The organism is Butyricicoccus sp. AM32-19, from assembly GCF_003480365.1.
GTDB lineage: Bacteria > Bacillota > Clostridia > Oscillospirales > Butyricicoccaceae > Agathobaculum > Agathobaculum butyriciproducens.
This window is the reverse complement of sequence record NZ_QUIX01000008.1, coordinates 57672-114677: the sequence shown is the minus strand read 5'-3', so window position 1 is coordinate 114677 and position 57006 is coordinate 57672. Positions and strand designations below refer to the sequence as shown.

58 protein-coding genes and 4 tRNA genes (1 of these 62 cut by a window edge) are annotated in these 57006 nt (G+C 55.1%); 21 read left to right on the top strand and 41 right to left on the bottom strand.

Features of this window, described 5'->3' with window-relative positions:
• Positions 1-68 precede the first annotated feature (68 nt).
• Positions 69-142: transfer RNA gene (locus DW806_RS08630), tRNA-Gly, on the top strand.
• A gap of 154 nt (positions 143-296) precedes the next feature.
• Here the strand turns inward: DW806_RS08630 and DW806_RS08625 are convergent.
• A complete protein-coding gene (locus DW806_RS08625) occupies positions 297-929 on the bottom strand; it encodes an inorganic diphosphatase (protein WP_118480997.1) in 633 nt (210 codons plus the stop codon).
• 192 nt (positions 930-1121) lie between these two features.
• Here DW806_RS08625 and ppk1 point away from each other — a divergent pair, with 192 nt between their 5' ends.
• Complete coding sequence (gene ppk1 / locus DW806_RS08620) at positions 1122-3251, top strand: polyphosphate kinase 1 (RefSeq protein WP_118729694.1); 2130 nt, start codon at positions 1122-1124, stop codon at positions 3249-3251.
• 72 nt (positions 3252-3323) lie between these two features.
• Here ppk1 and DW806_RS08615 read toward each other — a convergent pair whose 3' ends face one another.
• Together DW806_RS08615 and DW806_RS08610 are read right to left on the bottom strand one after the other, a co-directional pair.
• Complete coding sequence (locus DW806_RS08615) at positions 3324-3845, bottom strand: CarD family transcriptional regulator (RefSeq protein ID WP_118729693.1); 522 nt, start codon at positions 3843-3845, stop codon at positions 3324-3326.
• Positions 3846-4309: 464 nt separating this feature from the next.
• Positions 4310-5323 (bottom strand): ABC transporter substrate-binding protein, encoded by a 1014-nt coding sequence (locus tag DW806_RS08610; RefSeq protein ID WP_118729692.1) that lies wholly within the window; start codon positions 5321-5323, stop codon positions 4310-4312.
• A 309-nt stretch (positions 5324-5632) separates the two neighbouring features.
• On the opposite strand from DW806_RS08610, the gene DW806_RS08605 reads away from it, so the two are divergent.
• Positions 5633-6028, top strand: a complete 396-nt coding sequence (locus tag DW806_RS08605; RefSeq protein WP_118360983.1) for a CBS domain-containing protein — start codon at positions 5633-5635, stop codon at positions 6026-6028.
• Here DW806_RS08605 and DW806_RS08600 read toward each other — a convergent pair.
• The 3 genes from DW806_RS08600 to pyk all read right to left on the bottom strand — a co-directional run bounded on the left by DW806_RS08600 (position 6025) and on the right by pyk (position 10030).
• Positions 6025-7272, bottom strand: coding sequence for a M16 family metallopeptidase (locus DW806_RS08600; protein WP_118729691.1), 1248 nt, complete (start codon positions 7270-7272; stop codon positions 6025-6027). The two genes, DW806_RS08605 and DW806_RS08600, sit on opposite strands and share 4 nt — an antisense overlap.
• Positions 7273-7395: 123 nt before the next feature.
• Positions 7396-8574: an LCP family protein gene (locus DW806_RS08595; protein WP_118286109.1), complete on the bottom strand. Its 1179-nt coding sequence runs from the start codon at positions 8572-8574 to the stop codon at positions 7396-7398.
• A 4-nt stretch (positions 8575-8578) separates the two neighbouring features.
• Positions 8579-10030: a pyruvate kinase gene (gene pyk, locus DW806_RS08590; RefSeq protein WP_118729690.1), complete on the bottom strand. Its 1452-nt coding sequence runs from the start codon at positions 10028-10030 to the stop codon at positions 8579-8581.
• Between the two features lie 283 nt (positions 10031-10313).
• On the opposite strand from pyk, the gene DW806_RS08585 reads away from it, so the two are divergent.
• The 4 genes from DW806_RS08585 (at position 10314) to DW806_RS08570 (ending at position 12356) form a co-directional block, all read left to right on the top strand.
• Complete coding sequence (locus tag DW806_RS08585) at positions 10314-11234, top strand: nucleotidyltransferase family protein (RefSeq protein ID WP_118729689.1); 921 nt, start codon at positions 10314-10316, stop codon at positions 11232-11234.
• 15 nt (positions 11235-11249) lie between these two features.
• Positions 11250-11759, top strand: a complete 510-nt coding sequence (locus DW806_RS08580; RefSeq protein WP_118729688.1) for a hypothetical protein — start codon at positions 11250-11252, stop codon at positions 11757-11759.
• Positions 11760-11896: 137 nt separating this feature from the next.
• Complete coding sequence (gene secG / locus DW806_RS08575; RefSeq protein WP_110436055.1) at positions 11897-12133, top strand: preprotein translocase subunit SecG; 237 nt, start codon at positions 11897-11899, stop codon at positions 12131-12133.
• Position 12134: 1 nt separating this feature from the next.
• Positions 12135-12356, top strand: coding sequence for a hypothetical protein (locus tag DW806_RS08570; RefSeq protein WP_118729687.1), 222 nt, complete (start codon positions 12135-12137; stop codon positions 12354-12356).
• Positions 12357-12513: 157 nt separating this feature from the next.
• On the opposite strand, the gene DW806_RS16070 is transcribed toward DW806_RS08570, so the two are convergent.
• From DW806_RS16070 to DW806_RS08545, 5 genes are all read right to left on the bottom strand, one after another.
• On the bottom strand, positions 12514-13353 hold the full coding sequence (locus tag DW806_RS16070; protein WP_158578330.1) for a GIY-YIG nuclease family protein: 840 nt from the start codon (positions 13351-13353) through the stop codon (positions 12514-12516).
• Positions 13350-13766, bottom strand: coding sequence for a flavodoxin (locus tag DW806_RS08560; RefSeq protein ID WP_118729686.1), 417 nt, complete (start codon positions 13764-13766; stop codon positions 13350-13352). The genes DW806_RS16070 and DW806_RS08560 overlap by 4 nt, the downstream gene beginning before the upstream one ends.
• A gap of 13 nt (positions 13767-13779) precedes the next feature.
• On the bottom strand, positions 13780-14418 hold the full coding sequence (pth, locus tag DW806_RS08555) for an aminoacyl-tRNA hydrolase (RefSeq protein WP_118729685.1): 639 nt from the start codon (positions 14416-14418) through the stop codon (positions 13780-13782).
• 23 nt (positions 14419-14441) lie between these two features.
• On the bottom strand, positions 14442-14930 hold the full coding sequence (locus DW806_RS08550) for a deoxycytidylate deaminase (RefSeq protein ID WP_118729684.1): 489 nt from the start codon (positions 14928-14930) through the stop codon (positions 14442-14444).
• 84 nt (positions 14931-15014) lie between these two features.
• Entirely contained in the window at positions 15015-15671 is a 657-nt protein-coding gene (locus tag DW806_RS08545; RefSeq protein ID WP_199677291.1) for an ABC transporter ATP-binding protein, read from the bottom strand.
• Positions 15672-15829: 158 nt separating this feature from the next.
• On the opposite strand from DW806_RS08545, the gene DW806_RS08540 reads away from it, so the two are divergent.
• On the top strand, positions 15830-16453 hold the full coding sequence (locus tag DW806_RS08540; protein ID WP_118729682.1) for a peptidase C39: 624 nt from the start codon (positions 15830-15832) through the stop codon (positions 16451-16453).
• Between the two features lie 265 nt (positions 16454-16718).
• Here DW806_RS08540 and DW806_RS08535 read toward each other — a convergent pair whose 3' ends face one another.
• The 6 genes from DW806_RS08535 to DW806_RS08505 form a co-directional block, all read right to left on the bottom strand.
• Positions 16719-16898, bottom strand: coding sequence for a hypothetical protein (locus tag DW806_RS08535; RefSeq protein ID WP_118729681.1), 180 nt, complete (start codon positions 16896-16898; stop codon positions 16719-16721).
• 16 nt (positions 16899-16914) lie between these two features.
• Positions 16915-17457, bottom strand: coding sequence for a stage V sporulation T C-terminal domain-containing protein (locus tag DW806_RS08530; protein WP_118729680.1), 543 nt, complete (start codon positions 17455-17457; stop codon positions 16915-16917).
• 347 nt (positions 17458-17804) lie between these two features.
• Positions 17805-18020 carry a hypothetical protein gene (locus DW806_RS08520; RefSeq protein ID WP_118729678.1) on the bottom strand — a complete coding sequence of 72 codons (216 nt, stop codon included), beginning with the start codon at positions 18018-18020 and terminating at the stop codon, positions 17805-17807.
• A gap of 357 nt (positions 18021-18377) precedes the next feature.
• On the bottom strand, positions 18378-19214 hold the full coding sequence (locus DW806_RS08515; protein WP_158578329.1) for a DegV family protein: 837 nt from the start codon (positions 19212-19214) through the stop codon (positions 18378-18380).
• A 226-nt stretch (positions 19215-19440) separates the two neighbouring features.
• On the bottom strand, positions 19441-20211 hold the full coding sequence (locus tag DW806_RS08510) for a TraX family protein (RefSeq protein ID WP_118729676.1): 771 nt from the start codon (positions 20209-20211) through the stop codon (positions 19441-19443).
• A 465-nt stretch (positions 20212-20676) separates the two neighbouring features.
• On the bottom strand, positions 20677-21030 hold the full coding sequence (locus DW806_RS08505) for an MFS transporter (protein ID WP_243022692.1): 354 nt from the start codon (positions 21028-21030) through the stop codon (positions 20677-20679).
• Positions 21031-21784: 754 nt separating this feature from the next.
• Between DW806_RS08505 and DW806_RS08495 the strand changes: the two genes are divergently transcribed.
• The 9 genes from DW806_RS08495 (at position 21785) to DW806_RS08455 (ending at position 29912) form a co-directional block, all read left to right on the top strand.
• Positions 21785-22948: a RecQ family ATP-dependent DNA helicase gene (locus DW806_RS08495; protein ID WP_118729674.1), complete on the top strand. Its 1164-nt coding sequence runs from the start codon at positions 21785-21787 to the stop codon at positions 22946-22948.
• Positions 22949-23241: 293 nt separating this feature from the next.
• On the top strand, positions 23242-24003 hold the full coding sequence (locus tag DW806_RS08490; protein WP_147358094.1) for a hypothetical protein: 762 nt from the start codon (positions 23242-23244) through the stop codon (positions 24001-24003).
• 160 nt (positions 24004-24163) lie between these two features.
• Positions 24164-24733, top strand: coding sequence for a hypothetical protein (locus DW806_RS08485; RefSeq protein WP_118729672.1), 570 nt, complete (start codon positions 24164-24166; stop codon positions 24731-24733).
• 154 nt (positions 24734-24887) lie between these two features.
• Positions 24888-25802 (top strand): LysR family transcriptional regulator, encoded by a 915-nt coding sequence (locus tag DW806_RS08480; RefSeq protein ID WP_118729671.1) that lies wholly within the window; start codon positions 24888-24890, stop codon positions 25800-25802.
• A gap of 284 nt (positions 25803-26086) precedes the next feature.
• Positions 26087-27253, top strand: a complete 1167-nt coding sequence (locus DW806_RS08475; RefSeq protein WP_118729670.1) for a hypothetical protein — start codon at positions 26087-26089, stop codon at positions 27251-27253.
• 46 nt (positions 27254-27299) lie between these two features.
• Positions 27300-28487, top strand: a complete 1188-nt coding sequence (locus DW806_RS08470; protein WP_118729669.1) for a M20/M25/M40 family metallo-hydrolase — start codon at positions 27300-27302, stop codon at positions 28485-28487.
• A 32-nt stretch (positions 28488-28519) separates the two neighbouring features.
• Positions 28520-29164, top strand: coding sequence for a nucleoside recognition domain-containing protein (locus DW806_RS08465; protein ID WP_118480957.1), 645 nt, complete (start codon positions 28520-28522; stop codon positions 29162-29164).
• Positions 29165-29177: 13 nt separating this feature from the next.
• Positions 29178-29696 carry a nucleoside recognition domain-containing protein gene (locus DW806_RS08460; RefSeq protein WP_118361021.1) on the top strand — a complete coding sequence of 173 codons (519 nt, stop codon included), beginning with the start codon at positions 29178-29180 and terminating at the stop codon, positions 29694-29696.
• Between the two features lie 15 nt (positions 29697-29711).
• Positions 29712-29912, top strand: a complete 201-nt coding sequence (locus tag DW806_RS08455) for a hypothetical protein (RefSeq protein ID WP_118361023.1) — start codon at positions 29712-29714, stop codon at positions 29910-29912.
• Between the two features lie 253 nt (positions 29913-30165).
• Here the strand turns inward: DW806_RS08455 and codB are convergent, their stop codons facing one another.
• The 3 genes from codB to DW806_RS08440 form a co-directional block, all read right to left on the bottom strand.
• Positions 30166-31401, bottom strand: coding sequence for a cytosine permease (codB, locus tag DW806_RS08450; RefSeq protein ID WP_118729668.1), 1236 nt, complete (start codon positions 31399-31401; stop codon positions 30166-30168).
• Positions 31402-31590: 189 nt separating this feature from the next.
• Positions 31591-32688: a hypothetical protein gene (locus tag DW806_RS08445; protein WP_243022690.1), complete on the bottom strand. Its 1098-nt coding sequence runs from the start codon at positions 32686-32688 to the stop codon at positions 31591-31593.
• Between the two features lie 220 nt (positions 32689-32908).
• Positions 32909-33916, bottom strand: coding sequence for an ATPase P (locus DW806_RS08440; protein ID WP_118729667.1), 1008 nt, complete (start codon positions 33914-33916; stop codon positions 32909-32911).
• Between the two features lie 396 nt (positions 33917-34312).
• On the opposite strand from DW806_RS08440, the gene DW806_RS08435 reads away from it, so the two are divergent.
• The 4 genes from DW806_RS08435 (at position 34313) to DW806_RS08420 (ending at position 37979) form a co-directional block, all read left to right on the top strand.
• Entirely contained in the window at positions 34313-35260 is a 948-nt protein-coding gene (locus tag DW806_RS08435; protein WP_118729666.1) for an ABC transporter permease, read from the top strand.
• Positions 35254-36033, top strand: a complete 780-nt coding sequence (locus tag DW806_RS08430) for an ABC transporter ATP-binding protein (protein WP_118729665.1) — start codon at positions 35254-35256, stop codon at positions 36031-36033. Before DW806_RS08435 ends, DW806_RS08430 begins: the two co-directional genes overlap by 7 nt.
• A 71-nt stretch (positions 36034-36104) precedes the next feature.
• Positions 36105-37292 carry an ABC transporter substrate-binding protein gene (locus tag DW806_RS08425; protein WP_117489777.1) on the top strand — a complete coding sequence of 396 codons (1188 nt, stop codon included), beginning with the start codon at positions 36105-36107 and terminating at the stop codon, positions 37290-37292.
• Positions 37293-37319: 27 nt separating this feature from the next.
• On the top strand, positions 37320-37979 hold the full coding sequence (locus tag DW806_RS08420) for a DUF1847 domain-containing protein (RefSeq protein ID WP_116705304.1): 660 nt from the start codon (positions 37320-37322) through the stop codon (positions 37977-37979).
• 180 nt (positions 37980-38159) lie between these two features.
• On the opposite strand, the gene DW806_RS08415 is transcribed toward DW806_RS08420, so the two are convergent.
• The 21 genes from DW806_RS08415 to argS form a co-directional block, all read right to left on the bottom strand.
• A complete protein-coding gene (locus tag DW806_RS08415; RefSeq protein WP_118361037.1) occupies positions 38160-39065 on the bottom strand; it encodes a DMT family transporter in 906 nt (301 codons plus the stop codon).
• A 179-nt stretch (positions 39066-39244) separates the two neighbouring features.
• Positions 39245-40519 carry a GTPase ObgE gene (obgE, locus tag DW806_RS08410; protein WP_110436007.1) on the bottom strand — a complete coding sequence of 425 codons (1275 nt, stop codon included), beginning with the start codon at positions 40517-40519 and terminating at the stop codon, positions 39245-39247.
• A 348-nt stretch (positions 40520-40867) separates the two neighbouring features.
• Positions 40868-41146: a 50S ribosomal protein L27 gene (gene rpmA, locus DW806_RS08405; RefSeq protein ID WP_110436006.1), complete on the bottom strand. Its 279-nt coding sequence runs from the start codon at positions 41144-41146 to the stop codon at positions 40868-40870.
• A complete protein-coding gene (locus DW806_RS08400; protein ID WP_110436005.1) occupies positions 41133-41468 on the bottom strand; it encodes a ribosomal-processing cysteine protease Prp in 336 nt (111 codons plus the stop codon). Before DW806_RS08400 ends, rpmA begins: the two co-directional genes overlap by 14 nt.
• A gap of 4 nt (positions 41469-41472) precedes the next feature.
• Positions 41473-41784, bottom strand: coding sequence for a 50S ribosomal protein L21 (gene rplU, locus DW806_RS08395; protein ID WP_117489775.1), 312 nt, complete (start codon positions 41782-41784; stop codon positions 41473-41475).
• 161 nt (positions 41785-41945) lie between these two features.
• On the bottom strand, positions 41946-42860 hold the full coding sequence (locus DW806_RS08390) for a hypothetical protein (RefSeq protein WP_117489773.1): 915 nt from the start codon (positions 42858-42860) through the stop codon (positions 41946-41948).
• 28 nt (positions 42861-42888) lie between these two features.
• Positions 42889-43566, bottom strand: coding sequence for a ribose-5-phosphate isomerase RpiA (gene rpiA, locus DW806_RS08385; RefSeq protein ID WP_110436003.1), 678 nt, complete (start codon positions 43564-43566; stop codon positions 42889-42891).
• Between the two features lie 444 nt (positions 43567-44010).
• The gene (gene folD, locus DW806_RS08380; RefSeq protein ID WP_118729664.1) at positions 44011-44865 is read right to left on the bottom strand and encodes a bifunctional methylenetetrahydrofolate dehydrogenase/methenyltetrahydrofolate cyclohydrolase FolD; all 855 of its coding nucleotides are present in this window, start codon (positions 44863-44865) and stop codon (positions 44011-44013) included.
• A 27-nt stretch (positions 44866-44892) separates the two neighbouring features.
• Complete coding sequence (gene lgt, locus DW806_RS08375) at positions 44893-45726, bottom strand: prolipoprotein diacylglyceryl transferase (RefSeq protein WP_118729663.1); 834 nt, start codon at positions 45724-45726, stop codon at positions 44893-44895.
• A 20-nt stretch (positions 45727-45746) separates the two neighbouring features.
• Complete coding sequence (gene yfmH / locus DW806_RS08370; protein ID WP_118729662.1) at positions 45747-47009, bottom strand: EF-P 5-aminopentanol modification-associated protein YfmH; 1263 nt, start codon at positions 47007-47009, stop codon at positions 45747-45749.
• The gene (gene yfmF / locus DW806_RS08365; RefSeq protein WP_118729661.1) at positions 47006-48289 is read right to left on the bottom strand and encodes an EF-P 5-aminopentanol modification-associated protein YfmF; all 1284 of its coding nucleotides are present in this window, start codon (positions 48287-48289) and stop codon (positions 47006-47008) included. The genes yfmH and yfmF overlap by 4 nt, the downstream gene beginning before the upstream one ends.
• Before the next feature lie 1094 nt (positions 48290-49383).
• Positions 49384-49459: transfer RNA gene (locus tag DW806_RS08360), tRNA-Val, on the bottom strand.
• Positions 49460-49462: 3 nt separating this feature from the next.
• Positions 49463-49537 (bottom strand) — tRNA-Glu (locus DW806_RS08355).
• A 9-nt stretch (positions 49538-49546) separates the two neighbouring features.
• A tRNA-Met gene (locus DW806_RS08350) sits at positions 49547-49623 on the bottom strand.
• Positions 49624-49744: 121 nt separating this feature from the next.
• Positions 49745-50521 carry a transglutaminase domain-containing protein gene (locus tag DW806_RS08345; protein ID WP_118729660.1) on the bottom strand — a complete coding sequence of 259 codons (777 nt, stop codon included), beginning with the start codon at positions 50519-50521 and terminating at the stop codon, positions 49745-49747.
• Positions 50522-50616: 95 nt separating this feature from the next.
• Positions 50617-51399, bottom strand: coding sequence for a hypothetical protein (locus DW806_RS08340; protein ID WP_118729659.1), 783 nt, complete (start codon positions 51397-51399; stop codon positions 50617-50619).
• A 25-nt stretch (positions 51400-51424) separates the two neighbouring features.
• Positions 51425-52150, bottom strand: coding sequence for a 16S rRNA (uracil(1498)-N(3))-methyltransferase (locus tag DW806_RS08335; RefSeq protein WP_118361147.1), 726 nt, complete (start codon positions 52148-52150; stop codon positions 51425-51427).
• 78 nt (positions 52151-52228) lie between these two features.
• Positions 52229-53191 (bottom strand): 50S ribosomal protein L11 methyltransferase, encoded by a 963-nt coding sequence (prmA, locus tag DW806_RS08330; RefSeq protein WP_110435996.1) that lies wholly within the window; start codon positions 53189-53191, stop codon positions 52229-52231.
• 304 nt (positions 53192-53495) lie between these two features.
• Positions 53496-54527, bottom strand: coding sequence for a hypothetical protein (locus DW806_RS08325; RefSeq protein WP_118729658.1), 1032 nt, complete (start codon positions 54525-54527; stop codon positions 53496-53498).
• A gap of 54 nt (positions 54528-54581) precedes the next feature.
• Positions 54582-56066, bottom strand: coding sequence for a S41 family peptidase (locus tag DW806_RS08320; RefSeq protein WP_158578328.1), 1485 nt, complete (start codon positions 56064-56066; stop codon positions 54582-54584).
• A 292-nt stretch (positions 56067-56358) separates the two neighbouring features.
• Positions 56359-57006 carry the 3' end of an arginine--tRNA ligase gene (gene argS / locus DW806_RS08315; RefSeq protein WP_118729656.1) on the bottom strand. Its footprint extends 1050 nt past the window's final position, so only the last 648 of its 1698 coding nucleotides appear in the window; its start codon lies beyond the right edge, outside the window; its stop codon occupies positions 56359-56361.

Sequence of the window (57006 nt, the reverse complement as noted above, 5' to 3'; positions counted from 1 at the left end):
ACACCACGGATTCCCCGTCCGGGCACTTGACAAAAGCCCGTCAGACCTTTACAATAATACTGTTGTCTGCAGGGTTAGTTCATCGGTAGAACGGTCGCTTCCCAAGCCACAGAGGCGGGTTCGATTCCCGTACCCTGCTCCAAAAAACACAGCCATCCAAATGGATGGCTGTGTTTTTTTCATATAACGGGTGCCGAATCAAACGCACGGTTTCGCCCGAAGAGCAAGAGAAGCTCCTCGGAGAGACCCGTGTCACGCCGCTCGTTGATGCGAAAGCTGTCCTCGGCTCTATGTACTTAGCCTTTGCGGATATCCTTAATGAGCTTTTCCTTCTCCTTGGCTTCCTTCTTTTCTTCCTTGAGGCGCTTTTTCTCCGACTCGTATTCCTTGCTCGGACACTTGCCGCAGTAATGAACCTCATATCGCTCGATACAGTCCTTGATCACCTTGACTGCCACCGAGCGCGTCAGCGCGTCCGACGTTGCGGTGTACTTGTGCTCCAGACTCTTGTAAATCTCGAAGAAATGCGCGATCTCGTTGCCATGATGCGGCGGCAGCTGGTCGATATCATGATAATAGTTCCAGTTCGGGTCCTCAAACGGAATGGCGATGATCTTATCGTCGATCTCGTCATCATCAATCATGCGGATCACGCCGATCGGATAGCAGTCCACCTCGACCATCGGGTCAAGCGTTTCACTGCACAGCACGAGCACATCCAGCGGATCGCCGTCGCCCGCATAAGTGCGCGGAATAAAGCCGTAATTGGCCGGATAATGCGTTGAAGTATACAGAATACGATCCAGCCGCAGCAGGCCGGTCTGCTTGTCCAGCTCATACTTTTTCTTGCTGCCTGCCGGAATTTCAATGACTGCCGTAAAGCTCTCCGGCGTTACGCGACTCGGATCAATGTCATGCCAGATGTTGATCATATCTGATTTTCTCCCTCTTTCTTCTTATTTTATATCCACAGTATAACAGACCTTTTCATTTCCCGCAAGACCTGCGGAGGAAAGAAACTTTTTATGCATTTTACATGAAACACATTGTTCCTTTACAAAAGCGCAGTATAATAGTAACTATAAAATGACGGCGTATGCCACCACGAAGGGGGACATGATATGACACAGAAGATTTGGGAGCAGGGCTACACCCAGAACCGTGAGTTTTCGTGGCTGCAGTTCAACGCCCGCGTGCTCGCCGAGGCGGAGGATGAGAACGTGCCTCTGCTCGAGCGTTTCAAATTCCTCGCAATCTTTACCAGTAATCTGGATGAGTTCTTCATGATCCGTGTCGGCAGCCTGTGCGACATGGCCGCCGTGGACAAAGGGCATACCGACAGCAAATCCGGTCTGACCGCCAAAGAGCAGCTGCATCTGATCTACAAGGCGGTTGAGCCGCTCTATGCACGTCGTGATGCGGCGTTCTCCGATGTGGACAGCAAACTGAGTGCGATCGGTCTGCGCCGACTGACAATGGATTCGCTTGCGCCGGACGAACAGAAATACATCAAGCGGTATTTCAAGGATATCATTGCGCCGGTGCTTTCGCCGCAGATCGTGGACTCGCACCATCCGTTCCCGCACCTTGAGGGCAAGGTGCTGCATATTGCCGCGCTGCTCAGCCACAAAAAGACCGAACGGCTCGGTCTTCTGCCCGTGCCCGCATCGCTGCCGCCGGTTGTGTTCCTGCCGGAGACACCGTCGCGCTATATTCTCACCGAGGACATTCTGCTCGCCTACGCTGACCATGTGTTCGAAATGTACGATGTACTTGAAAAGACCGTGCTCTGCGTTACCCGCAATGCGGATATTCAGGTAGACGACGAGACCTTCGGCGTAGAAGGCGGAGATTTTCGCAAAAAGATGGAAAAGCTGCTGCGGCAGCGCCGCCGCATGGCTGTCGTGCGCGTGGAGATCAGCCGTCCCATCAGCGACCATTTCAAAGAGCACTTCCGCAGCCGCTTTGAGGTCAGCGATGCACAGATTTTCCTGTCGCGCACAGCACCGCTCAAGCTCGGATATGCGTTCTCGCTCGGCGAACACCTGCCGGAAAAAAAGCGTGCGTTTCTCAGCGACGCGCCCTTCACGCCGCAGCAGCCGGCCATGCTGTCTGCCGGTCAGAGTCTGCTCAAGGCCGCTCTGCAGCGGGATATTCTGCTGTCCTATCCGTATGAGAGCATGGAGCCGTTCCTGCAGATGATTCGTGAGGCGGCAAACGACCCGGCTGTACTGGCGATCCGCATCACGATTTACCGGCTGGCAAGCAAGGCAAAGCTGGTCGAATACCTGTGTGCTGCCGCCGAAAACGGCAAGGACGTTACCGCACTCATCGAGCTGCGCGCGCGCTTTGACGAGCAGAACAACATCGACTGGTCCGAACGCATGGAAGAAGCCGGCTGCAAGATCATTTACGGCTTTGAGGATTACAAGGTGCACTCCAAGATCTGCCTGATCACCCGCAGAGAACGCGGAACCGTCCGCCATATTACGCAGGTCGGCACCGGCAACTACAACGAGAAAACCGCCAAGCAGTACACGGACGTGTCGCTCATCACGGCGGATGAACGCATCGGTCAGGACGCAGGCGCGTTCTTCAACAACATGGCGCTCGGCAACCTGTCCGGACGCTACAGCCGCCTGTTCGTCGCGCCGACCAGCCTGAAAAACAACATTCTGGCGTTGATGGACGAGCAGATTGCCAAAGGCAAGGACGGTTACATCCTGCTCAAGTTCAATTCGCTGACCGATATCGATGTAATCGCCAAGCTGCGGGAGGCATCCTGCGCAGGCGTCACAGTCGAGATGATCGTGCGCGGCATCTGCTGCCTGCTGCCCGGTGTGCCGGGCCACACCGAGAACATCACAGTGACGAGCATTGTCGGACGTTTTCTTGAGCATTCCCGCATTTATGTGTTCGGCCGCGGTGACGAGGAAAAAATGTATATCTCCTCCGCCGATCTGATGACGCGCAACACTGAACGCCGTGTTGAAGTTGCCTGTCCGATTGACAATCCTGCCGTCCGCGCCCGCCTGCATGATATTCTCTATGCCATGCAGCACGATACTGTCAAGGCGCGTGTGCTGCAGCCGGACGGCACCTACTGCAAAAAGCCTGCCGTTCAGGACCCCATCTGCGCACAGGATCTGCTTATGCAGCAGGCCATTGAGAACGCCCGCAAACAGGCCGCACAGCCTGCGCCGCATCCGGGTTTCCTCGAGAAAATCCGAAAATGGTTCTCCGGTTCCTGAACAAATGGACTGTCGAAAACTTCGTTTTCCCGACAGACTGAAAGAGAGGCTTCAAAGCCTCTCTTTTTCTATTTATTCTTCAGTTTTCTTTGCCGTCTTTTTTTCCGACTTGCCAATCTTCTGATTGATGTACGCCGGAACTTCCTTGAGCGGAATACCGAGTGCAACCGAAAGCTCGCTGTTGAGCAGTTCCTCGGCACGCTTGCGGTAGCGCTGATCGACCTGACTGACACGGCGTCCGTGCCGGCGCGACTTGGCGTAAACCGTCTTGATCAGCTGCACAAGCTCCTCGCAGTCGTGGCTCTGCAGCGCCGCCTGATAATGCTCATTCGCCATGCGGACACTATGGCAGACAAAGTGGTCCTCTTCGATGTCAGGAATAGAGTTGATAAGTTCCTCTGCTTTTTCGCGGGAGATTACCGGACGGGTAAACACCGGCGAATCCGTCGGAATATAGATGGTCTCCGTGCCCGTTACCGGTACCAGCGTATAGTACAGCTTATCCTCCTCGGTCTCGAACGGCGGCTTGCCGATTGACTCTACCCGGCACACACTGTTGGTTCCGTACACAATGAACTCTCCTGCCTGATACATCAAGATGCCTCCTCACACATCGCGTTTCATTCTGTTTCCGTTATCCACTTTTTCTGATATAATTATAGCACATTTTCTTGCAAATTGTAAGTTTTATTTGCTCTTTTCCTCATTTTTCGGCAATTTGACGTATATTTTCGCTGTAAAACCGCACGTCCGTGCGCAAAATTTCTCCTGCATATGAAAAAGCACCGTACATAAAGTACGGTGCTGAGACTGTCGAAAAACTTCGTTTTTCCGACAATCTGTGTTTTGACTTTGCAAAACACGGACGTCCGAAAGTTCCCATACGGAAACTTTCTCCCTCTGAAAGTATGAAAACCGAGGTACACGCCCCCGGTTTTCATGCATTTGCGCCGCAAATGCTATTTCATGCGCGCTGCCGCGCGGCAGCAGCGCTAAAACGGACTTTATTGACAAACCAAAGCACCGTACATAAAGTACGGTGCTTTGGATTTCAGCTTTTAGCCTTCGATTGCCGTGTAATCATCCGGAACGGTGATGCCCAGCTTCTCGCAGTTAGCCTTGTTGTACATCTTCGTAAAGTTCGGTGCAGACTGTACTTCCATATCGCCCGGGTTTGCACCGTTGGCGAGGATCTCGTAAGCCATCTCGCCGGTAGCCTGACCCAGCTCGTAGTAGTCGATCGACAGGGTAGCTACGCCGCAGCCGTTGCAGATGCCCTGCTCGCCTGCGATAACCGGAATATTTTCCGGGATAACAACGTTTGCAATTGCCTCGGTGCAGGAAGCAGCGGTGTTATCGGTCGGGATATACATAACATCGCTTGCCGCAGCAGCCTTCTGCGCTACGGAAGCAACGTCGTTGGAGTCGGTGAACGCATACTCGGTGCAGGTGTAACCCAGCTTCTCAAGCAGCGGCTTGATGGTGTCGATCTGGTACTTGGAGTTCGGCTCAGCGGAGCAGTACAGCAGACCTACGTTCTTGGCATCCGGGAACAGCTCCTTGAGCATGTCGGCCTGACCGTCGAGCGGTGCAAGATCGGTAGTACCGGAGATGTTGGTGCCGGTCTTGCCGGTCCAGTCGGATACGCCGAGTGCGGTGCCGTAGTCGGTTACCGAAGTGCCGAGGATCGGAATATCAGAGGTGCCGGCCTGTGCTGCCTGCAGTGCTGCGGTAGCGTTCGCCATAATGAGGTCCACACCCGCGGAAACAAAGCCGTTTACGATGGTGGTGCAGTTTGCGGACTCGCCGGAGGCGTTCTGCGAGTCAAACTTGACCTCGCCGCCGTCTGCCTCAACCAGCTCCTTCAGCTTATCCTGGAAACCCTGCGTAGCCGCATCCAACGCCTCATGCTGAACCAGCTGAACAATGCCTACCTTATAGCTGCCAGCCGAACCGGAATCGCTGCCGGAGGCTGCATTGCTGTCATCGCTGCCGGAGCTGCTGCCGCCGCAGGCAGTCATCGTGAGTGCCATGGCGCCAGCCATCAGCGCTGCGAGTAATCTCTTCTTCATGGGAAACCCTTCTTTGTTCAAATTTTACTTTTCACAGAACTTTTGCACTTCTGTTACTTCATCATTTTAGCAGTTAAAAGAGTGCAAGTCAAGTATACCGTTTAATTTTCTTACGATAAGAATTATCTATCCGTCATTTTTTACAATATCAACTTTGCAATTTGTTAACAATCTGTAAGGATTGTCAAATTCCAGTTGACCCTCGCTCCTGTCTATCGTACAATAGAGGTAACAAAAGCAGCACCGGTGAATCAGCTTCACGGTGCTGCTCTGCTACGATTTATATTACAATTTTTAAGGAGCGATACTATGAATATTTCGTTCTTCCTGAAACCCAAGGTAGAGGTTTCCTACTTAACCGAAAGCTGCCCGGTGCAGAAGGCCATTGACGACATGCTCCGCAGCGGCTTCACAGCGATTCCGGTGGTAGACGCCAAGGGCAAATACGCCGGAACGATTACCGAAGGTGATTTTCTGCGGCTAGTGCTGCATTACCCGAAGGAAACCCTCGAACAGCTGACCGTCGGTCAGGTTGAACTGCGGATACACCACCGCTCGGTAAGCATTGATGCACGCATGGAGGATATGGTCGATCTGGTCACAGCGCAGAATTTTGTACCTGTAGTGGACGGACGCGGTATCTTCTGCGGCATTGTCACCCGTCGGGATGTGATCACCTATCTGTGCAAGCAGCTCGGTAATTAGCGCAGCAGTTCGCGGTATGTATCCTCGCTGTCCGGCTGACCGACAACGGCCAGAGAAGCCTTCGAGCGGTCGAACACACGGCGGGCAAGGTTCAGGATATCATCTGCGGTCACACTGTCGTAGGAATCGAGCACTTCCTCGATCTTGGATACCTCGCCGCGCAGCAGCTCGCTGCGGCCAATGGTCATCATGCGGTTGCCGGTGTTCTCCAGACCCATGAGCAGCGTTGTCTTGACCTGCTCACGGCAGCGCGACAGTTCATCCGGCGCCGGGCCGTTCTGGCAGAATTCATCGAGTTCACGCAGGATGAGATCGAGCGCCTTTCGCTCGGTTTCCTGTCCCAGACCGGTGTAGATGGACAGCAGGCCGGTATCCAGATGCGGCGTGGTGAACGTGTAGATGGAGTAGCACAGGCCGTTCTGCTCGCGCACGCTCTGGAACAGGCGGGACGACATGCCGCCGCCAAGGATGGAGCTAAGCAGGTTCATTGTAAAGCGGTCCTCGCTGACAAGCGATACGCCCGGAAAGGACAGGCACAGGTGGTTCTGCTCGATCTCCTTGTCCCTCAGGAACAGGCTCGGCTGATAGGCTGCCGGTGTGATAACGTTTTTGCCCTCGCCCTCCATCTCAGAGAACAGCTCCTCGATAAAGTCGAGATCATCATCGGTAAAGTGGCCGGAAACCGCAACAACTGTATCCTGCGGGCGGTAATATTCGCGCATATACTTGTGCAGTGTTTCCGAGGTCATCAGCTCGAGCGTTTCCGCCGTGCCGAGGATTGGGCGGCCGAGTGCCGAACCGTCGTAGCAGCGCTCGAACAGCTTGTCGATGGCGACATCCTCCGGAGAATCCTCGTACATGTCGATCTCCTCGAGAACGACACCGCGCTCCAGCTCCAGATCCTCCTGTGCAAAGCGGGAATGCAGGAACATATCCGCCAGCAGAGCCACTCCGTTTTTCAGCCGGCTGTCCAGAACCTTCATATAGTAGCAGGTGCATTCCTTATCTGTGAATGCATTCGCCTGCCCGCCTAATGCGTCGATCGCGATTGCAATATGGCGGGCAGAGCGTTTTTCTGTGCCCTTGAAGATCATGTGCTCGATGAAATGCGATACGCCGCCGAGCTCTGCGGGTTCGTATCGGCTGCCGTTGCCGACCCAGATGCCGACCGACACCGTGCGCATGTTATCGATCCGTTCGGTAATCAAGCGCACACCGTTCGGGAGAATTCGTTTTACATACATAGGTTTTTACCTGCTTTCTGTTTGTACTCTTTCTCTCTATTTCTTATAGCAGTTATCGCCATATAAGAACAGGGGACATGATCGTCGTCATGTCCCCTGCTTCGTTCTCTAACGATCACAAGTTTAATAATACACCTTATTCCCGTTTTCGTCCAGACTGTATCGGTCACCATCGCAATCATAATAGTCACCGGTGTCGGAATCGTACCAGCCGCCTTCCTCCACAAGGGATTCCGGATCCACAGCAGTGGTATTCGACTTGGTATCCGTGCTCTTGGACGAATCGGTCGTATCCGTATCGGACTTGCTGTCCGTGCCGGTATCATCGTCGGTCGTGCCGCTGCTGATATCCGCGTCATCATAGATGTATGCATGGATATGGTCGGCTGCAACGTCCAGATCGTAGGTGATATACTCGCCGGAATTACCGGAATAACTCCACTCGCCATCCACCGGAATACGGGTGTGCTCAAGTGTCGGAATGCCGTTCTTGACCGCGCCGACGATCAGCGACGCCATATCAGTCGGCGAAAGCGAGGTCGTGACATACGGAACCAGCTTGCGCATGCTGCCGATCAGCTCGGTGGCGCTTGCACTCTGCAGCTTGGTGAAGATGGCGTTCAGCACAACGCTCTGACGCTCCACGCGCGCCCAGTCATCGCCGGTATCGCCCTTGCGGATACGGCCATAGCACAGCGCCTGCACGCCGTCCAGCGTCTGCAGGCCGGTCTTCTCCACGCCGGAGAACTCCTTGCCCCGCTCTGCGCCGTAGTCCTTGATGACACGGTTGAGCTCCTTCAGCTCGTTATCGTTCTGCACGTCGATATCCACGCCGCCGATCGCGTCTACGATCTGCACCAGCTGCTCGAAGTCTACGGCAACGTAATCCTTGATATCCGTGCCGAAATTCTCGTTGATGGTGCGGATGGCAAGACTCGGACCGCCGCGGAAATACGCCGCATTCAGCTTGTCCTCACCGTAGCCGTCGATATCTACCAGAGAATCGCGCATCAGGCTGATGAGCTTGATCTTGCCGCGCGTGTTGTCCACGGTAACGATCATCATGCAGTCCGAATGACTCTGCTTGTCGCCCTCGCGGGTATCCAGACCGAACAATGCAATATTCGTAATATTTTCGTCCGCTGTGACGCTCGCCGCCAGATCTTCATCGGACAGCGAGGAGTCATAGGTATAGCCGAACATCGTGCGGTAGCCGTACAATCCGATGCAGAACAGGATCGCCAGCGCCACAACAGCGGCCATCGTGCGGAACAATGCACGCTGCAAGCGTTTGAAAGACATAGTGTTAGTCCTCGAAAGACTTCTCGGTCAGTTCGTGTACACGCAGGGTATTGGTGTAGTAAACCTCGCCTACCGGCATACCTGCGGTGATGGTGATAACGTCGCCAACGCGCAGATCGAGCGCAGTTACCGCTGCCTTCTCGGACAGATGGTACAGCTCAGTGCCGGACTGCGGGCGCTTTTCAACCAGAATCGGCTTTACGCCCCAGGACATGGTCAGGCGGTTAAAGGTCTTTTCACTCGGGGTAGCGGCGATGATCGGCGCGCCCGGACGGTAGGTGGATACAGCGCGAGCGGTAGAACCGGACTCGGTAAACGCTACAATGCCCTTAACGCCCAGATCAGCGGAGGTAGAGCAGGTTGCGTGCGAGATTGCCAGCGTCTTCGTGTCGCCGTCTACGTCCATGTTCTGGAACTCAAGACGGGTTACACGGCGGCGGTCGTAGTGGATGGTCTTCTCTGCGTTCTCTGCGATGCGGCTCATGGTGCGAACGGTCTCTACCGGATACTTGCCGACAGAGGTCTCACCGGACAGCATGATAGCGGAGGTGCCGTCGTAAACAGCGTTTGCAACGTCGGAAACCTCTGCACGGGTCGGGCGCGGGTTCTTAGCCATGGACTCGAGCATCTGGGTAGCGGTTACAACGCGCTTGCCACGGGAAATGCAGGTCTTGATGATGGACTTCTGGATCTCCGGCAGCTCCTCAAACGGAACCTCAACGCCAAGGTCGCCGCGGGCTACCATGATGCCGTTTGCCTCATCGAGAATCTCCTGTACGTTGTTTACGCCTTCCATGTTCTCGATCTTGCAGATGATCTCAACATCTTCCTTGCCGTGTGCCTTGAGGATCTCCTTGATGTCGCGGACGTCCTGTGCGGAACGGGTGAAGGAAGCAGCGATAAAGTCGATGTCCTGAGACAGACCGAACTCAATATCCTCACGGTCCTTATCGGAAACGAACTTCATGTTCAGCTTGATGCCCGGTACGTTGATGGACTTGCGGTTGGAGAGCGGGCCACCGTTGAGCGCCTTGCACACAATGTCGGTGCCGTTCTTGATCTCCTCGACCTCGAATGCAACCAGACCGTCGTCGATCAGGATGCGGGTGCCCGGCTGAACGTCGTTCGGCAGGCCTTCGTAGGTGATGGAAACGATGGTGTTGTCACCCTCGATATCGCGGGTGGTCAGCGTAAACTCCTGACCCTCAACAATCTCGATCTTGCCGTCCTTATAGGTCTTGGTACGGATCTCCGGACCCTTGGTATCCAGCATAATGCCGACCGGCATGCCAAGCTCCTTGCGGGCTGCCTTAACGGCGTCCATGCGAGCCTTGTGCTCCTCATGAGAGCCGTGGCTGAAGTTCATACGGGCAACATTCATGCCTGCCTTGATCATCTCGGGCAGTACAGCATCAGTTGCGGGACCAAGCGTGCAGATAATCTTCGTTTTGCGCATCGAAACATATTCCTCTCTATAACAATATGGTTTTAATAATAAAATTCTCTATACGTATACGTTTTTTATTTTAGCAGTTTTCCCGACACTTTGCAATCATCACCCGAACCCCATTTGGATTTTCATGCTTTTCGACAAAAAAGCAGACCCGCACCGCAAACATCTTGTGTTTTATGATACGCTCTTGTATAATAAAGAAGTATTCCCGTTTGAGAGTATGAAAAACATGAATGAAATGCTTTATCTGTATAAATAGATAAGGTTCTTTAGGAGGATATAGACTATGGCAAATCCGGTTTTGGTGATCATGGCGGCAGGTATGGGCTCGCGCTACGGCGGACTCAAGCAGATCGACCCGATCGGTCCGAACGGACAGATTCTGCTCGATTATTCCATCTACGATGCACACCGTGCAGGCTTTGACCGCGTGGTATTCATCATCCGTCCCGAGCTGCACGAGGCGTTCGAGGACGCCATCGGCAAAAAGGCGCGCCGCTTCATGCAGGTGGACTACGCTTATCAAACGCTCGACAATCTGCCGGACGGTCTGACCGCACCGGAAGGCCGTGAGAAGCCGCTCGGCACCGCGCATGCCGTGTGGTGTGCAAAGGAGCTGACCGCCGGCTGCCCGATCGCCGTTATCAACGCGGATGACTTCTACGGCGCAGATGCATTTCGCAAAATGTATGATTACCTGTCTGCCGCACAGGATGACGACAAATTCCGTTACTGCATGGTCGGATATCAGGTCGAGAACACGCTCACCGAAAATGGCACGGTCTCCCGCGGCGTATGCACCGCAGACGAAAACGGTCTGCTCGCACATATCATCGAGCGCACCGCCATTCACCGCGATGCGGACGGCATCATCCGCTATGATGCGGACGGCGATGCACCCGCCGGTGAGATTGCGCCCGGCACGCCGGTGTCGCTCAATCTCTGGGGATTCACCCCGTCGTTCCTGCCCTCGCTTGATGACGGCCTGCGTGAGTTTTTCGCAGGCAAGCTGCCGAACAATCCGATGAAGGCAGAGTATTATCTGCCGTTCGCGGTGGACACACTCATCAAGGACGGAAAGGCGACCGCAAAGGTACTCACCACGGATTCCCGTTGGTACGGCGTCACCTACCGCGAGGACAAGCCGACCATCTGCGCTGCCGTTGCAGCTATGACGAAAAACGGCGATTACCCCGCTGATCTGTAAAAAGCGAGGTTGTTTATGGATTTTTCTACTGAATTTGTTGCCTTGCGCGACAAGCTGCTGAACGGGCAGGATCCGCATTTCCGTTCCCAGCAGAACGTACAGGTTTCCGGCCGAATGACGGCGCTGCTGAGCGTTTTCAACTCCCGCACGGCCCGCAAAATCCTCGGTCTGATGCCCACCGGCGGCACGAGCCACGCACACGAATACCGTCTGCTGTTCGCCGTGCCCTCGCTCGATGAGCAGACACTTGACGACTGGTGGAAGTACGCGCAGCAGGTCAGCGCCGAGCTGGTAAAGCCGGACGAAAACCACGATTTTTCGCTGATTTCGGTCATTCTTGCCGCCGGCGAGACTGACAAAGCCGTGCTCAAAAAGCTGAAAAAACTGTCTGATGAGCGCAAATACCAGAGCGACAAGCACGGCTGGTCGTCCATCCGTCTGGCGGTCGTGGATCTTGATACGCACAAGGTGCACACCAACCGCATGGGCGATTCGCTGAAAAACATTCTCCAGCCGCTTGTCTGAGACAAATTCCCGGACAAAAATACGGAAAACCTCTTGAAAAAGTGCACTTAATATGATATAGTATCATGTACGCATATTGCGCGCATAGTCTCGTTATGCGCGATAAGAAAAATGAAAAGCAGTGGAGGAAATTACCTATGACTACCGCACAAATCGCTCTCTCGGTCATTATGATCGTTGCAAGCCTGTTCCTGATCGTTGTTGTTCTGCTCCAGCATGGTGCACAGCAGGGTCTGGGCGCTGTATCCGGCTCTGCAGACACCTTCTACGGCTCCGGCAAGGCAAGCGCATCCGACCGTATCTTTGCTCGTCTGACCTCGATTGTCGGCGTTGTTTTCGTCATCATTGCAATCGTCCTGAACCTCATCCACTAAGATGCAGACGGTTCAGCGACTGCTCCTGCTGCTGTTTGCCGCGTTCGCCGCGCTGACAGTCCTGCAGCAGATCCGCTACGGCATGATCTGCGGACGCAGTGAGCAGGAGGACAAACAGGATGATCCCAAGGCCAAAGCGTGCCGTCAGCAAAGCACGATCTACGCGATCGCAGCCGCGGTCAGCCTGATCATCAATATCATCATCGGCGCACTCAGCAAGTAAAGCAAAAGCTGTCCTTTCGGACAGCTTTTTGTTTTGAAAAATATCAAGTAAATGCAAAAATCCGCTGCTTTACAGCGGATTTCGGGTTCCATATTGATGAATGTCGATATTATAGGGCAGCCGCCTCCCCTTGTCAAGTGGAAGGCGGCTGTTCTTTTTAGTCAAAAAGTGCTTCGATACGCGGTTTCGCGCCCTGCCACTCCTCAGTGTGCAGACAGCAAAGGGATTCGTTCGGCATCTCCATCGTGCGTCCGTCCGGTGTCAGACCGGTGAGTGATGCGCCCTGCTCCTGTGCGGCGGCAAAGTCCGCCAGCGGCACGAACAGCATCTCCGCGACCTCCGGGCCGGGCCGGAACGGCGGAATGCCGTCGATACGCGCCAGAAATGTATACGCCAGCTCATCATCAAAGCCGCCTTCGCCGCGCGAGTAGCGCTGACGATAACTGCCGCCGTCAATCAAGTCGGCTGCTGTCAGCTGCAGTCCGCTCTCCTCCCGCGCTTCGCGCAGAACAGCGGTCTGCGGCGTTTCGCCCGGGTCGATATGTCCGGTCGAGGTCAGGTCGAACCCACCCGGAAATAAAGGCCGGTCAAACTGCCGCTGCTGTAGCCAGATGCCGCACACGCCATCCCGCTTACCGACCACCCACAGGTGGCACACATGGTGGAACAGCCCCTGCGCATGCACGACGGCCCGCGGGCGTTCTCCGCAGGCACGTCCGTCTGCATCGTAAACAGTGAGCAGTTCTCCGCCGTTCTGGCTGTCAATCAGCGCCTGCTTCTGCGGCCGCGTGAGCCTTTTAATTGCTGCTTCGCGCTGCATGGCCTCGCTCTGCGTGTCGAACATTTCACTGTACGCCAGCGTCACCGGACCGCGTCCGCGCGTGTATTTTGCACCTTTTCCGCTGTTGTGCGCCGCCAGTCGAGCCGTGAGGTCGTTCGTCCAGCCGCAGTACAGCGTATCATCCGCACAGCGGAGCACATAGGTATATCCGCTCATCGGCTTGCCCTGATATCGCGCTGCGCAAAGATCGTACAGCCGCGCTTTTTGATTTGCAGACGCACCTTCGCCTTGCTCTTTTCACTATTTCCGCTGCCGGAAACCAGTATTACTTCGACCTCCGTACCGGGCGGCAGCAGTTCCACCGCGCTGTTGAACACCGGTGCCGGATAACCCGCCCAGACCGGCGCCATCAGCACCACTCTGTCATAGCCGACAAACAGCGGCATACCGTCCAGCGCGACCGCCTTCTGCTTGACGGCCTCCGGGCAGCCGCGCACAAACGCGGTGAACCGGTTGTACGGCGTTTTCGGCGTAAGCTCAATCAAATCGGCGTTCCGCGCCTTGGCTTCCGCGCGGGCGTATGACCGTGTTGTGCCGCCGAGCGAGTAATATGCTACTGCGGTTTTCATCAAAACCAACTCCTTAGATGCGTTTTCCGTTGAATTTCTGCGCGGCAGCGGCACAGTCCTCCGCGATGATGCAGGCAGCCGCGTTCACCGCGTCCTCGCACGCCTTGTCGATAGCCTTCTGCTCCTCCGCCGGGAACTTGCCGAGCACCCACGCCGCCAGATCGTAATCCGGACGCGGCTTTTTGCCGACGCCGATCTTCACGCGCGGGAAGTCCTCGCTGTTCAGATGATAGATAATGTTTTTCAGGCCGTTCTGTCCGCCTGCCGAGCCTTTTGCGCGCACGCGCAGCGTGCCCACATCGAGCGACACATCGTCCGACAGCACGATAATGTGCTCCGGCGGGATTTTGTAGAACGAAGCCGCATCGCGCACCGCTTCACCCGACAGGTTCATGAACGTCTGCGGCTTGAGGAACAGCACGCGCTTGCCGCCGAGCATACCCTCACCCGCCAGTGCCTTGAACTTCATGCGGTCGATCTTCTGTCCGCTGCGGGCGCAGTAACCCTCAAGTGCACGGAAGCCCGCATTGTGACGGGTATTGTCGTACTTCGTACCCGGGTTGCCCAGTCCGACCACGATCCACTCGATCGGCTGGGATGCCTTTGCGGCTTTTTCTTCATCCAACTTCTTAAAAATATCGAATATTGACATATTTTTCTCTCTCCGATGTCTGTTTAGTATGCCATGCTGCTGCCGAGCGTGTCGTCATTCTCCACCCAGTCGTGCACATTCACGGTGTCATATGTATCTGTGTCACGGCGGATAATCACCTTCTCAATGCCCGCATTGATGATGAGGCGCTTGCACATCGTGCAGGAGTTTGCGTCCGACATGATCTTTCCGGTGGACATATCGCGGCCGACCAGGTACAGCGTCGCGCCGATCATCTGGTCACGCGGAGCGGCAATAATGGCGTTCATCTCCGCATGCACCGAGCGGCAGAATTCGTATCTTTCGCCGCGCGGAATGCCCATCTTCTGACGAATGCAGGTGCCGATGTCGATGCAGTTGGCACGACCTCTCGGCGCACCGTTGTAGCCGGTGGATACGATGACGTCGTTCTTAACGATGACCGCGCCGAAGTTGCGGCGCAGACAGGTTCCGCGCTCAAGCGCAACCTGCGCCATGTCGAGGTAGTAGTTTGTTTTGTCCCGACGGTCCATTTTTGTTTCCTCCTTCTATATAGGAAAACCTGTTAGGTTTGATTGCGTTATTTTCATGCACTGATTATCCGGTGCCGGATAATCTCACCCGAAAAGGCACCCGTTTTCAAGATGCATCCGCCTTGCGGCGCACTGCGCTGCCCGCTCATCGTGTGTGATGAGCACCAGCGTATGCCCCGACCGATGCAATCGGTCAAACAGCTCCAGCACGCTGTCCGCCGCAGCAGGATCCAGTCCTGCGGTCGGCTCATCCGCCAGAATCACGCACGGTTCTGTCACGACCGCCCGTGCGATTGCCACCCGCTGCTGCTGTCCGCCGGAAAGCTGGTGCGGCCGGTGATTCGCCCGATCAGACAGGCCAACGTGCTCCAGAACCGCCAGTGCGCGTTTGCTCCGCTCATCCCGCGGAATGCCCTGCAGCGCCAGCGGCAGCGCAACATTTTCCAGCGCTGTCATGCCCGTCAGCAGCCGGAACTGCTGAAACACAAAGCCGATCTTCTCACTGCGCAGACGCGCCCGCTGTTTGGCCGGCAAATGTGCGACTGCTGCTCCGTCGAGCAGATATTCGCCGTCAGTCAGGCTGTCCAGCAGACCCAGAATATGCATGAGTGTGCTTTTGCCCGATCCGGATGCGCCGGTCACCGAAATGTAGTCACCGTCCTGCACGGTCAGATCGACTGAGTTCAGCGCACAAATGCCGTTCTTAGCATATATTTTACTCGCATGAATCAGTTTTAGCAATGCCGATTCACTCCTTCCCACCCTATCTTTGGCGGGAAGTATACTTATCATACCATGAATATGCGCTTTCCGCAAATTTGTATTGACATTGATCGGCATTGACCTTACTATTATATAGTAATCCGGTAGGAATACGCCACACGAAAGAAGGTTCCCCTATGAAAAATCCGCTGCGCTACCAGCTTTCCGAATATGACTGCGGTCCAACCTCCATGCTCAATGCGCTCGCATTCCTGTTTGAGCGTGAGGATATCCCGCCGGAGGCTGTCCGCAACATCATGCTGTACTGTCTGGACTGCTACGGCTCGGACGGCGTGAGCGGCAAAAGCGGCACCTCCTGTGCGGCGATGATGTTTCTCAGCAACTGGCTGAACGGCTTCGGCAAAATCGGCCGTCTTCACATCTCCACGCAGTATCTGTCCGGTCCGGCGGTGAATTTCGGGCAGAACAGCCGTCTGCGCGATGCACTCCGCTGCGGCGGCGCTGCCGTGGTGCGCCTGCACTTCGACGGCGAACACTATGTGACACTCACCGGCATTGATGAGAACGACATGGTGCGCATGTTTGACCCGTATTATCTTGATCAGCCGCTCGATACGGACGGCGTGCAGATGGTGTACGACCACCCGTGCGAATACAATCGGCTCGTGCCGCGCCCCTGCTTCGATCGTGAGACCCACGAGGTTTACGCGCTTGGCGAGATTGACACCCGCGAAGCCATTCTCCTGTTTAATGACCGGACGCGCCTGACGGCAGAGAATACCATCGAATATATGATTTAACGCCAAACGGCGGAACGATTTGTATCGTTCCGCCGTTTCAGTCTGTAAAAAATGATATCCCTGCCATTTCAAATAATCCGCGCGACAGCGCGCGTTAAATAGCATTTGCTTACAAATGCCAAAAAAGTCAGGGCGTGTACCTGACTTTTTTGACTTCTATAGGGAGAAAGTTACCGTATGGGAACTTTCGGACAACTTTGGAACGGCCCACGATCCGTTCCCGCTTGTCGGCGAAGCTGTAGTTTCACGACAGCCTCCACCGTTTTCATTCCGGCTGCTCCTCGCAGTATTTCTCCGTGTAGGCCGTTGCTTTGGGATCGCCTTTCGGCTCGCGTGTCTGCTCCCACGACGGCAGCTCGGCCACTGCTGCCGAGTCAATATGCGCCGCATCATCGTACTGCGGGAAGGCCTTTGGCTCACGCTCTTTGTGATCGTGCCTGTGCATATAGAGAACGCTCCTTTCACACTGCAATGCGTTTGGACAAAAACTGCGCCGCCGACTGACACAGCTTGAGCAGCACCTCATCCGCCGTTTCGTCCTCTTTTTCGCTGACAAACGCGACACAGCCGCTGACATCGCCGTCTGTGATGATTGGCGCCGCCGCAACCACCGCGCAGCCGTCCTGAGAGGAGATAAGCACCTCCGGCTGCTCGTCCACACCGCGTTCGTAACATTCGCGGCGTTCCATCAGCTGCTCCAGCTCGGATGAAATACTCCGCTCCAGAATATCCTTTTTCGCACCGCCCGCTGCCGCAATCACCGCATCCCTGTCGCAGATGGCACAGCTCATGCCCGCTGTACGCGCCATAGCCTCCGCCAGCTCGGCGGATACCGCGCCCATCTCTCCCATCGGGGAGTATTTCTTGAAAATCACTTCGCCGTCGCGGTCGGTATAGATTTCTAACGGGTCGCCCTCTCGAATCCTAAGCGTTCTTCTGATCTCCTTCGGAATAACAACGCGGCCGAGATCGTCGATCCGGCGCACGATTCCGGTTGCTTTCATAGCAATTCCGCCTCCCATTTTCGGTATTTCTGCTGCGATAGTGGTAGTATTTACTGAAACCGTGCAATTCATGTAGAAAAACCGTATGCACAATGTGTTCCTATTCATGAAAATTATGGTTTGCAGATCTGTTTCTTTCGCGTTAGCAGCTACTCTGCACAGCGGACGCACAGCTGATATGTAATCTTCCAAATACCGTCTTCCCAATCCGCAACCCCCTTTGTCGTCCACTGTTTTTTCTGCCAGTCCTCGAAATATATTTGCAGCGAAACATGGGTCGTTCCATCTGTCGGCAAATAAATATAGCGATAGCCCTCGCATACAGACATCGGCGGCAAAACCTCTTTTCACAATGGGTACTCTCTGCCGTTAAAGAGATACCGTTCCAGATAAATCACATTGCCGCCCACATTTCTGATATAAATTGCAGGCACACTTTGATCCGGCTGTATACCGTCGGCACTTTTCAGCGTAATCGGCTGCGTCAGCAAATACAGCTCCACCTTGTTCTGCGCCTCTGCCTGCCATTTGCTGAGTTCGTACTGCTTTCTACCGATTTGCATACTGGAAATCAATGCAAGAACGGATACAATAAACGAAAAGAAATGGATGGAGTTAGTACATAATGATGGAAAATGATGTGCTGACGATGAGAATATGCAAAGGCATAATAGAAAGAAACTGGTTTTTTACACATTATCGAATCCGTGCCGTCCAAGAAGGCCGAGTCGCTCAAGGCATGGCTGGCCATGGTGGGCCGTGAGAGGATCTGGATGCGCTGCTGCAGGATCTGCTCGCTGAGCTGCCTCTGGAGTTCCTTGCGGCGTGCAGTGCGGCGGATATGCAGGTGCTGTGAGCGGAAAACAATCAACCGAACAGAAAAAGGGCGACCATACGGTTTCGCCCTTTGTTTGTTGAAATCAGTAGCTGACGATCAATCCGCCGCGCTCGGCGTAGTAGCTGCAGAGCCCGCGGGTCGGCAGGATCTCGATGCTTGTATTTTCCCAGATATCCAGAATGCTGTTTTTCAGCGTCTGAGCCAGTGCGAGATTATCACAATGGCTGATCGCGACGTTTCCGCCGATGAATCCGTGCTCCTTCATGGTGCTGACCAGCGTCTGTACGACCTTTTTCGCACCGCGCGCCTTGCTTTCAAAGGCGATCTTTCCCTCATCACTGCCGCTGCCGATGCCCCAGATGCCGAGAGCCTTGGCGAGCATACCCGTCAGACGATGGATGCGTCCGTTCTTGATCAGGTTGTCAAACGAGGAGAGCGCAAAGAGGATTTTGGTTTTCTGCAGAAAACCTCTGGCGTGCGCCGCAATATCGTCAAAGGAAAGGCCATGACGGATCAGGCGCTCGATCTCCTTTACGCAGAGCAGAACCTCCGGTCCGGTGGATAAGGAGTCCAGAATGACGATCTTTTTATCCGGGTTTTTCTCCAGCGCCATATCTCTTGCCGCAAGAGCGCTGTTCATACTGCCGGACAGCTGCGAGGAAATGGTGATCGCGATCGCGCAGTCCGCCTGTTCAAACTGTGCCAGCCATGCGTCCGGCGTGGGGCAGGAGGTGTGGCCGGCCGAGTGTTCCTGCTCCATGGCGTAGAGCATTTCCATCGTATCCAGATGCTCGTCATCAACAAAATCCCGCTCCCCGATGCGGATGGTAAACGGCACACTGGCCAGCCGGATCCTTCCGTCCGGACTGGTGGAAGGGAGCAGATCACAGCTTGAATCCGTAATAATGTTCCAGTTCATATGGTTTTTCCTTTCTCTCTTACCGAAAATTTTCAGTGTTATTGTGGTGAAAGCGCTCTCTCTTGCAGTCGGTCGATCTGCACCGCACACGGCAGCCGGCCTGTCCTGCACACTTTCCTTCATAAAACAGAAAATGTGGGGTCCTAATGTTGTATTCATTATATAACAGAACGCGCATTTGATAAATAACAAGTCTTACAGATGTTTACAAATACTGGTATGGCCGTCAGCGGGTCAGATATTGCAGGATCAGCACAAGGATCAGCATATGTACGGGATAAAAGGCATAGCAGGCATACTGGAACGGCTTGCTGTGATAGCCCTGCCGTCCGCGGTACAGCCAGATGGGGATGAGCGCCAGAAGTGCAAGCCCCTGCTGACAGATCTCAAATTCCATGCCGAATATATGGACGGGATACAGCAGACCGCCCAGCAGCTGCACATTGACCCAGTAGAGGGCGAGAAGCTGCCCTGCCAGACACCACCACTTCCGTCCGCGGAAGAAGTAGAAGATAAAGATCGTCAGCACGCCGGTGCCGTAGTAGTCCACCATGCTCAGGGTGCCCAGCACTGTGCCGATCAGCACAACAAGCAGGACGGTGAGCAGATACAGCCATGTTTTCTGCTTTTTGCGCACGGTTTCCATCAGATGAATGCCCAGAAGACCGAGCAGCAGCGTCCAGATCACGTTCTGGTGCACCGGATAAAACCAGGTTCCGCCGTACATCAGGTCGAACGGCACTTCGGAGAGCACAGCAAACAGCGCAAGCCGCAGGGCGTATTTCCGGAAGCTGTGGGTGTGAAAATATCCTTCCACCGCCATGAATGCGAAGATGGGGAAGGCCAGCCGTCCGGCACACGTCAGCCAGTCCTGCGCGGGCAGGAGGGTCGCCCAGAGATGATCCATCAGCATCAGCACCATGGCGAGAATGTGAAGTGCCGCGGCGCTGAGGGAAAAACGGCCGGAGGCGGGAGAGGACAGGTTGTTGGTTGACATACGGGTACTCCTTTATCTAAGGCAACACCGCACAATTAAAGCTGCGGCGCTTTGCCGAAATTTTTCACCCTGATTGCGTTGCGATTTCTTGCAATACGAAAGTATTGCTGCAAAACCGCGCCTTATCAGAGCACAAAATTTGCTCGCAAATCGCTCTTGTCTAATTATGCGGTATTGCCCTAAATCGTTCGGTAATCGCGGGGGGAGACACAGGAATGTGCTCTGCATTTATTATATACAGAAGAGCGGACAGCCGCAATGCCGCAGCGATAAACTTTTTGTGAATATCCGCGAGGCGGACACGGCGCACAGACGGAAAACGCCCTGCCGACCGGTGCGGGCAGGGCGAGAAAAGCCGGAGATACAGATTCCCGGCACAGCTTTGCAGCCATGCCGGGAACGGTTGAGGGAATAGGAAGATCAGAAAGTTACAGCTCGCTGCGCGCTTCGCGCTCTGCAAGTCTTTCATGATAGCGGGATACTTTTTGTCGAGCTGATTGCGGACTGCGACTGCACAACAGTGCTGCCGATCGAGGAAATATAGCCGCACAGACTCATAATGCCTGCAATGTTGGCCTGTGCGATGCCGGTGCCCAGTTTGGTGCCGACCGAACCGACTGCGAAGATGAAGCTCTCCTGACGGATATGGTGCTTCCACTGGCCAAACTCGACAACGTCACCGATCATGCCGTAGACAACGTTGCACGCTACGTCACCGCCGCCGTAAGCCAGGCGTGTCAGAATATTGATTTTTCCGTTTTCAGAAACAGGTCGTGCAGGCAGAACCGCCTCTGCCTGCATGGTTGGATTGGTTTTCACGAAACATTCTCTCCTTCTCTGGTTTCGCTTCCAATTTACAGCCGCCCCAATAAAATGCACCTAATCAAGCTGCGTTTTCCGGCCTGCTGCAAGCGGATAGGATTGTTTAGCGTGCAGCTTGCCTGCTTCACAGAGAATCGCGCCTCGAAATTTACATCTTTTGCAAGGTACAGACCACATCTGTTATCATGGCACGAATTAACAAGGATGCAAGAAATTCTTGTATATTATATACAAAAATCTTAATATATTTTGTGCGATGGGTAAAATAAATAGTTAATAATGCACAATTTATAATAAAAAAATGCGCGTAATAGTTAAAAAACGATGCAAACCGAGAACCGGCAAACCTATCTAAGTTGATGACCTTGCTTCCGAACATCGTTATCGCGGTCGCGGTTGCACTGCGCTTCTGCCCGCGCTGCAGAAGGCGATGTATTCGACTTCGTTCGGACACCGTACCGCACGTTGAAGTGCCCAAAAAGTTAGACAAATAGTTTTAACAAAAATTGCAAGCGCCGTTGCAGATGGCATAGACAGCGTCGGAGCAGTTCGGTATCAGCATGCTGAAGCTGGGTAAGAGGATGGAATGGAAAAAAATACATAGTACAATGTCTTTCGCTATTATTATATATCATGTTCCTCCTGTGAAATTGCAATTCTACTTCAATCTCAACAATGGAATAAAGGCAGTTCAGACGAAATTTCAAAATTTCAGTTTTGAACGAAAATTCTATGTTTGGGAGTGAAAATTATGACGAACAAACAGGAAAAGATGATATGTAATACCTTTGGCATTTCGAAACTTAAACCGTTTCAGAAAAAGGTAATCACAGACATATCCGATGGTAGAGATGTACTTGGTTTAGCACGAACCTCCGAGGGTAAGTCGATCTGCTTTCTTTCGATGATTACCCTGCACCCGAATGGTCTGCTGATTGGTGTTCTCCCGACGGTTGCACTCATGCGCGATCTGGTGCAGCGTTGCGAGGACAACAACATCCGAGCGGGCTGCCTGTATAGCGAAAACAGGGAGAATACCAATACAATCGAACAGCTGACACATCGTAAACTCCAGGCACTCTTTGTTGCGCCGGAACGGCTGAGTGATCCTCGTCTCTGGAAGGCAATTCAGAAGAATAGCGTACATACGGTTGTCGTGGATGAGGTACACTGCTTGACGGAATGGGACAATGAATTTCGTCCCATGTACCGCAATATCGGTAAATTTATCAAGGATTTGCCCGCATCCCCTGTTATTGCTGCGTTCAGCGCAACAGTTATGCCGGATGATATTTCATATATTGCGAGAAGTCTACGCATGAAAAATCCTGTTGTACATATCGGCAAGCTCAAACGCTCTAATCTCTCCCTCAAGAAAGCATTTGTGAAAAATGATGCTGCTCGTTATGCGAAAGTCAGAAAAGCGATTCAGAAATACGATAGTAAAGGGAAAATTGTTATCTACTGCACCCGCGTCTGCGATGTGGAAGATATGCGTGACTTTCTGATTGGGGATTGCGATATTTCGGCTTCCGAGATTGCTCTCTGCCACAGCAGACTCTCCGACCGAGCCGAACAGGAAAAACGTTTTCGTTTCGGTGAGGCACATATCATGATTGCAACTTCCGCGTTCGGAATGGGCGTGAATATTTCGGATATCCGCCTGATTATTGTCTCTCAGCTGCCGTTCAGTGTCGCGTCATTCTACCAGATGGCAGGACGAGCCGGGCGCGACGGCAAACGCGCAAAGGCACTGCTGCTCTGGAATGACGCCGATTTTCAGATGAACCTTGACATTATTTCTGACACGGATGACCATGCAGTTGAAGCCGCCAATGAACTGTATGCGATCTGTGAATCATCGGACGATCTGCACGACGCAGTCATCGGCTGCTTTGCGAAGGAGGGTGAATAATCATGGACTCTCGCTATGGTATCCACACGATCGAATTATTTCACAGGGTGTCTAAGAAGGACTTCAACAAGGTGTTTCATAGTCTGAAAAGTATGAATTCTGGCAATTTTTATCCAGACACGACATATCATTCTGAGAAAGGTCTGACGAAGTATATCTGCACCTCTTACTGCGGCCAGGGCATAGTGCTTTATCTATACCAGCAGGTGCGTAGCAAGAACAAAACAAAGAAAAATCTTGCATCTTTTATTCATTTTCGGCTCAATCCTCATACTTTACTGCACGGAGAGTATGTGCCAAAGAAAGTATTCCAGGCGGAAGAAAAACAGCTCAACTCGCTCGACAAGGAAATGACCAAGCTGCTGCGTGAAATCGGTCTGGACTGCGAGTTCGAACAGCTGACGCTCTCTCGCATCAACTGCTGTCTGGACTTCTTCCCCGAGTCACAGAAATGGGTCGATGAGGCGCTGCGCGTCATTCGACGTAGCCCGTACATGAAGCAGTACAAGCTGTGTACATTCGGCAAAGGATTCCCTAATCATAAGGAAAAGAACGCGCATTCGTGGCGTATTTGCTGCAAGACGACCACATTGACGGTCTATGACAAGACATTTCAGCTGATGGAGGAGGACTTGCTGGAGCAGTATGACGCGCCGATGCTTCGGTTCGAGGTGTCCCGCTCGGGAGCGAAGTTCAAGCGCGGCCTGTCCGATGAAGTCAAGGGCAGCAACAAGGAAATCCTGAAAACCGTGATGAATGAGTCGGAGAAAACCATTCACTCATATATGAAAAAGCTGCACGCAAATCTGCCGTTTGTGCGATATTCCGACTGCATCGCACGGATTGAAACCGTCAAACACTCCGCTACGAGGAAGAATATGCGACTGCTGGTCGAAAAGCTGTCCGATTGCAAAAGTTATGCACAGGCTGTGAAAAACAGCGGGCTGTCCGAGAATAAGCTCCGAACCGTAAGGAAGCAATTCGAAAAACTGGGTGTGCAGCCGGTGACGATGCGCGATACGGCAGGAATTGATGAATTGAGATTTATGCGGTAAATATCACCCCATGCCTTGTTATTCAGCTTGGCATGGGGTTGTTTTTTCAAGGAGCCATTGCAGCTTTTGCGGTGAGATAACCAACATATGTATAAGATAGCATGAATTGCGGTGAAATGCGTTTTCACTATCTAAATTCATATCAAGGAGCTGATTTTCAATGAAATATATCGACTATCACAAAATGAAAGAGTTTTATACCATTGCTGAGGTCTGTCATTTATTCGAGATGGACAAGAAAGAATTGCGGTACTACTCTGAAAAGTACGGTATTTTCCCGCAGGAAGACCAGTATGGCAACCACGGCTTCCGAAAGGTCCTGGTTCGCAAGCTGTACAACTACATCTACAAGGAGCAGAAAAATAGCAAATTCTCTTCCGCTCCGTACTGTTCATTTTACGTTCCCCCTCGTGAGATGTATATGCTGCTACCGAATTTAGTTATATTTTTATGCTATTTGCGTAAATGCCGAAATATATTTCTGTATGGTATGGAATGCACGAGGTTCATTACAGTCAATATCACACCTATATGCGTGCAAAATCGCCTCCCTCGCAAGCGGTTTCGATTACTTTTCATCATGCTTACGCGCAAACGCAAAGGCCGGAGAACCACCATTGCTGATGGTTCTCCGGCTGTATGGGGGGAAGAAAAGGTGTCAAATGCGGCCCATGATGTAGTCTCGCAGGAAGTGTGTGCGCGCGGCGCCGGGATCAAGACTGCTGTCTAACCTTTTATGACACATAGCTGCCGCTATCGCGCACGCCGAGAATATTCAAATGGTTTTCGTCCATTTTCGCGGTATTCCCTCCTCAAGATCATCTGACATTTTCCGCCCGAATATGCTATACTGAAGATACTACATGCAAAAGAGGAAAAGAGTTATGCAAATTCAGCAGCTTACCTACTTTGTCGCCATTGCGGAGCAGGGCAGTATCAACAAGGCCGCGGAGAAGCTGTTCGTCACGCAGCCCAATCTGAGCAAGGCCATCAGCAATCTGGAAAACGAGCTCAAGGTGCGTATTTTCAACCGCACGAACAAGGGCGTCGTGCTGACCGACGAGGGCAAAAAGCTCTACCAGTACGCGCGCACGATCATCAACCAGATGGAGCTCATTCAGGGTCTGTCGGAGAAAGAGCACACGCCGGTGCTGTCTATTGCCTCCTATCCAATCATCACAATAGGGCGTCTGATGGCGAAGTTCTACAACGATTACCACGATAACCGCGTGGCGCTCAAGTTGGTGGAAAACCGTCTGCAGCAGGTGATCGAGAGCGTGGAGCATGGCGAAGCGGAGATTGGCTTTGTGATGAGCAACAACGTGCAGGTAAAGGAACTCAAGCACATGCTGAAGTTCAAAAACATTCAATTCCACGCGCTGGGCACGGACACCTGGTACGCAAACCTCGGTCCGAACCATCCGCTGTATCATGCGTCTGAGGTGACGATGGAGCAGCTCCTGCCCCATCCGTTCGTCCGCCTTCCGGACGATTATTTTTCCAATCTGAGCTTTTATCTGGAGATCGACGGCGTGCGTCTCGAGCAGTTCAAGCGTGTTGTTTACGTCAACGACAGCGCGGCCATCCTGTCGCTGCTGCGCTCGACCGATGTGGTTCGCCTCGGTCCGGGACTGAGCGCGCCGGACTTCGCGGAGTACGGCATCCGCACCATTCCAATCCGAAACTGTCAAGTACAGATCAATGTAGGCTGGATTCAGCGCAGCCGAGAAATGCTGAGCACAGAAGCACAGGCATTTGTGAAGATGCTGGAGGAGCTTTACCCGAAAAATGAGAAATAAGACGTTTCGAGGGTTATAATAGGCTATTCCATTTTGTTATGGCTGGGTTATAACAAAAGCAGAATGGACAAAAAACTGCAGAATGGTATACTGAATAGTGTCAAAGCAAGGGCGCTGTGATTTAGTCACAGCGCCTATTCTTTTGTCTGTTTTTCATGAAAAGCGGACATAAAACTGTACAGGAATACTATTCCGTTTCGGTTATAACGTCACTATAACTTTTATGATTTGGACAGGCATAACAAATTTATGATACGGTATAGACACAGAAAGGAATGAGGCTTATGACACCGATCAGCGCACTTGCGATTCTATTCTGCATCTACGCAGTCAGCGAGCTGATTGCGCAGAAAACCAAAGCAATATTCTCCACGGTGCTCAGCATTGCGATCCTGCTGCTTGCAAGCTTCTGGAGCGGCATCTTGCCGCGCACACTGATCGACGACGCGCAGATCACCGGGTTCGGCAACATCATTGCCGGCCTGCTCATCGTGTCGCTCGGCACGACGATCGACTTCGCGGAGTTGCGTCGGCAGTGGAAGGTAGTCGTCACCGCGCTGTGCGGCGTGTGCGGCGCAGTTGCAGCAATCGTACTGATTGGACGACCGTTCATCGGCAGCGAGATGGCGATCGCCGGCGCACCGATCTTCGCAGGCGGCAGCGCGGCAACGCTCATCATGACGAGCACGCTCAAGGAGATGAGCCTCACAACGGCGGCGACGTTCTGCATCGTGCTTTACGTGACGCAGAAGTTCATCGGCGTACCGATCGCGTCCCTTCTGCTGCGGCGCACTGCAAAGCTCATCCGCGATGACGCGGCGCTCGTAGAGCAGTACAGCACTTTGCAGGAGGAAAACGACGCGGCGCATCACGGTCCGCTGCATCTGCCAAAATGCTGCGAGCGTCCTTCGATGTACCTCGCCAAACTGGCAGTCGTTGCGGTCATCGCGTACTATGCATCCAAGCTGACCGGCGGTGCGGTTCACTACTTCGTCATGTGCCTGATCATGGGCGCGGTGTTCTTCGCACTGGGTTTCCTCGATAAAAACATCCTCGGAAAAACGCAGGCCTCCAGCCTGATCACGTTTTTCGTCACCATTCTGATCTTTTCCAATCTGGCGCAGACCACGCCGGAGCAGGTGCTGTCCGTTCTGCCTGCGCTGCTGACCGCAGCGGCCTGCGGCGTTTTCGGAACCATGGCGGCCGCGCTGCTGTGCGCTAAGCTGCTGCACATACCGGTCAGCCTTGCGGCGGCTTACGGCATCAGCTGCACGTTCGGCTTCCCGACCACCATGCTCATTCCGCAGGAGGTCTCCGAGGCGTTCGGACGAAACGAGAAGGAAAAGAAAGCGATCTTGAATTTCCTGCTGCCGAAGATGCTGACGGCAGGCTTCGTCACCGTTACCATCGTGTCCGTACTCATTGCAGGCGCGGCGGTGAAGATGCTGTGAACTGAGCCCCGGTACAACGGGCTTTCAATAGAGGAGGTATACGAAAATGGAGCAAATTTACACGCAGATCCGCCAGTACATCGACGAAAACAGACAACCGATGCTGAACCTTTGGCGCGAGCTGGTGAACACGGAGAGCGGCACGACGCAAATCGACGGCGTGAACGCTGTTTGCAGCATCCTGCGCCGCGAGATGGAGAACGCCGGCATCCACACCCGTGTCCGCGCCATTCAGAACTCCGGTGACATGCTCATCGGCGAGTGGAACCCCGGCAGCTCTAAAGCGCCGCTTCTGCTCATCGGCCACATGGACACCGTGTTCAAGGAGGGCGCAGCGAAGGAAAATCCGTTCCGCGTAGACGAGAACGGCATGGCGCACGGCCCCGGCGTGCTAGATATGAAGGCCGGTCTGGTTATGGCACTGTACACGGTCAAGGCGCTTGACAGCGTGGACTGGAAGGAACGCCCGATCAAGTTCATCTTCGCAAGCGACGAGGAAAACCTGCATATGCGTTCGGACGCGAAGGAGATCTTCGCAGAGGAGGCGGCAGGCGCGCTTGCAGCGTTCAACTTCGAGACCGGCTACATGGACAACCGCTTCGTGGTCGGCCGCAAGGGCGGCGGCCCGGTCAGCATTAGGATTCACGGCAGAGCATCCCACTCGGGCATTGCGCCGGAGAAGGGCCGCTCGGCGGTGCTCGAGGCTGCGCACAAGATCGTCGAGATCGAGTCGCAGAACGACATCATGCGCGGCAGGCTGATGAACTGCGGCATGGTGGACGGCGGCATCGGTGAGAACACCATCCCCGACTCGTGCGAGGTGCGCATCGGCATCCGTTTCCCGAACGCGGAGGTGCGCGATGAGATTTTTGAAATCCTGCACCGCGCGACCGAGCATAATTCAGTGCCGGATACTACGGCGGAGCTCGATCTGAGCCGTGTCATGCAGTGCATGGATACGACAGACGGTGTTATGGCGCTGTTCCGTCATTTGCAGCGCACCGCGCAGGACTGCGGCTTCGGTGAGATCGACTGCTTCCAGGTCGGCGGTCTTTCGGACTCCGGCATCACGGTAGCGTGCGGCGTGCCGACGGTATGCGGCATGGGCGTGCGCGGCGAGGGCAATCACACCCCGAACGAATATGCGGAAGTAGAATCGCTGTTTCAGCGCAGCGTGCTTGCGGCGTGCGCAGCGTATACGCTGAACGACGATTTTGCCAAAACTGCCGAATAAACGGCAGATAAGGGATAAGGAGGTATAAACTCATGGCAAACAAAGAGAAACAGGCGGAAAACAAGGAAAAGATCGGTATCGGCGCATGGCTGGCACTGATCGTCCTCATTCTCGTGCTCTCCGGTGCGTTCCGCACGGCGGAAGGACCAATCAAGGTGCTTGACTTTACTAATCTGGCAGGCTCGTTCGGACAGATTGGCGACACAGGTGCGAACCTCATCGGCAAGGGCGGCACCGGCGCGAAGGACGGCTTCATGGCAGGCTTCAATCTGATTCCGGCGGTCATGTTCTTCTGCGGCCTGCTCGGTGTATTCGAGCAGCTCGGCGCATTCAAGGCGTCGGATATCCTGTTTCGTCCCCTGCTCCGTCCGCTGCTCGGCATCCCGGGCAAGTGCGGCATCGCATTCATCTCGAGCTTTACCGGTTCGGACGTTGCGGCCGTCATGACCCGTGAGCTGTACGAAGACGGCGAGATTACGGACGACGAGCGCACGATTTTCGTAGCGTATCAGTATGCAGGCTCGGCGTGCATCAACAACACCATCACCGGCGGCGCACCGCTCGTGGCGATCTGCCCGGTGGCACTCGGTCCGTGCATCGTCATCATGTTCGTCTGCAAGCTGATCGGTGCGAACATCGTCCGTCTGATTCTGCGTGCAAAGCGCGGTAAGGCATAAGGAGGTAACGGAAATGAGCAATCAGGCAACCAATACAGCGGCTGCAGCCGCACCCGCAAAGGCAAAGAAACCTTCAATCGTAGATACCTTCCTCAAGGGCTGCGCAAAGGGCTTCAAGGTCGGCATTGAAAATATCACCCCTGCGATGATCCTCGGCTATGTACTGGTGTACATTCTGAAGGAGACCGGTCTGATGGACATTCTCGGCACGGTCATGTCGCCGGTCATGGGACTGTTCGGTCTGCCGGGCGAGGCTTTCGCGGTTCTGATCTCGGCGTTCTTCGCCAAGGCCTCCGGCTGCGCGACCGCCGCTTCCATGTATGAGGCAGGCGCGCTGACGCTCGGTCAGGCGTCTATGATGCTCCCGGCATGTATCCTGATGGGTACGCTCATCGGACATTATGCGCGTATCGTGCTCGTAACCGACACCAACAAGAAGTGGCATCCGCTGCTCATCGCCGTCTGTCTGCTTGATGCGGCTATCAGCCTTGTCATCATGCGCGTCATTCTGGCGGCAATGGGCGTTCAGTAAAAGGAGGCCGAGCATATGCTTTCTAAGTTATCGCGTCGGCGCGGCCTTCAGCTCGAAGCGCTCGGCAGCGTGCTGATCTGCACGGTGATGCTGGCCGATCGGTTCCTTTTTACCTTGCAGGACGGCTTTGTCCTCACCACAGCCATCATTTCCGCCGTGCTGCTGACGATCGGCATCCGCGTGGTCAAGCGGCACGACGAGAAAAATCAGAACTGATCCTTCGGGCGTTCCTGATACCCCAACCGCCCGAATTCACACCTCTTTTGGAAAGGGCCTGCGCTGTCAGGCCTTTTCTGTTTCTCCCCCCATTTTGCACAGCAGCGATCTGGTCAGCTACACGATTTCAGACCGTCCGGTACTGAGACCATGCTGAACGAGGCATTTGCAAAAATAAAAAATCCCCGATTAAACCGCAAGGTCAGCAAGTTCGGCTGACCTTGGGTTAAACCGAGGATTTTTTTGATTCTGCTTATTTTTTCGCCTTGCTGCCGACCAGATAGCACACAGCGGCAACGATCATGCCATTGATGGATGCGATACCCCACGGAACCAGATTTGCCACCACAGCGCCCAGCAGAACGCCGATAACCGCAAACCAGTTCACCGTTTCGGTGATCTCCATGTCGTTGTACTTCTCTCGGTTCATAAAGAAGCTCATCACCAGAATAATGCCGACCGGCGGCAGTGTGCAGTTGAGGATATTCAGCCAGCCGCAGAAGTTCCAGTACAGCCAGACCGACAGCACCGTGCCGACAATACCGGATATCAGCACCATCGGCTTCTTTCTCTGGCCGAAGATGTTCGCCAGACCCAGACCGGCGGTGTACAGCGCGTTGTCGTTCGTAGTCCAGATGTTGAGACCGAGAACCAGAATCGCCAGATAAAACAGACCGAGGTTGATCATAACCTCAAAAATGTCATTGCCGCCGACGTAGACCGACGAAATACCGCCGAAGAAAAACATCAGCGAGTTGCCGATAAAGAACGCGATAACGGTCGTGATCGCACCAACCTTGCCGTTGCGGGCAAAGCGAGAGAAGTTCGGCGTTGCCGTGCCGCCGGAGACAAACGAGCCGATAACCAGACCGGCGCCGCCGACAACGGTCAGCGTACCGCTGGACTTGGCAAACTGATCAATCAGCGTGCCGTTGCCCTGTTTGACCGCCATCACCATGGCAACCGTACCCAGGATTGCAACCAGCGGAACCGCAATATAGCTGATGAGCGTCAGCGATTTGATGCCGAAATACGCCGAGGCCGTCATACACACACCCGCAATGATAACGAGCACCCATTCAGCCGCTGTGCTGCCGCCGAGCAGCTCATTTGCAACCGGAATGGCAAACATGGCGATACCGACGCCGAACCAGCCGATCTGCGTAAACGAGATCATCGCGCTCGGCAGGTACGAGCCTTTTGCACCGAAGGCTTTGCGTGCCAGCAGGTCAAGGCTCATGCCGGTTTCCGCGCCGACGTAGCCGAGCAGACCGGTGTACAGGCTCAGGATCAGGCCGCCGATGATCATAGAGATGATAAAGCCGCCGAAATCCAGTCCGTCTGCCAGCTCCTTGCCGACCCACATGCTGGCCGAGAAGAAGGTGAAGCCCAGCATGATCATGAACATGGTTACGATGCCGCGGCGCGCATAATGCGGCACGGCCGCTTCCGCAAAGTCGATATCGACCGGTGTGTTGTCATTTTTCATAGATTCTTATCCCCTTTTTGTGGCAATACCGCATAATTGAACAAGCGCGATTTGCGAGCAAATTTTGCATCCTGATTAGGCGCGGTTTTGCGGTAATACTTGCTGTATTACCGTGAAATCGTAACGACATCAGGGTACAAAATTTCCGCAAGGCACCGCAGCTTTCATTGTGTGGTGTTGCCTTATTTATTAAAGAATGTACTTTTTGAGCGTCGTGGTGAACTCGTCAATGCGCTGACGCGCGATCTCCTCCAGCGTTACGTCCTTCAGGCTCTCGACAAAACCGCGCTCCTGCTGATACAGCCAGCGCGTCAGCTTTGCGTCCAGCTTTTCATAGTGGCAGTCCTTCAGCCAGTCCTCATAGGAAATCGGCAGCGCATGACCCAGTTTTTCCTCCAGCAGCGCCTGCTTGTCGATCTTGTCGGCACGCGCGAGAATGCCGTTCCAGAATTCCAGCACCTCTTCAATGTGCTCGTGGATTTCGTAACGGCGTGCACCTCCATCGTAGATCGTGCACTTCTCAAACAGCGGATTCTGCATGGAAAGCGTCTGACGGCGGAACTCCGGCGCCACAATGCCGCCCTTCCAGTAAAAGTCGATGAGCGCACGGTTGATGCCGGAAACGCCCTTGTCGCCTTCCTCGTAGCAGCTGAAAACGCCCTCGTAGTACACAGTGATGAAGCCCTCAAAGTCCGGCCAGTAGGTGCGGATTTCTTTGGTCAGCTTTTCGAGAATCTCAATGCCCTGCGTACCGCCGATGGTAAACAGCAGGATGTTGCGCAGCTTGGCGCCCTGCTTGCGGTAATAGTCGGTGACATAGCGCAGGCACTGCACAAGCGTCTCGCCCGAGGCGATGATATCGCCGATCATCAGCGTGCTGTTGGGCACCATGGTCAGCTTGCAGTATTTGATATCGAGTGACATCTCATCATTCTCGCCAAACACGCGCTCACTGGACATAAAGCTGATGTCATGCACGCGAATATGCTCCTTGTAGCAGCTTTCCTCGAGCGGGTAGTTGAGTGCGCCGCGCAGAATGGACAGAATGTTCGCTGAAGTGATCTTTTTCTGCTCCTTGAGGTAGTACATCATCTGCGAGGTAGCTGTTACGAGTGACGCATACACCTCGTAGCCGACAACCTCCGGATGGTTCATCAGCTTGCGGGTCTCGGCCTCCGAGACGATGTAGTATTCATTGACAAAGCTGCCACCCGCCAGACGGTAGCAGTCTACACCCTGATCGCTGAATTCCGGTACGATATGGACGTCATTCCAATTTTCGATCATATCAGTTTCCTCCCTAAAAAAAGGGACCGACTGCCGTTTTTGCGGGCAGAAGGTCCTTAGTTTTCATCGTTTTCCTATTTGATTCAACGGAATGCCGCATGTTCTGTTTTTACACAGCATATCCGTCCATCCCCTCTTTTTCGACTTCATTTTACTGAATTTATTATACGGGAGAAACCATACCGTTGTCAACAGCTTTGCAAGCCTCAGGCCGGATTTCTTACTTATAATCCGCATTCAGAAACAGCGGCTTGATCGTAGAAATCTCGGCGTATTCCTCCTGCGAGACCTGCATATCCGCATTCATGGTCTGCAGATCGGCCTTGACGACCTCAAGCGCCTCCATGACGTTCAGCGCATGGCCTTCCGCGATGGCCTGCTGCATACGGCGCAGCACGATCGGGTGCGCGTACCGTGCGGGCAGCGGAAATGCCGGAAAACGGTCGATATAGTTCTGCATCTGTACCCGCGCCTGCTTATCCCCGCGCAGAACAGCCGCATTGTTGTTGCGCGCCGTCGGCAGCAGGCGCCATCCGCCAAACAGGAAAACTGCCGCCAGCAGACACAGCAGCAGGTATCCGCCGGAGAAACCGCGGCACACGAGCGACACCACGCCGTAAATCAGCGCCGCCGCCCCGAGCACCATGATCGCTGCAGCCGCCCAGCGGTATCCCGCGCTCCTGCTCTGGTAGTTGCGCCGCCGTTTGGCTGCACGACTGAGCCGCTTGTACAGCTCGGGCTTGCGCTCGAGGTACGTGATCGCATTCTCCAGCTCCTCAATCTCCCGCTCGGCGCGTATGCTGAGCGGCGGCCGTCGGCGTTCTTCCGCCCTCCGGCGCTCGTACTCGACCTCGAGTTCAGCCTCCTCTTCCTCGCTGACGCACGGAATCTCCGGATGCATCTTGTGCAGCACGCGCAGCAGCTCGTCAATCTGATCCTCGTATTTGAAACAGCACACCTGCTGCAGACCATTATCATACTCCACAAGCAGACAGGCTCTGCCTGCAAGCACACCCCGGACACCGCCGGTGCCTTCTTCTATAAACTTAAATGCCCGCGTAATGGCGGAAAACGGCACATAATAATGCCGGTCAATAAAATAACTGTTCAAATATAATGCCCGACGACCAACACCGCACGGACCGATCCGGCGGCAGTGCTGCTTATCGCGGACAAGCGAAGCGTCATCCAGCATGGTTCTGCTGAGCGGACGCGGTTTAAAAATCATGTCCATCACCTGTAAATATTGTAGCACAAAAGCGTGGATTCAGCCACCCGATCCCATAAGAAATCCTGCTGCGGCGGTTCTTTATGCAAAGCGACAAATTCTCTCTTTCAGACAAATCGTTTTTGGCATACTATCCAAAATCACAGTATTCCTATTGACAATTAGGATATTCAAGTCTATACTTTCAATCACCGAAACCCGATAGGATTTATATGAATTGAAAGGAGAACCTGTCATGAGCCGAATGTACTGTATGAATCGCTGCTGTATGTGTATGCACCGCTGCTCGTGTATGCGTTCCCTTGTGACCTGGCGAATGTGCGCATAACGCGCATAAACCATCCTGGCGGAAGGCATACGTCTTCTGCCTTTTTTTGTCGAAAGGAGCTCTCCCTTGTGAAGCATTTTTTTAAATCACTGCCAGTTCTCTCCATTCTGCTGGCGCTCGCCTGCGATATTCTGCTGCCGGATTCCGCGCAGCATCCTGCCGCAGAACATCCCTATTTTACATGGGCGCTGCTCATCGGACTGGCCGTGTATGTGATTGCCCTGCTGATATCGCTCGGCAACACCAAGGTGCGCGATAAGCTGTCGTACAGCGCACTGTTCTATGCAGGAGCGGTTCTGGTGCTGAACATTCTCAACCTGCTGACCGCCAAGTTTGCGATTCTGCCGGTGCTGTACTTTCCCTCGCTCGACCGCGTGTTCGGCGTTCTCGTCGAGGACAGTGCGTTCCTCGCGACCTGCCTTGCATACTCCGCACGCCTGCTGTTCTTCGGCTGGCTCGGCGGTGCAGTCGTCGGCATGCTGACCGGCATTGGCATCGGCTTCAACAAGACCTTCGCCTACTGGGTACAGCCGCTCGTCCGCGTACTCGGTCCGATCCCGTCCACCGCGTGGATCCCGCTCGTGCTCATCGCATTCCCGACTGCGATTTCCGCCAGTGCCTTCCTAATCGCGCTGGCTGTGTGGTTCCCGACTACCGTGCTCACCAGCAGCGGCATCGCTTCCATCCCCAACTCGTACTTTGAAGTCTCCTCGACGCTTGGCGCGGGCAGCTTCTACCGCATTGCCAAGGTCGGCATTCCGGCGGCTATGCCGCATATGTTCCTCGGCCTGTTCAACGGCACCTGCTCGTCGTTCATCACGCTGGTCACCGCCGAAATGCTCGGCGCCAAGTACGGCATCGGCTGGTACATCAACTGGCAGAAGGAAATGATGGCATATGCCAACGTATATGCCGGGCTGATCATCATTGCAGTCACCTTCTTCATTCTCATCACGCTGCTGTTCAAATTCCGCGACCGCGTGCTCGCATGGCAGAAAGGAGTTATCAAATGGTAGGAAGTATTTCGATTTCGGGTGTATCCAAGCATTTTGTCAATCCCACCGGAGAGCGTATTACCGCTCTCGACAATGTTTCGCTCGATATTCCCGCCGGTTCGTTCGTTTCGCTGATCGGACCGTCCGGCTGCGGCAAGTCCACGCTGCTGCGTTTGATCTCCGGTCTGATTCCGATGGACGACGGCAGCCTGACGCTGGACGGCACACCTATCAAGGCCCCCGGTGCAGACCGCGGCTTCATGTTTCAGGAGCACACGCTATTCCCGTGGCTGTCGATTTATGATAACATCGCGTTCGGCCTGCGCGCCCGCGGCATCTACAAGCAGGAAAAGGACCGCGTAGACGAATTTATCGAGATGGTCGGCCTCAAGGGCTTCGAGCATTCGTATCCGTACCAGCTTTCCGGCGGCATGTGCCAGCGCGCGTCTCTCGCAAGAGCACTCGTTGGCAAGCCCAAGGTGCTCCTGCTCGATGAGCCGCTCGGTGCACTCGATGCCTTCACCCGCATGAACATGCAGGACGAGATCCTGTGCATCTGGAAGGAAACCGGCATGACCGCCATCATGGTAACGCATGATGTGGATGAGGCCGTGTATCTTTCGGATAAGGTGGTCGTTATGACACCCCGACCGGGACGCATCACCGGCACGTTGGATATCCGGCTTGCCCGCCCGAGAGCACGCAGCTCGGAGGATTTTCTTCACTACCGTGCAGAGATCCTTCGTCAGCTCCATTACGGCGGCACAATCCAAGAACCCAACTACTACATTTAAGATCGCATTAAAGAACGCACGTTCATTATTATTACTTTTATTATATATTTTCCTTGAAAGGTCAGAAAACCATGAAAAAGAACGGTACTTTATTTCGAGTAGCAAGCGGACTTCTCGCAGCTGCACTGACACTCTCGCTTACCGCCTGCGGCGGCTCGAGCAGCAATTCGGACGCTTCCGCGGCAGCAGATTCCGGCGCAACCCACCTGCGTCTGATCTACTCTCCTTCTCTCTGTGCCGCACCGATGTACATCGCGATCGAGAACGGCTACTTTGAGGACGAAGGTCTGGACATTGAGCAGGTAACGGTTGACGCGGCACACGTTTCCGAGGCCATCGGCGCGGATCAGGTTGATGTCGGCATGGGCCTGATCGGCAAAATGCTCCAGCCGCTTGAGAACGGCCTGCCCATCAAGTTCACCACCGGCATCCACACCGGCTGCACCAAGCTGCTCGTGCCCGGCGACAGCGATATCAAGAGCATTGCCGACCTCAAGGGCAAGAAGATCGGCGTACCCGGTCTGGCTGACGCGGCAACCGTTGTCTCCAAGCGCTCGCTGAGCGCGGCAGGCATCGGCGTGACCGACCAGAACATGGAGGTTGAATTCTCGGTTTACTCCCGCAACGATCTGGCGCAGGCACTGCAGAACGGTGCCGTTGACGCGATCGCACTCGGTGATCCGGCGGCGTCCATCGCGGCAGAGCAGTACGGTCTGACCGCTCTCATCGACACCGCAACCGATCCCGAGTACAAGGACGAGTACTGCTGCGCAGCATTCGTCACCAGCAAGCTGGCGGAGGAAAATCCCAAGGCCGCAGCCGCCTTCACCCGTGCGGTGCAGAAGGCTTCCCAGTGGGTGCAGGACAATCCGGACGAAACGGCAAAGATCATCACGGAAAAGCAGTATATCTCCGGGGACGCGGATTTCTGCGCGGAGATCCTCAAGACCTACAACTACAAGCCTTCGGTTCAGGGCGGCTATGACGCACTTAAGCAGAACGCCGAGGAGCTGACCAAGATCGGCATTCTGAAGGAAGGCACGGATGCCAAGGCGTTCGCAGACAACGCCTATATCTTCTTCGATGATGTTCCGGATGCACCGGAGAGCGACGCTTCCACCGGCACGACCGCCTCTGCGCCGTCCGCTTCTGCTTCTTCTGCCAATTTCCAGCCGACAGAAGCAGCAGCCGAGGCTGAGGACGACTGCTGCAGCGGCAAAATCACCAAGCCCGCACAGGACACAAACGCAAAGGCATAACATTGTTTTTACAGGGAGGAAAGGATTATGTCGGAACTGAAATGCACACACAGCTGCTCGGACTGCAGCAGACTCGGCTGCCGTTCGGCCAGCGAGGAGCAGTACCCGCCGTTCTGCCTGACGACGAACGTAGATAAGGCACTGCTCGAGGAAACACTGGAAATCTACCGCAACGACCCGGAACAGGGTCTGATTGCCCGCACCTCCGCGTGCATTGAAGGCGAGTTTTACGGCCGCCTGACCCGTGTCGAGGAAACCATCGAGTTCATCAAGCGCATGGGTTATAAAAAGATCGGCATCGCGTCCTGCGTCGGTCTGATGCGAGAGACTTCCATCTTCGCCCGTATTCTCAAGGCAAAAGGCATCGAATATTTCACGGTCGGCTGCAAGGTCGGTGCACAGGACAAGACCGAGATCGGCGTGCCGAACGAGAAAAAGCTCAACGGCGGCTGCGGACACGAATCCATGTGCAACCCGATCATGCAGGCCAAGACGCTTGCCGCGCACGGCTGCGATTTCAACATCGTGATTGGTCTGTGCGTCGGACATGATACCCTGTTTCTGCGCCACAGCAAGGTTCCGACAACGGTTATGATCGTCAAGGACCGGGTACTGCAGCACAATCCGGTGGCGGCACTGTACGGCGCACAGTCCATGTATTCGCGGTTTAAGGATTTGGGATTGTAAATTCAGCAAACCGGCTGCAATCCGGCACCGTCCGAACTGCATCCCTGCGTTTCTACCCTTTGGACTTCATCATCATCTCTCTTTCGCCGTTTTGAATGATTGCAAAAACCCCCTGCCTTCTTTCTGAAGACAGGAGGATTTTTCAGCTTAACCTATAACATCGGGCAAAGCCAAGGCGGCTCATCTGGTTTTCTCTTTGCCGAGCGTTGAATACAGCACACCGAACACGATAAGCACCGCACCGGCAATAAAGCCGACTGTCATGTGCTCGTTCAGCAGCAGGACACCGAGCACCATCGAGGTGAGCGGCTGAATCGGGTAAAACAGAGAACAGGTGCTTGCCTCTGCACGGGAGAGACAGTAATTCCACAGCGAATGCGGAATGGTCGTGCAGAAAATCGCCACATAAAACAGCACAAGGATGTACTTCGCGTGCAGGAAGTCCATCTCCGGGTGAGTGATGATCTCGCGGAGCATCAGCGGCAGCGTGCCGATAGCGGCAACGTAAATACCGTAAGTCGTGACGGTCAGCGCATCATACTTCTGCGAGAACGAGCGCATGAACACGCTCAGCGCGCTCCACGTCAGCACCGAACCGAGCGAAAGCGCTATGCCGAGGATATGACCGCCGCCGGCGTCTCCCCCGACGATGCAGACCGCACCGGCAACCGCGCTGACAATGCAGACGACCTTCTTCATCGTCATGCGCTCATGCAGCAGCAGCACCGCAAAGAAGCAGATGGCGATCGGGTTCATGCAGTTGATGAGCGATGCCAGCGATGCTCCCGCCAGCTTGGTGCCGTACTGCTGCAGACCGATGGACAGCACATAGCCGCCCAGACCGAACATGATAACGTATTTCCAGTCGCCGCCCTTGATCCTGCGCGGCTTGCCGTTCGGGTCGGGCTTACGCAGGCGCTGCAGGATGGTCATGGCAATGGCTGCGATGATGTAGCGCAGGCACAGCAGCGTGAACGGCTGAATCACATCGAGCAGTACCTTGCTTGCCGTGTACAGGCTGCCCCAGAAAATCGTGGTCAGCGCAAGCAACAGGCAGGTTGTTTTATCGTTCTTTTGTTGTTGCACAGTTTGTCAACTCCCCTTTTGTGCATTCTGAGTTAATTGTAGCACTATTTCAGCGAGTTGAACATAGGACGATATAATTTTTTAGTGATTCTGCATTATGCTACTCCCACTACGTTCTCCGCACTTCACTCTGTATATACGATAAAAAAAGAGGACCCCAAGGTCCTCTTTCTCGCGCTTTAATAAACGTACTCGAACTCGAACTCTCCGATCACGACCGGAGCGCCCTCCTCGATGCCCATTTCCTCCAGCTTGGCGTAAATGCCTGCAGACTGGAGCATACGATCCATATACTGGCGGGATTCGTAGTCATCGATATTGACCGAGCCCATAATCTTGTCCACCCATGCACCGGTGACAACGTATGCGTCGCCGTCGCGCTCGATGGTCCAGTCGTTCTCGGTTGCGGCCTTCTCCTCGACCTCGACGAACTCCGGCTCGTAGATGAATACCGGCGGGAGCTGCTGCAGCTCGTGCCACGTCAGATTCATCAGCTCCTTGACGCCCTGGTTGGTCGCCGCGGACAGCTCCGCAAACAGGAAGCCGCGCTCCTCTGCGTACTTGCGGATCTTCTCAACCGGCTCGCGGTCATCGCCCAGCAGGTCGGTCTTGTTGGCAACAATGATCTGCGGACGCGCTGCCAGAAACTCGCTGTAGCCGGCAAGCTCGGCGTTGATCTTCTCAATGTCGTCGATCGGGTCACGGCCCTCGCTGCCTGCCGCGTCAACCAGATGCAGCAGCAGACGACAGCGGTCAATGTGCCGCAGGAAGTCGTGGCCCAGACCGGCACCCTCACTTGCGCCCTCGATAATACCCGGAATATCGGCCATGACGAAGTTCTGCTCCTCACCGACCGAAACCACGCCGAGGTTCGGCACCAGAGTCGTGAAGTGGTAGTTTGCAATCTTCGGACGCGCCGCAGAAACCATGCTCAGCAGCGTGGACTTGCCGACATTCGGGAAGCCGACCAGACCGACATCAGCCAGCAGCTTCAGCTCAAGGATAATGTCGCGCTCGACACCCGGCAGACCCGGCTTGGCAAAACGCGGCGCCTGACGCGTCGGCGTTGCAAAATGCGTGTTGCCCCAGCCGCCGTTGCCGCCCTTGGCTGCTACAAACGGCTCACTGTCGGACATATCCTTCATGACCTGACCGGTTTTCTGGTCGCGGATGATCGTGCCGCGCGGTACGCGAATGATCAGGTCCGCACCGTCCTTGCCCTTGCAGCGCTTACCGCCGCCCGGCTCACCGGGAGCCGCGACATACTTTTTCTTGTAACGGAAATCGAGCAGCGTGGACAGATTGTCATCTACCTTGAAGATGACCGAGCCGCCGCGGCCGCCGTCGCCGCCGTCCGGACCGCCGGCCGCCACATACTTTTCGCGGTGAAAACCAACCTTGCCGTCACCACCCTTGCCGGATACGATCTTGATTTTTGCAATATCAATAAACATGGTAGTCCTCCTTTCTTCTCAAAGGTGTAATATCTATCTAAAATCAACAAAATCCCAGACGAAGTCTGGGACAATAAAATACCAGTTTGCTTGCAAACTGCAACCACATGACAGGATTTCGTCCAGAAATCCGAGTCATCGGCCCGCCCGCAGGCGAATTGCGCCTCCGGCGCAATCATCCAATCGCGGCACTCCGTGCCGCAACAAAACGTCCAGCTTTGCCGGATGTTTTGTTACCCCGACCCAGCCGCATTGTGCGGCGCCGTTCGGGTATCAAATTTCGGTTTCGCAAGGAACCGGAATTTGAATATAGGGGGCTTTTGAAGCCCCCTATACGCAACGCTATAATTACTGCGGGTAAACGGAAACCTGCTTGCGGTCCTTACCCAGACGCTCGAAGCGAACAACGCCCTCAACCTTTGCGAACAGGGTGTCGTCCTTACCGCGGCCAACATTCACACCCGGGTGGATCTTGGTGCCGCGCTGGCGAACCAGGATGTTGCCTGCCGGTACGGTCTGACCGTCTGCACGCTTTACACCCAGTCGCTTGGACTCGGAATCACGACCGTTCTTGGTCGAACCAACGCCCTTTTTATGAGCGAAAAACTGTAAGCTAATCTTCAGCATCTGCTTGCACCTCCATTACGTTCAAGAAATCAGAATAGTTTTGTTCCAGTTCGGAAAAATGCAGCTTCAGAGCACAAAGTGCATCCTGTCCGCGTTCCACATCGCCTTTCGGCAGCGTAAAGCGGATATGCGCTCCGTCATCCTCGATGAGAGTATCGACCGGAATATGCTGTACATCATACAGCAGCGCATGCGTCAGCATAACCGCACTGGAGATCGCTGCGCAAACGATGTCTTCCCCTTCCTCCGCATAGCCTGCGTGGCCGAGAATATCCACCGCGAGGATTTTATCCTCCTGCAGCGAAAAAGTGACTTTGGTCACGGTCTTACGCCTTGATGGACGCGATGGTCACCTTGGTGTACGGCTGACGATGACCCTGACGACGGCGATAACCCTTCTTCGGCTTCATCTTGAAGATGTTGATCTTCTTGCCCTTGCCGGTCTTCTCAACCGTGCCGGTTACAACCGCGCCGGAAACGTACGGAGCGCCTACGGTGATGGAATCACCCTCGCCTACTACCAGAACCTCGTCAAAGGATACGGTAGCACCGTCCTCTACGCCGAGCTTCTCAACGTAGATTACGTCGCCCTCGGATACCTTGTACTGCTTGCCGCCAGTTTTCAGAATGGCATACATGTGTTTTCCCTCTCTTTCGTTGTAGAGTCACGCTTGGCACGGCGGTGCATCGTTTGATACACACTTACAAAAGCCTATGCACAATGCGGCTTTTAATAGCATAGCACAAGAGGCACGAACTGTCAAGTCCATGCCTCTGATTTTTTTAATTTTCCCGCAGATTATGCGTTTGCATCCGCAGATGCGGAAGAAGCGCTGCTGTCAGACGAATTGTCGGACGCACTGCTGTCGCTCGAACTGTCAGAGCTGCTATCCGAGCTGCTGCTATCGCTCGAATTGCTGCCGGAAGCCGTGGTATTGCTGCTGTTATTGAAGAACGAAGCAACAAAGTCATAGAAGCCGGACGGAATCGTGCTCGTCGAGCCGGTTGCGCTGCGGTCGGTGCTGACAAAGCCGGTGTCACCCTCTGCAAGACCGATCACGCGGTCGGTGAACAGCACATAGTACTGGCAGATCGGTGCATCGCCGGTGGAGGCGGCATAGCCGGAAGCGTCATCGCGGTACTCGCCCAGCTTGTCCTGCAGATAGCCCTTCGGAACGCTGATGTAGCGAAGCTGCGAGCCGGTGCTCTGTACTACATAAACGCCGTCGTTCAGCATCGGGATCAGATCCACGATGCTGTTGGTCTCTGCGGTCTTAGCCGCAGGAAGCGTTGCGGTGATGCTGCTCTGCAGGGTCTGATTCTCCTGCGTCAGCGCACCAATCTGTGCGGACAGATTGTCCTTATCCTTATTCAGTGTTTCGATCTGCGAGTTCAGGTCCGCAATTTTACTGCCGCGGGACTTGAACAGTCCGCCGAAGATGATCGTCAGCAAAAGCAGTACCAACACGGCAATGCAGAGCACCATGCGGTAGTTCAGCTTGACCGATGCTCTGCGCATCGGCTTGCCTTTGCCCATACGCATGCCGGAACGCACCGGACGTGCCGACTGACGTCTGCCCGTGCGTGCGGGACGCTCACTGCGGTCGCGGCTGCTCGAGCGCTCACTGCGGTCCGAACCACTTTCGAACCGGCTGAAGTCCGGCTCAAAGCGGTCGAATCTGTCGAAGCGGTCGTTCTGATCGTTCTGATCCATCATTAATTCTCCTGCCTTTCAGCTGCGCTTACTTGGACGGATTTTCGATGACCTGAACCTCACCGTTGGAGTGGCCGACGATCATACGCTTGCACATGTTGAGGAACAGACCATGCTCCAGCACGCCGAGCATGCCGGTCAGCTTGGAGTAAACGTCCTGAATGTCAAAGCCTGCGCCGAGGTGCAGATCCGCAATGAAGTTGCCGTTATCGGTAACAAAGGTTTTGCCGTCGCGTACACGCAGAACCGGATTCCAGCCGTAAGCTGCCATGCGCTCCATCGCCTGCTTGGAGCCGTACTGTGCGATCTCAACCGGCAGATGGAAAGCACCGATCTTGTCGACCAGCTTGGACTCGTCCATGATCCAGATAACTTCCTTCGCCATGGATGCAACGACCTTCTCGCGGTACAGCGCACCGCCGCCGCCCTTGATGGCGTTGAACTGCGGGTCGATCTCATCTACGCCGTCGATTGCCAGATCAACGTGATCCAGCTCGTCGATGGTCAGCAGCGGGATACCCAGCTCGCGCGCCTGCGCCTCGGTAGCCTTGGAGGTCGGGATCGCCTGAATCTTCAGGCCGTTCTTTACCATCTCGCCTACTGCATTTACCATGTGGTACGCAGTGGAACCGGTGCCCAGACCAACAACCATGCCGTCCTTTACATACTCTGCCGCCTTATCGCCGGCAAGCTTCTTCATATCCATTATATTCGTCCTCCCCTGACGTGATAAACCGTATGTTGCGGTTAACTCATTAGCTTTATTATAGAATGAATCCGGACAAAGGTCAATCTTTTCTAATTTACAAAATAAAAACAATCCCGCCGAAATCTGGTGGGATTGCAAAAGCAGTCGATTTCTGTTATACTTGTCGTTAAGAAAGGTGCTGCCGCGCCTGCGGTAGGCGGTTAAGTCTTGCCCCTGTAAGGGGGGTGGTTTTATGGAATATCTCGTAATTCTTGTAGTGATACTTGTACTTATTGAGCGTATTTTAGGACCAAAGAAGAAATAACCGCCTCTCACTCCCAATGATTGCGGTTATTTCTTCCGTTTTCTTTAGGGGCTGACCGTCTACCGGCAGCACCTTTCGTTATCTTTAGTATACCCGCCCGCACCCGGATTGTCAACCCGGATACGGGCGGTTTTTGTTTACTGAATGCCGTTCTGCAGCTTTGCCGCCTTGAGCGTATTCTTCATCAGCATGGTGATGGTCATCGGACCGGCACCGCCCGGAACCGGCGTCATGTAAGAGGCCTTTTCCATAACCTCCGGTGCCACATCGCCGCAAACCTTGCCCTCAGCGTTGCGGTTGATGCCAACGTCAATCACCACTGCGCCCTCCTTGACCATATCCGGCGTAATAAAGCCTGCCTTGCCAACAGCGGCTACCAGAATATCCGCACGGCGGCACACCTCTGCAAGATCCTGCGTGCGGCTGTGGCAAATGGTAACCGTGCCGTGACGGTGCAGCAGCAGCATGCTCATCGGCTTGCCGACGATATTCGAGCGGCCAACTACAACGCACTCCTTGCCCTTCGGGTCAATCTTGTACTCGTCGAGCAGCTCCATGACACCCGCGGGCGTGCACGGCACGAAATCAAAATTGCCAACCATGATCTTGCCGACATTGACCGGATGGAACGCGTCCACGTCCTTCTTCGGATCGATGGCGTCGATGACCGCCTGCTCGGAAATATGCTTCGGCACCGGCATCTGGCACAGGATGCCCGAAATTGCCGGACTTTCGTTGAGCTGCGCGATCAGACCAAGCAGCTCCTCCTGTGTGGTCTCCTCGGGAAGCGCGTACTTCTCGCTGTAAAAGCCGCACTGCTCACACGCGCGCTCCTTATTGCGGACGTAAATCTCGCTCGCCGAATCGTTGCCGACGATAATAACCGCCAGACCCGGCGTTACACCCTGCTTTTTCAGCGCCTCGGTCTCTGCCAGAATGCTGCCGCGCACCTTCGCGGACAGTGCCTTGCCGTCCATTCTTACTGCACTCATATTGTCGTTCTCCTTTATCGTGAAATGTTATTCGCCTTTTTTCTCGTCCGCCTTGTCCTGCTCCGGCGCATAGAACGCCTTCTCGACCTTGATGCGGTTATATTGCCGTACCAGCACAATAATCGCCGCAATGCAGCTTATGCCGGCCAGCAGCTGCGATACGCGCACCGGGCCGAGATACAGGCTGTCCGTCCGCAGGCCCTCGATCCACGCACGGCCCAGACCGTACCACGCTACATACAGCAGCGCCATTTCGCCCCCAAACTTGCGCTTCTTCGAGTAGAAATGCAGTGCAATAAAGCCCACCAGATTCCACAGCGACTCATACAGGAAGGTCGGATGCACCGGAGAGGCACCGTCAATGCTCATGCCCCACGGCAGAGAGGTTGCACCGCCATGTGCCTCACCGTTGACAAAGTTGCCCCATCTTCCGATGCACTGACCAATCAGCAGACCGAACGCCGCCAGATCGCACAGGCTGGCAAACGACAGTTTCTTCATTCTGCTGTACACCGCCAGTGCAATCACAACACCGATGACCGCACCGTAAATTGCGATGCCGCCCTTCCAGATGGCGATGATCTCATTCGGATGCTGGCTGTAATAGCCCCATTCAAACGCCACATAGTAAATGCGGGCGCTGATGATGCCGACCGGCACACAGATGATCAGGCAGTCCATCAGATTGTCCGACGTAACGCCGAACTCCTGCGTCCGCCGATTGACATACAGCGCCGCCAGCACAAAGCCCAGACAGATAATAATGCCATACCAGTAAATATCCTTGCCGAACAGATTGACAGCGACACGGTTGATGTCAAGGTTCAGGCCGAGCGCCGGAAATGAAATTGTGTGTTCCATGATCTTTCTTCTTTCTATCGTTACTTCGGCTCTACCACCGACATGGTCGAGCGGTTCGGCTGTGCCCAGCGGCGGAACATTTCCTGCACATCCTCCGCATGAATGGTGTCAAACAGCCCGGCAAAATCCAGATAATGCTCGCCCGCAAAAACAGAAGTGATCTCCTGCCGTGCATACAGATCGGGCACATCCAGCATACGCAGGCGCATGCCGTACAGCGCGTTCTTCATGCGGCGGAACAGCTTCGGCTCGATGCCCTCCTGCGCCAGCCGTGCAGTCTCCCGCTCGAGCGCTTCGCGCACAGCCGCAGGATCTCGGCTCTCGCCGCCGAGGATCGCGCATGCGCCATCCGGAATGAGCGAGTAATCCACATCAAAATCGCGTCCGAGCAGCCGCTTTTCGTACAGCTTTGCATACAGCGGAGAGGTATCGCCGCACAGAATACGCACCGCCAGATCACCGATCAGACTGCGGCGCAGACGGCTTTCTCCGGCCGGAACCGGCTCATCCTTAAAGCCGACCATACACTGCGGCAGCGACACCTGCATTTTGCGCGTCACAACCGGCTGATGGACTTCCGCGCGGCGCTCGCCGTAATGACGCTGACCGATCTCCGGTGCGTCCTGCGGTGAAATCTCCTCTGCCATGCGGCATACCTGCTCAAAGTCCGCTGTGCCGCACACCACGAGCGCCATGTTCTTCGGACTGTAAAACGCACGGTGACAGGTGTACAGCAGCTCCGGTGTAATATGCGAAATGCTCTCCTCGCTGCCCGGAATGGACACACGCACCGGATGATTACGATACAGACCCTCATACGCGCCGACAAACACCTCCCAATTGGGTGTGTCCTCTACCATGCGGATCTCCTGATTGATAATGCCGCGTTCCTTCTCCACGTTTTCATCCGTGAAGTACGGCGTGAACACGAATTTAAGCAGAATCTCCAGATTCTCCTCAAACCGGTCGGTACAGGAAAAGTGATACGCCGTCATGGTGTGGCTTGTGAAGGCGTTCGGACTTGCACCGGTGCGGGCGAATTTCTGCAGTGCGTTGCCGTCCTCATCCTCGAACATCTTGTGCTCAAGGAAGTGCGCCACGCCTGCCGGTGTATCATACCGCTTGCCCTCAAAGGTGAACGATGCGTCCACCGAACCGAAATCGGTCGCCAGAATGGCGAAGGTTTTGCTGAAACCCTTCTTGGGCAGATAGCAGATGCGCAGACCGTTTGCCAGCGTGCGGGTCTGCATACTCTCGTGCAGAGCGGAATAATTCTTTGTCATTTTGCCGCTCCCTTCATAAAGAATACCGTGTCAAGCGCTGTGCTCTGTGCCGCGGCAATGACCTGCTCGCGCGTGATGTCGGCCACCTGCTCGATGCGCTCCTCGGGCGATACGAGCGTGCCTGCAGCCGCCTGTCCCATCCAGTAGCGCTCGAGTGTAAGCGGGTCGTCGAGCATGGTGCGCCAGCCGTTGACCAGCGTTTTGCGTGCGCTTTCGAGTTCTGCGTCCGTAATTTCGCCCTTGCGGCACAAATCCAGCTGGTGCAGGATTTCATCGCGTGCGACCTCGAAATTTCTGTTCTCAATGCCGGAGCCCACGATCATCAGTCCCTTAGATGCCACAAACTGTGCGCTTGCGTAGTAGCACAGCGACTTTTTCTCGCGTACGTTGAGAAACAGCTTCGCGCTTGTCGAGCCGCCGTAGATGGTCTGGAACACCCAGTACGCCGCCGGTTCTCCGCCGGTCAGTGATGCACCGCCGGTACGGAAGCCGAGCGACAGCTTGCCCTGGGTTACCTCGGCATCCTCAACGACCTCACGAACGTCACCAACAGGTCGCGCCTGCACGACCGTGTGCGGCTGATACAGCGTGCCCTCGCGCGGCTGGGCCAGCGGCGTTGCCATGAAGCGCGCTTCCACCTCGTCCGGCATCATCGTACCGCAGTAGAACAGCTCCACCTGCGCCTCACTCAGCGCGCGGCGATAGGCCGCATACAGCGTTTCCGATGTAATGCGCTCTGCCTGCTCGATCGTACCGAGCGCGGACTTGCCGTAGTCCTCGTTTTCGCACATGATCTCATTCAGTCGGCGCGGCGCCCACGAACGCGGATCGTTTTTGAGTGCAGCAATGCGGTCGATCAGATTGCCGCGTTCGCCCTCTGCATAAGCGGCGCAGAACAGGCCGTCCTGCAGATACGGGTTGTACAGCAGATCGCACAGCAGACCGATCACACCGGCGGTCAGACCGTCGGCTCCCGGTGCATAAGCCTCATCAATACAGTCGGACAGAAAGCCGATGCACAGGTTTTCGCCCTCCTTGCGCACTGCGGCTTCAATACGGGCGCCGTACAGCTCATCGAGCGCGGTGCCGAACGCCTGCATATCGTTCAGCCTGGCCGTGCCGCGGCGCAAAACCTGCGGCAGACACGCGCGCAGCGCGGCATCCTCGCCGCCGAGCGGCAGCACCAGCATCGCACGCAGCACTGCCCGCTTAAACTTCGGTGTGGTCACGCAGGTGAGATTGATTCCCGCACCCAGCGTTTTTCGGGTCACTCGTTGCATAATTTCCCTCGATTCCGGAAAAGTTTGTCTAACGGGTTATATTATACCGTATATGTGGGAGTAACGCAAACGTAGTTTATGTGAAGTTGCGGCGGTTTAACCGCAACGCAGGCTATTCCGGCACCGACCCGCTAGGATGCACGAACCGCGCAGGCTGTTCGCCCTATCCGGGCAGCATTTCTCAGCACCGGCTGCGCGGGGTACTCGAACTGCGCAAGCGTGTTCGTCCCTTTCCGGGCGGAGAGTTTTCCGCTGAACCTCAGCGGGGGATTCGCCGTCTGCGGACGGCGGGAACGTGCCGCGCCCCGCGGCGGGGGGCAAAAAGGAAGGACAACCTACGGTTTTCCTTCCTCTTTGAACTCCTACCTTTCCCTTGCTTCCTAATCTGGCGCAGATTTCCTATATGTGACCGCTTCGAAAAGGGGAACGGCAGTCGGGTTACCGCAGCGTGTCTTTCGTGAAATATTCGCAGTTCACAGACAGCGTACTGCTACACATGCGGGTTAATCAACGCAGAGTGCGGCATAACCGTGCCGCACAATTCGTCAGCACGTTATGATAGACAGCACCTACGAGGATAAATTGTACCGAACAACAAAATCCGCAGGTGCCTTCCGGTATAACGCGTTAAAGAGTTGCGCGGCACGGTCATGCCGCGCCTGCGTAGACTAAACCGCCTGTGTAGCAGTACACTGTCTGTGAACTGCGAATATTTCACGAAAGACACGCTGCGGTAACCCGACTGCCGTTCCCCTGTTTCGCAGCGGTCACATGTCGGCAATCTGCGCCAGACCCTCCCAAAAGGAAGTGGGAGTTAAGAGGGTAGAAACCTTGGTGTCTACCCTCTTGCCCTGCCGCGGGGCGCGGCGAATCCCCGCGCTCCGCAGAGCGCAACTCCTCGCTTGATTTCAAGCGGAAAAGGTGCCGCCCAGAAAGGGCGAACCCGCCTGCGGCAGTTCGAGTACCCCGCTAAGCCGGTGCTGAAAAAACTGCCGCCCGGACAGAACGTAGCGCTGCGCGCCTCGTATGCCCCGGAAAGCCGGCGGTTTCTAAAGACAAAAAGAAAAACCACTCACTTTCGTGAGTGGTTTTCGTGGTGGAAGTTAACGGGCTCGAACCGCTGACCCTCTGCTTGTAAGGCAGATGCTCTCCCAGCTGAGCTAAACTTCCAAGTGGTGACCCGTGGGGGAATCGAACCCCCGTTACCGCCGTGAAAGGGCGGTGTCTTGACCGCTTGACCAACGGGCCAAGGGAAAATGGTAGCGGTAATTGGACTTGAACCAATGACCTTCCGGGTATGAACCGGACGCTCTAGCCAACTAAGCTATACCGCCATATCCTTTTCCGTTGTTATCGCCCGCTCGCTGACGACTTGTTTAGTATAGTCCATAATCGAGTAAATGTCAACACCTTTTTTCAAATTTTTTTGAAAAAGTTTTGGAACCGATTTTTCCGCTATTTCCCGCCCTGTTCCAGACTGTCCAGAAGCTGCTCGTAGAACGCCTCATTCCAGGTATGCGTCTGCGCCAGTTCTTCTCCGGTGAGCATAAAATACTGATCGGATACATATTCGCCTCTGTCCGGAATCGGGTCGTCAAACGTGCAGTCGATGTAATATGTTGTGCCGCCCAACCGCACAGCATTCCAGCCGTGGTTCATTTCCTCGGATGCGACATAGATGACCTGAATGCCTGCCGCCTTGCACAGCATCTCATACGCGCGGCCGTAACCGGCACACACAGCCTTATGATCGAGCAGCGCGCCATCTGCCGCGAAAGCGGGTGCCGAGCCGTCCGGAGCGTCCTCCTCTGCCGTATCCACATCGTACTCACACTGACGGATGAGGGTATCGTGCAGCGCACGCAACTTCTCCTCTGCAGTCATGGTCTGCGAAACCGAGCCTGCCGCCAGAACCCTGGCGTACTCCCACGCCTGCTCCTGCCGCGCCTGCCGAGAAACCTCGGCGTTCAGCTCGATGGTCTTGTTCGGCCGTGTTACCGCGTGCAGCGCGAATGCGTATGGATACTGCGCCTCCAGTGCTCGGTACACCTCGTCCGCGTCCACGTTGTCCTCGCGGAAGGCAACGCCGTTTCCGCCGTTCTCCGCGTCCTGCCGGAGCAGATCTGCCGCCTGATAGACATTATCCACCGGCTTCGCCTGCAGATACGGCAGCCAGAACACACCGCCGCCAAGCAGAGCCATGGTCAGCAGAAAGCCGAAAAACCGTCTCATATGTCCCCTCCTTCGGGTATGACAAAGCGGGCGGCTGCGCCGCCCGCTGTCTAACCGTCAAAACGCGCCGCGCTTCGACAGGAAAAATGCAATTATCACATCAGCTTCACGGTATAGTATACCGCAGTGATGAACAGATATGCCGCTGCCGCACCCAGTGCGATCATGACATGGCTTGCCGCAAGTACAACGACTGCCGTCAGCGCTACCATCACGATCGGCGTAATGGTGAGCATCAGGTACGCGTTCTTGCTGAACTGGGTGTCGATCTTGCGGCCGCGGAAGGTAAACTTACCCTTCTTGCGGCGCAGAGAAGCCGTAACAGCGATCTGGATCAGTGCCAGTACCGCGGTACCTGCTGCCGCCACGGTGGACATCCATGTATGGTTAGCCGAAACCAGCGCGCGGTGAATCACCAGCATTGCCGCAACACCCACACCGGTATCTACTGCAATCAGGAAAAATTCCGGCGCATAAGAATGATACACCAGATAATACACTGCCAGAACCGGCAGGACAACATACATCGCCTTGATCGGCATGGTGCCGTAGTAGTTGATCGCGGTCAGGAATACGATGGCAACGATGCTTGCAATCAGCATATTGCGTCCGCACACGATGCGGCGCACGCTGCTGCGCTTGCCTGCATGCTCCTGTCCCAGCATGATGATGCCGGCTGCTGCACCGACAATGCCCACACCGAGCAGCACCCGCGTTACCAGCACGCCGGTCTTCCAGGTGTTGCTGTAGCCCAGCAGGCGCTCGAGGATCATCAGTACCAGCACGCCGAGCAGGCACACGCTGAATACTGCGAGCACCTTGTTGGTGGTATACTCTTCCTGAGAAATTGGCTTTTTACCCACATTGTTTTTTGCCAATGTTTAACACTCCCTTTATTTCTTCTCACATGTTGCCGCCGGCATAGAGCACGGCCGCAAGCGCCGCAATCGGCGCAGTCTCACACCGCAGGATGCGTGTACCGAGCGAAACGCTCTGCAGTCCCGCGTCCACGGCTGCCTTTGCTTCAGCCGGATCGAAGCCGCCCTCCGGCCCGACCATCAGCGAAACCGTGTCCCTGACACCGCCTGCAAGCGCATCGTGCAGACCGGTCCGCTTCTCGTTTTCGTAGAAAAACAGTGCCGTTTCGCTTTCCGCCGCCTGCGCAATTGCGTGAGCGACCGGTACAACGGCTGCCACCTCCGGCAGACGTCCTCTGCCGCACTGCTTTGCTGCCTCGGCAGCAATCTTACGCCAGCGTTCCACCTTCTTTTCGGTCTTATCCGGTCGGGAAACGCAATTCTTGGACAGATACGGCACGATACGGCTGACGCCGAGCTCTACCGCCTTCTGCACGATAAATTCCATTTTGTCGCCCTTGGGCAGCGCCATAAACAGCGTGATAGACTGCTTCGGTTCGGTATCCGCCGCGTGGCAGCTTACGACCCGGCAGGTCACGGCTTCCTTCTCCACGGCTTCCACCGTGCAGTCAAAATCCATCCCGGCACCGTCACACAGGGTAACACCTTCGCCGACACGCAGACGCAGAACACGTCCCGCGTGATGCGCGTTTTCTCCGGTAAGGGTCAGCACGCCGTCCTGCGGCTGCTGATCGACAAAAAATCGAGGCATAATAATCAAATAACCTTTCCTATTTTAGCAAAAAAACAGCCGTTTGGCAAGTGAACATTCCGTGAATCCTGAAACAAATCACTTTTTCGCAGCAAAAGCGCTCCAGTCATCGCTCTTTTCGTGCGAAAGAATCGTAAATCCGCTCTTTTCCAGCGCCGCGCGCACCTCCTCGGCACGCTCGTTGAGGATGCCGGAGCAGATCAGTGTGCCGCCCTTGACCAGCTTATCCGCAAACATGGGCGACATGCCGATGATGACATCAGCCACGATATTCGCCACGATCACGTCGTAGCCGCCGCCGATGTCCTCGGCGAGCTTCGGGTCGCGCAGCGCATCGCCGCACAGACCTCTGCCGATCTCGACATGGTTTTTTTCCGCATTTTCATGTGCAGTTTTCAGGCAGTTCTCGTCGATATCGACAATGGTCTGCACATCCGCGCCGAGCATAGCCGCCGCGATGGCCAGAATACCCGAGCCAGTGCCCATATCGAGCAGCTTGTCGCCCGGCTTTACCGCATCCTCGAGCGCCATCATGCACAGCTGGGTCGTGTCATGGCTGCCGGTGCCGAAGGACGACGCCGGGTCGATTTCAAGAATACGGCGGCCCTGCGGGTCCTCAACCGTCTCCCACGAGGGTTTGATCATAAAGCTGCGTCCCACCGGGAACGGCTTGAAATACTGCTTCCATCCCCACTCCCAGTCCTCCTGACGGGTCAGCGCGGTTTCCGTGCACAGTCGGCCCCATGCGTGCTCCTCATCGCGCGCCTTGAGGTTTTCCAGCGCGGCACGGATATCCGCGTACTGCTTTGCACCCTCGTCGCTGTCCGGCAGATAGATTTTGAGACAGGTCTCCTGTGCACGCTTCTCGCGCACCAGATCCTCGTCTACATAGTCCCAGTATATTTCGGTGTCCTTGAGAAATTCTTCAAAATCCGCCGCATCCTCAAGCACATAGCCTTCTACGCCGTTGTCCTCGAGCAGTGCCTCGACCGGACCGATGCCCTCGGTCGTCGTGTAGATCGTAACTTCTCTCCAATCCATAGGTTCCACCCTGCCTTTCCTATCCAGATAACCGCGCTCCGCGCGGTATTCAATAACAATTTGCTTGCATAATTGCAACTACAAGACCGGTTTTCGTCCAGAAACCCGAGTCTTTGGTCCTGCCCGCAGGCGACTGCCGCTCTGCGGCAGCATTCACTCCGCGGCGCATTGCGCCGCAATAAAACCCGCGACATGTGCGTGGGTTTTGTTTCCCCGCCCCAGTGCCCCTGGGGCACGTCATTCGGGTATCGAAAGGCGGTTTCTCCGGAACCGTCTTTCGTATATAGGGGACTTTTGAAGTCCCCTATAAGCGGATCATGCCGTATTTCGTCTCGAAGTACGAAATGACCGCGTCTTCCTGCTCCCATGTGCCGTCATACAGTGCAAGTCCCGGAAATACCCGCAGACCCTGCTCCAGCAGGTCGGCAGATTCCGCGCACAGGCACAGCGGACGCGAGATCATATAGCGGGATTCCTCCAGTGTGACAACATCCTCTTCGGTTTCGAGCAGCAGCTTGAACGCACCCGAATCATCCTCGGCTTCGATGAGATCCTCATCCAGATGCGGACCGCACTCGATCTCATCCGAAATGTCGATGGTCGGAGCGATAAAATGCGCGTGCTTGCCGTCCGGCGCACAGATAAAATCATCGTGATCGCGCGGCAGCGTTTTGCACGCCACTTGATTGCCGCGCAGCGCCGCGACGAATGCTTCCGTACTGTCGGGCACAATTACCTCGGTGTTGTACAGTGTGGTTTGAGACAGCCAGTCCGCGTGCATGCACACGCCGAGCGACAGCCGCGCATACGGCGCCGCGATTTCGAGCGCCTGCGTCAGCGATTCGGGATCGTGTGCGCTGATCAGCACAGTCGTAACGCCAATGCGCTGCAGCACACCGATAGCCGCCCGCACATCCGTGCCGTCCGGCAGATGGCCTTCATCGTCCTCCACATGCAGCTCCGCAATTACCGTTCGGCCGCACAGATCGCCCAGAGCCAGCACAGCGGCACGCAGCGCCGGAAATGTCGGCGCACCATGCAGATAATAGAACGCCGCATCATCGTGCAGCAGAGGACGGAAGACCTCCTTGCACTGCTCAATGTAGTGCATGGTGATCGGGCGTTCGCAGTGCTCCGCATCGGGTTCGGGCGGGCACTCGAGCGCCAGGCCGACCGGCAACGGCGCCAGCTCTTCAGCCCATGCATCACACAGTTCGGCATTCGGTGCAAGCGCGCCTGCAAACTGCTCGGGCGCGGTATGATACAGCGAAATTGCCGCCGGATCGTTCAGCAAAAGCTGCGGTTTATGCTCGGATTGACATAAAGGAATATCCAAGGTTGTTCTTCCTCCTAAGAAGATGAAAAATATTCATATTTCAGTTGATAAAGTTTACTTTTTCGTCCAGCTGCCGTCACTCTTAACGGTATACTGCTGCGGTTTTGCCGCCGCCAGCCTGCACATTTCAAGTGCGCTCTGCAGCTGATCGTCCACCAGATAGGTCTGGCCGTTCAGCGCAGTAACCGCTTCGTCCAGTGCGCTCAGCATCTCCGGAGACGCATACAGCGCCGCAGGCAGATCGTAAGCCGCCCGGAAGGACGCTACCGCGTCCGCTACGTCGCCGTCATACCTGCCGGTTGCTTCGGTGAGCAGTCCCAGCAGCGACAGGCGCTCGGTCATGGCGTAAACCGCGTCCGAGCTGTCGCCAAAACGCAGGGTTGTGCTCGTATCGAGCGGTTTGAGATCCTTGGTATTGACCGTAACCTTGCGGTTCTCCAGCTGGATATCCGGCGTCAGGCCGACACCTTCCCAGCAGCCCTGCTTGGGCAGTTCGAGTTCCAGCGTGGTGATGACCAGCTTGTCGCCGTTTACCAGATCAATGTGGAACTGCCCCTGTCCCTTGCCGTAGGTCTTGCTGCCGATGAGCGTCGCCGAGCCGGTATCCTGCAGGCTGCCTGCCAGCAGCTCCGCCGCGGAAGCCGTGCCGCCGTCCACCAGAACGACAATCTTGTTAAGCGGCAGCGCATTGCCGGTCGAATAGGTCTGCTCCAGACCGCCCATATCGTCGCGGTAGCGGACGCCGGCAAGCTCTGCATCCTTGACCGGCGTCATAGCATTCGCCATTTTGAGCGCCGCGTCGATCAGGCCGCCGCCGTTGCCGCGCAGGTCGAGAATGACCGCACGGGTGTTCTTAGACGGCAGGCTGTCCCAAATCTCCGAAAACGCCGACCAGTCGTTCTGCGAGCCGATGGCGCTGACCTTGATGTACTCCACACCGTCCGCCATCGTCTTGTTGGAAACGTACACGCGGTTGACCTGACGGCGCTCACAGGTAACGGTAATGTCCCGTCCGTAGCGGCGCACGGTCAGCTTGACCGACGTACCTTCCTCGCCGCGCAGCTTAGATGCTACATCGGCATTTTTCAACTTGGTTGCGTCCTCACCGTTGATTTTCACGATAAGATCGCCAATCTGCAGACCGGCTTCCTCCGCCGCTGAATAGCGCATGACCTCAGCGATCTGTACGCCGTTTTCTGTCTCCTGCAGGCCGACGCCGATGCCGACAAAGCCCTCAAGCGTCGAAAATCCCTGCGAATACTCCTCGCTCGACAGATACATGGAATGCGTATCGAGCAGCGAGAGAATGTCGTTGAGTACGTCATACATCTCATCCGGATGCTTTTCCAGATATTTATTGATATAGTTCTGCAGAACGTACGGATCATGCTCTGCCTTGAGGCCGAAAGCATCAATGAGCGCCCAAACGCCGTCAAACCACGTTTCGCTCTGTCCGTCCTGCGTGATCGCACCGGCGGAGGCGGTCATCATTGCCGCCGTCATCGCCAGTGCCGCTATTCTTTTCGCTAATTTTTTCATGTGGGTCTCCTCCGCGCTCAGCGCGGCAAAAAAATCCGTTTTGCTTGCAAAACGTAACCGCATGGCAGGTTTTTTACCGAAAAACCGAGCCATTGGTCCCGTCCGCAGACGGCCGCCGTTACACGGCGGCTTGCAATCAGCGGCGCATGCGCCGCAACAAAACCCGCGACATGTGCGTGGGTTTTGTTACCCCGACCCAGCGCTCTTGGAGCGCGTCATTCGGGTATCGAAGTATGGTTTCTCCGGAACCATACTTCGTATATAGGGGACTTTTGAAGTCCCCTATACGTTGTCACATGGACTCCGGTGCGTCTACGCCGATGAGCTTCAGCACGTTCTCAATGGTCTGCTTCGCTGCCAGGCACAGGGTCAGACGCGCATCGCGGACAGCCGGCTCGGCATCCTTGATGCGGCAGGCGTTGTAGAAATGATGGAACTGCTGCGCCAGTGCAACGGCGTACTTGTTGAGACGCGACGGATCGCGGCTGACAGCGGACTGCACGATCTCCTCGGGCAGCAGAGCAACCTGCTTGATGAGCTGACGCTCATCTGCGCCGGTCAGCACGGACAGGTCGGTCTTGCCGGTATCCGGCAGCGCAATGCCGCTCTCCTGTGCGTTCTTGAGCACGGAGCAGATACGCGCGTGTGCGTACTGCACATAGTACAGCGGGTTGTCGGAATCCTGCTTGATAGCAAGGTCAAGGTCGAACTCCATCTGTGTCTCAGCGGCGCGGCTGTTGAAGAAGAAACGCGCTGCATCGACCGGAATCTCGTCGAGCAGGTCGGTCAGCGTCAGGCTCTTGCCGGTACGCTTGGACATGCGGACAACCTCGCCGCCCTGCATCATGCGGACAAGCTGCATGAGCACGATCTCCAGACGGTGAGAGCCGTCCAGACCGAGTGCATCCAGAGCGCACTGCAGACGCTTTACATGGCCGTG

Coding starts and splice junctions, on each gene's coding strand:
- ppk1 (WP_118729694.1), top strand. CDS start 1,122: ATGACACAGAAGATTTGGGAGCAGGGCTACACCCAGAACCGTGAGTTT.
- DW806_RS08615 (WP_118729693.1), bottom strand. CDS start 3,845: ATGTATCAGGCAGGAGAGTTCATTGTGTACGGAACCAACAGTGTGTGC.
- DW806_RS08610 (WP_118729692.1), bottom strand. CDS start 5,323: ATGAAGAAGAGATTACTCGCAGCGCTGATGGCTGGCGCCATGGCACTC.
- DW806_RS08605 (WP_118360983.1), top strand. CDS start 5,633: ATGAATATTTCGTTCTTCCTGAAACCCAAGGTAGAGGTTTCCTACTTA.
- DW806_RS08600 (WP_118729691.1), bottom strand. CDS start 7,272: ATGTATGTAAAACGAATTCTCCCGAACGGTGTGCGCTTGATTACCGAA.
- DW806_RS08595 (WP_118286109.1), bottom strand. CDS start 8,574: ATGTCTTTCAAACGCTTGCAGCGTGCATTGTTCCGCACGATGGCCGCT.
- pyk (WP_118729690.1), bottom strand. CDS start 10,030: ATGCGCAAAACGAAGATTATCTGCACGCTTGGTCCCGCAACTGATGCT.
- DW806_RS08585 (WP_118729689.1), top strand. CDS start 10,314: ATGGCAAATCCGGTTTTGGTGATCATGGCGGCAGGTATGGGCTCGCGC.
- DW806_RS08580 (WP_118729688.1), top strand. CDS start 11,250: ATGGATTTTTCTACTGAATTTGTTGCCTTGCGCGACAAGCTGCTGAAC.
- secG (WP_110436055.1), top strand. CDS start 11,897: ATGACTACCGCACAAATCGCTCTCTCGGTCATTATGATCGTTGCAAGC.
- DW806_RS08570 (WP_118729687.1), top strand. CDS start 12,135: ATGCAGACGGTTCAGCGACTGCTCCTGCTGCTGTTTGCCGCGTTCGCC.
- DW806_RS16070 (WP_158578330.1), bottom strand. CDS start 13,353: ATGAGCGGATATACCTATGTGCTCCGCTGTGCGGATGATACGCTGTAC.
- DW806_RS08560 (WP_118729686.1), bottom strand. CDS start 13,766: ATGAAAACCGCAGTAGCATATTACTCGCTCGGCGGCACAACACGGTCA.
- pth (WP_118729685.1), bottom strand. CDS start 14,418: ATGTCAATATTCGATATTTTTAAGAAGTTGGATGAAGAAAAAGCCGCA.
- DW806_RS08550 (WP_118729684.1), bottom strand. CDS start 14,930: ATGGACCGTCGGGACAAAACAAACTACTACCTCGACATGGCGCAGGTT.
- DW806_RS08540 (WP_118729682.1), top strand. CDS start 15,830: ATGAAAAATCCGCTGCGCTACCAGCTTTCCGAATATGACTGCGGTCCA.
- DW806_RS08535 (WP_118729681.1), bottom strand. CDS start 16,898: ATGCACAGGCACGATCACAAAGAGCGTGAGCCAAAGGCCTTCCCGCAG.
- DW806_RS08530 (WP_118729680.1), bottom strand. CDS start 17,457: ATGAAAGCAACCGGAATCGTGCGCCGGATCGACGATCTCGGCCGCGTT.
- DW806_RS08520 (WP_118729678.1), bottom strand. CDS start 18,020: ATGCAAATCGGTAGAAAGCAGTACGAACTCAGCAAATGGCAGGCAGAG.
- DW806_RS08515 (WP_158578329.1), bottom strand. CDS start 19,214: ATGAACTGGAACATTATTACGGATTCAAGCTGTGATCTGCTCCCTTCC.
- DW806_RS08510 (WP_118729676.1), bottom strand. CDS start 20,211: ATGTCAACCAACAACCTGTCCTCTCCCGCCTCCGGCCGTTTTTCCCTC.
- DW806_RS08495 (WP_118729674.1), top strand. CDS start 21,785: ATGACGAACAAACAGGAAAAGATGATATGTAATACCTTTGGCATTTCG.
- DW806_RS08485 (WP_118729672.1), top strand. CDS start 24,164: ATGAAATATATCGACTATCACAAAATGAAAGAGTTTTATACCATTGCT.
- DW806_RS08480 (WP_118729671.1), top strand. CDS start 24,888: ATGCAAATTCAGCAGCTTACCTACTTTGTCGCCATTGCGGAGCAGGGC.
- DW806_RS08475 (WP_118729670.1), top strand. CDS start 26,087: ATGACACCGATCAGCGCACTTGCGATTCTATTCTGCATCTACGCAGTC.
- DW806_RS08470 (WP_118729669.1), top strand. CDS start 27,300: ATGGAGCAAATTTACACGCAGATCCGCCAGTACATCGACGAAAACAGA.
- DW806_RS08465 (WP_118480957.1), top strand. CDS start 28,520: ATGGCAAACAAAGAGAAACAGGCGGAAAACAAGGAAAAGATCGGTATC.
- DW806_RS08460 (WP_118361021.1), top strand. CDS start 29,178: ATGAGCAATCAGGCAACCAATACAGCGGCTGCAGCCGCACCCGCAAAG.
- DW806_RS08455 (WP_118361023.1), top strand. CDS start 29,712: ATGCTTTCTAAGTTATCGCGTCGGCGCGGCCTTCAGCTCGAAGCGCTC.
- codB (WP_118729668.1), bottom strand. CDS start 31,401: ATGAAAAATGACAACACACCGGTCGATATCGACTTTGCGGAAGCGGCC.
- DW806_RS08445 (WP_243022690.1), bottom strand. CDS start 32,688: ATGATCGAAAATTGGAATGACGTCCATATCGTACCGGAATTCAGCGAT.
- DW806_RS08440 (WP_118729667.1), bottom strand. CDS start 33,916: ATGATTTTTAAACCGCGTCCGCTCAGCAGAACCATGCTGGATGACGCT.
- DW806_RS08430 (WP_118729665.1), top strand. CDS start 35,254: ATGGTAGGAAGTATTTCGATTTCGGGTGTATCCAAGCATTTTGTCAAT.
- DW806_RS08425 (WP_117489777.1), top strand. CDS start 36,105: ATGAAAAAGAACGGTACTTTATTTCGAGTAGCAAGCGGACTTCTCGCA.
- DW806_RS08420 (WP_116705304.1), top strand. CDS start 37,320: ATGTCGGAACTGAAATGCACACACAGCTGCTCGGACTGCAGCAGACTC.
- obgE (WP_110436007.1), bottom strand. CDS start 40,519: ATGTTTATTGATATTGCAAAAATCAAGATCGTATCCGGCAAGGGTGGT.
- rpmA (WP_110436006.1), bottom strand. CDS start 41,146: ATGCTGAAGATTAGCTTACAGTTTTTCGCTCATAAAAAGGGCGTTGGT.
- rplU (WP_117489775.1), bottom strand. CDS start 41,784: ATGTATGCCATTCTGAAAACTGGCGGCAAGCAGTACAAGGTATCCGAG.
- DW806_RS08390 (WP_117489773.1), bottom strand. CDS start 42,860: ATGGATCAGAACGATCAGAACGACCGCTTCGACAGATTCGACCGCTTT.
- rpiA (WP_110436003.1), bottom strand. CDS start 43,566: ATGGATATGAAGAAGCTTGCCGGCGATAAGGCGGCAGAGTATGTAAAG.
- folD (WP_118729664.1), bottom strand. CDS start 44,865: ATGAGTGCAGTAAGAATGGACGGCAAGGCACTGTCCGCGAAGGTGCGC.
- lgt (WP_118729663.1), bottom strand. CDS start 45,726: ATGGAACACACAATTTCATTTCCGGCGCTCGGCCTGAACCTTGACATC.
- yfmH (WP_118729662.1), bottom strand. CDS start 47,009: ATGACAAAGAATTATTCCGCTCTGCACGAGAGTATGCAGACCCGCACG.
- yfmF (WP_118729661.1), bottom strand. CDS start 48,289: ATGCAACGAGTGACCCGAAAAACGCTGGGTGCGGGAATCAATCTCACC.
- DW806_RS08345 (WP_118729660.1), bottom strand. CDS start 50,521: ATGAGACGGTTTTTCGGCTTTCTGCTGACCATGGCTCTGCTTGGCGGC.
- DW806_RS08335 (WP_118361147.1), bottom strand. CDS start 52,150: ATGCCTCGATTTTTTGTCGATCAGCAGCCGCAGGACGGCGTGCTGACC.
- prmA (WP_110435996.1), bottom strand. CDS start 53,191: ATGGATTGGAGAGAAGTTACGATCTACACGACGACCGAGGGCATCGGT.
- DW806_RS08320 (WP_158578328.1), bottom strand. CDS start 56,066: ATGAAAAAATTAGCGAAAAGAATAGCGGCACTGGCGATGACGGCGGCA.